We start from the raw sequence: 56,651 nt of genomic DNA, 5'->3' as shown, positions 1-56,651 counted from the left end.
AAATCCTGAGCCGTTTGCAGATCGATATAACCACCCATATTATTTAAGGCCGGCGAGGGAAACTTCAGAATTCCCCGAACCGGAAATAGGGCGGCAGCGCTAATGCCGTGATATCCCTGACTTATCAGAACAAGGGTGTCGTTCACTTCAACTCCCAGGTTTTTGGCCAGGTTAACAGGCAGTAAAATACCATCGTCGCCCGGCTTAAGGTAGTTGCCTTTTATTACCCAATGCGAAAGATTACTCAGTTGGTTTTCCTTTGTCGGGTCGACACCGATCAGAGCCGCTCCTTTGGTGTTATTGCCGTACGACATTAGTGTAAACGACTCGAGACGCGGTACATAGGAGCTAATATTCGGCGCGTTTGTCAGAGCCTCCGTCAGGCTGTCGTCGGGAGTGAAGCAGTAGTCGATGGTTTTGTTGTCCCAGTATTCCGGGTGATGGATCTGAATATAGCCGGAATAAAAGCTGACCACATTGTCGATCATTTTGGAGTACGTTCCCTCCTGCATGGAAGTCATGAACGTGCTGAGCAAAACACCGAAGAAAACAGAAGCTACTGTGATGACGGTTCTTTTTCGGTTTCGCCAAATGTTTCGCCAGGCCAGTTTAAGATTCGTCGGGATCATATCGAAGGATTGAAGGATTTAAGGATCGAAGGATTGACTAACTGACGGATTGAATAATTGGAAGTGCACATGATTTCTTAGTTTGAAGTTTTTCTGGCAGCGGCCATGATTTTCAGGATCTCCAGGCTTTCCTGGTGTAGCGTTTTAGTTGGTTCATTATTGCTGATCTCCGATAGGATTAACAGATCGAGCCACATCTCAGTCTCGTCAGCTTCTTCGACAATGATGCTCAGCTTAGCAAAAAATTCATTCTTCGACCGCGCTCGGCACGCAGCTCGATAGTTCGCGTAAACAGAACTGCCGGAGCGAATTAGTTGACCTTTTAACGTTTTCGATTCCTGTGAGTATGGAATTTGTTGAGTCAGCTTTAGAAGATCAAGGACAAATGTTCTTAAGCGAATTTTCATTTCATTTCGAAACCTAATTTGATCTGGTGTTGCCATTATTTTAAGATTTTGAGGTTGTTGCTGTGATTGATTGCAGGTGTTTTACTCTTCGTTCAATTCAATCCATCAGTCCATCAGTCCATCAATCCATCAGTCCTTATTTTATCCTTTTCATATTTTGAATAGAGAAGAACGATTCGTCCAGATCGACGTTGAATTTGATCTGCTCAAACACCATACTTGTTTTTTGACCCGGTTTGTCCTTCGGAATCATTTCCAGATGTGTCGGCATCATCCGGTCGTCCATCAACCTGATCTCCGATAGAATTTCGGTGTTAATAAGCTCATCATCTTCATCGTAGAATTCGGCTTTTAACCACAAAAAATCGTTCATAGTAATCCACATCAAAATTTTCCCCCACACTACTGCAGCTTCTTCGGTGGGGATTAGCTCTATTTTAAAGCATTCATAGTCCTCTAGTTGCTCCGTGCCAAGCAGCTTGTGGGTGTAGTCTTTTACCAAAGAGGATTCTTTCACCAGATCGTCGTTCGTAAAGTCAGAACCCATCCACGACTGCATCATCATCGATGGAGGGATTTTAATGGTTCGTTCAATGCTGGGCATCCAGTTCCACATTTCGTTTTCGCGCTTCAAAAACACCTGGCCTCGCTCTTTCGCGGGCGCACTAATGTAAATCAACGAATAGTCGGTTCCCAATGTCCAACTTTTCATCTCAATTGTGCGCGACCAATTAGAGCGTTGAATGGTCATGCTCATGGTTCCCTGGCTCGACTGTCCTCTGAACTTTTCATCCGCTCGTTTAACGATTTCTTTGATGTCGATGTCCTGTGCCTGAATAAACAGGCAGGCAGCAAGAAGCGGGAATAGTGTTAGTATTCGTTTCATGATTGATGTTTTATACCGGTTTCGATAATCCGGAAGACTTTGTTGATCGTTTCCGGTATCGTTTTTCGCTTTTAATGTTGCAGTGACTGTCGGTCAGTCTTTTTGAGGCGTTGGCTGGGTTGGACGTCTGGTTAATGGAAGTGATATGAAAGCCGTTTTTGGCAAAGAGCTCAAGCGCTGCATTCTTCGTGATTTGCTGCTTGCCCCTCCTGATTTGTTCATGTTGTCCTTCTGAACGTGGCATATCTTTTTGAGTTTTGACTGAACGGTTTGTGAAAGTTAAACCATCTGAAAATCAATTCAAAAAAATATATTTTTAATCGGACATTTAGCGGTTTAAAACATATAAGAGCAGAAAAGCAGACGCCCGGTATGTTGCCGGGCGTGTAAATACGGGTAGTCCGGAATGGCCTTTGGCTGGAAACAAAGCGCTGCGACAAGGAATGCTTTTATTTGGTAGGCGCTTGTTCGCTTGCTTGGTTTGGCATCATTTCTACCGGAAAATTTTTGGTGGCTTCACCGGCATACAAGCTTACATGCGGGAATGGAATTTCGATTCCTTCGCGATCAAATGCTTCCTTAATTTCAATCATCACACTGTTTTTGACATCGCGGAAGTTGTTCTTTTCAAACCAAACAGCGAAGAGGATATCAATGCTGCTGGCGCCGTAGCCTTGTATTAAAATCAACGGATCGGGTTCGTCGAGGCAAAGCGGATTTTTACGGGCTACTTCTTTCAGCACTTCAAACACTTTGCGCAAATCTTCTTTATAGGCAACGCCCACCGCAATGTCCATCCGGCGGATGGGGACGCGGGTGACATTGATTAACTCGGAACTGATCACCGTTTGGTTTGGAATACGCAGCAGAAGATTGTCGTACGTGCGGATTTTTATGCTTAGCAGGTCGACCGAATAAACCGTTCCTGATTTATCGCCAATGCGCACCACATCACCCAGTTCGAACGACTTTTCCGATACCAGAAAGAATCCGCTGATGATATTTCCGATACTTGTTTGTGAGGCTACCCCAATGATGATACCAACAACTCCGGCTGCACCAAACAAGGCGGTAATGTCGAATTTTAATTCTCGCAAAACCATGAACGAAAGCAAGGTGTAGCCAGTGTAAACAATGATCCGGTTGATGATCATTCTGGATTGTTTGCTGAGTCGTTGCGTTATACTTCGTTTCACAATAAAAGCTAATCCCTGGATGATGATCACCGAGATTAAAATTAAAAAGCCGACTCGAATAATTTTATCAAAGGTCTGTGGATTCAGGTATTTTGAGAAATCAAAGTCCATATTTGTGTGTGTTCGCGGTTATAATTGAGTCATTTGTTTAATGAAGTGAAAGCTGTGGCCCAAAATTGTTCGGTTGGAAGCCTGTCTGGCTTTTCCGACTAATACAGGGTTGGTTCCATGAATCGTTTTGTCTGTGCCAATTTGCAGGTTGCCAACCTGTCCCTGTCCTTTGAATTCAATTGTGGCCGTATCGGCTATCAGTCTGGCGCCAACCTGGTAAACATTCATTATTTCAACATGTACCAACAAGCGTTGAAGATCAAGCAACTGGGTGCTATTGTTTTGAATGTTTAAAGGAATTAAAATCTCGTATTCTGCAGTTGGTAAATCGTTAGCCTGTAGCGCGAAAAGACTTCCACCGGCGAAAGCCGGAGTGCCACTGTCTGGCTCTCCGAACCAGGTATCGCTCAGGCGTTCACTATCTACTTCGGTTAACAGGTGGTCGGCATCGGTTTGTTTGTAGTACAATTGAATGCTCAATGGAACTTTTATGTACAAACGCATCGATTGGTGTTGCCGGATAATGATTTTCGTATTTGTACGAAAAACAATCGGTTTGGCCGGTAGGGTCGGTTGCAGGATCAAATTTGTTGATCGTCCGGTTTGATAAATGTTGGCATCAACCAAGCTGGTAGCTTGTTCGAGCGAGGAAAGGTTAATCGTTGCCGATTTTTCACTTAGTTTTTCAGTTTTTATGGCCCATCCTCCGGAGAAATACTGAAGGTTCAGCTGGCTGTATCCACAAGCTAATTGGAGAATTTGATTCGTTTTCCCTTCGTGTTTCCCCCAAATTGTTTTTCGATTTTGCATGATCCTTATTTCGTTGGCTTCACACAAAAATAGATTTATTTTGAATGAATTGGTAGTGCAATCGGGCGAAAGGGGAAAAATAAAACAGCAAGCTCAGCCCTTATTCTTTTTGATGAGTGTATATTTGTGTCCGTTTAACAATGCTGAAAAAATGAATGATCGTCCCCTGATATTGGTAACCAACGATGATGGCATTTATGCCAAAGGGTTGAAGGAATTAACAGAAGTGATGCGACTGTTTGGCGAAGTGGTGGTGATTGCCCCCGAAGCTGCCATGTCGGGCATGTCGAATGCCATTACAACCGGAAAACCTTTGCGTGCATCGAAGGTTGAGGAAGAGGAAGGGTACATTTTGTACAAATGCAGTGGCACCCCGGTTGATTGTGTAAAAATGGGTTTTAATCAGTTGCTCGATCGTCATCCCGATTTTGTTGTGTCGGGAATCAATCACGGCACAAATTCATCGATTAGTGTGGTTTATAGTGGAACGATGGGAGCAGCCATTGAGGGTTGCCTGCACGGAGTTCCGTCTATCGGGTTTTCGCTTTGCGACTACGATGCCGACGCCGATTTTACCCGCGCGAAAATGTGGGTAGCCCGTATTTTTCAATCGGTGGCTCAAAATGGTCTGCCTCATTTTACCTGTTTGAATGTAAATATTCCGAAAGGCGAAGTGCGTGGCGTTGAGCTTTGCCGGCAAACATCGGGGAAATGGGTCGAAGAGCTGGAAAAACGGACCGATCCGCACCAACGCGATTACTACTGGCTGAGCGGATATTTCAAGAATTTTGAGCCGGAAGTAGCCGGAACCGATATGCATGCACTCGAAAATCAATATGTTTCGGTCGTGCCGGTAAGTGTGGATATGACTTGCCATCAAACACTGGAGCAAATGAAAAGCTGGAGGTTTTAATGGCATCCCCGAGAAATCGCAACAAAATGGGCTTTGGCTTTTCACTGGGCATGTTGTTTCCGGTGGTGGCCTTTTGCGCCTTTTATTTTTTGAGCAAGCAGGAAGTTCCGCTTTCAGACTATCTGATAAGCCTTTGGCGCCTGGGTGCATTGCTGAAAATTGTAAGTTTGTGTGTTCTGCCCAACCTCATCTTATTCCTGTATTTCTACCGGATAAAATACGACATGTCGGCTCGCGGTGTGCTCATGGCCACGTTTGTGTATGCTTTTGTGATTGTGCTGTCGAAAGCCTTCTAAATAGGCTGGTTTAGAGTAGTTGGCAGGGTGAACTCCAAGCTCCCGGAATGAGTTTCTGCTCCCGGCTTGTGTATCCGTTTTCCATCCTTTAGGCAAATTCAACTTTAAAAATTACTTTTGAAGGCTGTTTGCGAAAAACTGAGAAAATAAAACGAAGCACCAAAATCATGTTTCTTGTACCGAGAGGTGATTATTAGTGAGTTCAGGCCTTCAGTGTTTTAGTCTGAAAAAGCAAACCGCTGGTGCGCATACGCCGGAATTTTAATTGAAGAACTAAACCAATGAAACGAACATGTTGCTTCGAACACAAACACCAACTGAAAGTATTTTTCAGCAGCATGTTAGATCCATACGGCCATTAAAAAACAAATTATTTACTTATGAAGTATTTCTTTATTGCCGGTGAAGCTTCGGGCGACCTACATGCCTCAAACCTGATCAGGGAATTGGTGAAAGCTGATCCTTCTGCTGAAATTCAGGGTTTTGGAGGTGAGCTGATGGAGCAGGCCGGAATGAAGCTGATGAAGCACTACAGGGAAATGGCCTTCATGGGCTTTGTACCTGTGCTGTTAAACCTGCAAACGATAAGGCGAAATTTCAAACAGTGCGAAAAGAATTTGAGCGACTTTAACCCGGATGTTCTGATTTTGGTTGACTATCCCGGTTTCAACCTTCGGATGGCAAAATTTGCCAAGTCGTTAGGCCTAAAGGTTTATTATTATATCTCGCCCAAGGTGTGGGCCTGGAAGTCGAGCCGGGTGAAACAAATTAAAGAGTCGGTGGATGAGATGTTTACGATTTTTCCATTTGAAACCGACTTTTATGCCGACCGCGGGTATCGGGTTAATTACGTGGGGAATCCGGTTTTAGATGCGGTTTTGGAAAAACGCACCGATAAATCATTTGATACTTTTTGTGCTGAAAATAATTTGATTGACAAGCCAATTTTGGCTCTGGTGCCTGGCAGCCGGTTGCAGGAAATTAAATCGCTTTTACCCCGAATGCTGAAGGCTGTCAATTCGATTACTTCGCATCAGGTGATTGTTACCGCAGCTCCTAATATTCCCGATCATGTCTACATTGGCCTGGTGAATGGTCATCAGGTGAGTGTTTTACGGGATAAAACCTACGACGTATTGCAAATGGCCGATGCGGCGGTGTTGGCCTCCGGAACTGTGACCCTGGAAACAGCTATTTTGCGCTGCCCGCAGGTGGTGTGCTATCGCATGGCTGGTGGCGCTCTGTTTTTCGCCATCGGTAAATTTGTGTTGAATTTAAAATGGGTGTCGCTGGTGAATATTATTTTGCAGCGTTCGGCTGTAAAGGAATTGTTGCAGCATAATTGTACCCCTGCCAATATTTATAAGGAACTTCGACGAATAATTGAAGAAAAGGCTTATCGCGGTCAGATTTCCGCCAGCTACGACGAGCTGCAGAAGGTTTTGGGAAGCAAGGGAGCATCGGCCAGGGCTGCCCAAATGATTGTAGAAAAGCTTCGGTCGTAAATAAATACCTTTTCGTGTTGGTTACGAAGGTTGTTCTTTTCACACGGTTCAAAACTTGGCTGGCAGAAACGCAATTGCTATTTTCGTGAACTTTAATACTGAGCTGTCAATGTTGTTATTGTCGTCGCTTGCGAATATTAGCCAGAAATTCCGACGTTTTAATGACCCGGCAGCTGATACAAATAAATCAACCTCTGCGATATGTTTAGTTTGTTTCGAAAGGAAATAACCAGCTTTTTTGGTTCGCTAACCGGGTATCTGGTGGCTTTTGTTTTTCTGATTGCCAATGGTTTGTTCCTTTGGGTATTTCCGGGCAACTATAACTTACTCGAAAATGGTTATGCATCTCTTAATCCGTATTTCTCACTAGCTCCCTGGCTGCTGTTGTTTTTGGTTCCGGCGCTGACCATGCGCTTGTTTGCCGAAGAAAAACGACTTGGCACGTTGGAGATCCTCATCACAAGACCGTACTCGTTATTGCAATTGGTTTGGGTGAAATTCCTGGCCGGATTGTCATTGGTTGTTTTGTGCCTGTTGCCAACTCTCGTTTATTTTTATTCAATTTATAGTTTAGGAAACCCTGTGGGTAATTGGGATAGCGGTGCTGCCTGGGGATCGTTTATTGGACTGTTTCTGTTGGCTGCCTTGTATCTCGCATTGGGGATTTTGTCGTCAGCATCGACTGATAATCCGGTTTTTGCATTTATTACCGCGCTGTTCCTGTGTTTCTTTTTCTACTCGGGATTCGACTTTATTGCTGCGATGGATGTCTCAGTAGCGGTCAAATCGTTTTTCCTGAATCTGGGAATCAGCAGTCATTACGATTCAGTCAGCCGTGGCGTTGTTGACTCGCGCGATGTGCTGTATTTCGTGTTGACCAGCGGATTTATGCTGGTTGTAACCAGTTTGCTTCTGCGCCGGAAACAGCAGCGGTTAAAAAAGCAGCTTAAGAAGACAGTTGTGCTGGTGTTGGGCATGCTGTTGCTTTTTGTCGTTGGTTCTTCCGTGTTTTTTCGCATCGACCTAACAACAGAGAAGCGATACAGTTTAGCACCGGTTTCTAAAGAATTGCTATCCAAACTGGATGCGCCAATCAAAGTTGATATTTTTCTGGCTGGTGAGTTGCCGCCGGGTTTCAGACAGTTACAGCAAGCTGTTGAAGAGAAATTGCAGGACATGGATGCCTGGGCTGACTACCGAATTCAATCGGCTCGGAAAGATCCTTACGATATTACAAATGTTGACGAACGAAACCAACTGTTTAATCAGTTGGTGACCTTGGGCATTCAACCAACCGATCTTCGCCAAAACAAAGAAGAAGGAACAGTAACAAAACTGATTTTCCCGGGGGCTGTGCTGCGTTACAACGATCAGCTCATTGGTGTCAATCTTTTAAAGAATAATCAGGCTTTGTCAGCCGAAGAAAACTTGAATAATTCGGTTGAAACCATGGAGTTTGAGTTGATGAATGCCATCCGGCAACTACTTGGCGGACAGAAAGAGGAGATCGCGTTTTTGAGCGGGCAGGGGGAGTTGGATGATGCAGAGACCTGGGACATCCGACAAGCTTTGTCGGAGAACTTTCGTGTTTCCGATCGCAAGGCCGAGGAGTTGTTCCGAACCGACACCTTGCCCAAGGCATTGATCATTGCAGATCCTTCGCAGCAATTTAGTGAACAGTCAAAGTTCTATCTCGATCAGTATTTGATGCGCGGTGGTAACCTCTTGTGGTTGATCGATCCGGTGCAGGTGAGCCTCGATAGTCTGAGTCGCGGTGAAACAACTTTGGCTTTTCCGCGCGATTTGAATCTGATGGATTTGTTGTTTAAATACGGGGTACGCGTAAACCCCGATTTGCTTCAGGATGTAGAGTGCGTACTCATTCCCGTTAATACGTCACCGGTTCAGTCTCAGCCGAAATTTACACCGGCTCCCTGGTATTATTCGCCTATGTTGACGCCTTCCGAAAATCATGTTATTAGTCGTAATTTGAACCGACTGAAAGCGGAGTTTGTCAGCTCTGTTGATACTGTTGGGAGGAATCCGCAGGTTCGAAAATCGGTCATTCTGCATACTTCGCCTTATTCGCGAATTGTAAGAACACCGGAGCAAATCAGTCTGCAAAGCATCAATAACCCTCCCTCACGAAATCTTTTCAGCCAGTCAGAAATTCCGGTGGGAGTCATGCTCGAAGGGACTTTCCCGTCGGTATTTGCCAACCGCATGACGGGGGAATTCAATTCGTTGGGTATTTCTGTCCGGCAGGAATCGAAGCCGGCGAAGATGATTGTTTTGGCCGACGGAAGCCTGATCGCCAACAAAGTGTCGCGCCGGAATTCGGAGGTGAGAACCCAGCCGTTGGGCTACGACGAATACTCGAAACAAACCTTCGGGAATAAAGCTTTTTTGGTGAACGCACTAAACTACCTATGCGACAATTCCGGCATTATGGAGCTGCGCTCGCGGGTATTTAAAATCCGTTTGCTCGATAAGGTGCGGCTGCGCGAAGAAAAAACCTATTGGCAAATCATAAATGTCGCTGGCCCGCTGGTATTTATTGTCGTGTTTGGACTCGCTTTTCACTTCATTCGACGACGGAAATACCGTGGTTAATTACTTTGTATAAATTGTTAATTCAAAATCTCGGGAAACCAATGCAAAGTTTGTATATTCGTGTATTCGCGACGCGGAAAAACCGACTATCCGTGTCTAAAAGAAATAGATAAGTAAAACTAAAAGAGAATATCAATGAAATTTGTTGTTTCCAGTACCGAATTGCTTAGTCACCTGAATGCGATCAGTAAAGTGATTAGTTCGAAGAATACATTACCCATTTTGGATAATTATTTATTTCAGCTGGAAGAGAACCGGCTAACGGTCACTGCTTCTGATTTGGAGTCAACACTGATTACGAGCCTCGAATTAGACAATACGGAAGGAAACGGTGATATTGCTGTTCCGGCGAAATTGCTGAACGATACTCTGAAGGAATTTCCTGATCAGCCGTTAACGTTCAAATTCGATATGGATAATTTTGGTATTGATATTTACTCTGAAAACGGTAAATTCAGTATCGTTGGGCAAGATGGCGACGAATTTCCACAGTTGCCGGAACTGAACGAAGCTGCTGCATCAACCATTCAAGTACCTCACGACGTGTTGCAAACCGGTATTGTTAAAACGTTGTTTGCTACTGCCGACGACGAACTTCGCCCGGTGATGAACGGAATTTTCATGGAATTGGGAAATGACGACCTGACTTTCGTCGCTTCGGACGCGCATAAATTGGTTCGTTACAAGCGCAGTGATGCCAAAGCTGAAGTTGAATCTTCATTTATTCTGCCTAAAAAACCGGCTTCGTTGCTGAAAAACTTATTGGTAAAAGAAGATTACGATGTGAAATTGCAGTTCGACGAAAAGAACGCGTTCTTCACTTTAAGCAACTTTAAGTTGATTTGCCGTTTGGTTGAGGGAAATTACCCGAGTTACAACTCCGTAATTCCGACCAACAATAGCAATAAATTGATTGTTGACCGGTTGGAATTTTATAACACCATTAAACGGGTTTCGGTGTTTGCAAACCAAGCCAGCAACCTGATTAAGTTTCATATTGCCGACAACCAATTGGTGGTTTCAGCACAGGATGTCGATTTCTCAATTTCGGCTGTTGAACGCATGAAATGCCAGTACGAAGGCGATGAAATTGAAATCGGCTTCAAATCTACTTTCTTGTTGGAAATCCTTTCCAACCTGTCTTCGTCAGAAGTTCGGGTTGAATTGTCGGACCCAACACGTGCCGGGCTACTTTTGCCGGCTGAAAAAGACTTTGACGAAGAAGATGTATTGATGCTATTGATGCCAATGATGATCAATGCATAATCAATAAATAAAATATTTTGGAAGCCTAACAAGAGTCATCTTGTTAGGCTTTTTATTCATCAACAGGGCATGGGCCCGAAACTGAAAAGCAATACAATGAAGCTTAATTTAAGAAACCCACTCGTATTTTTGGATCTTGAAACAACTGGTATAAATGTGGCAACCGATCGGATTGTGGAGATCGCACTGGTCAAAGTACATGCTGATGGATCAGAAGAGGTGAAAGAGATGCGGATCAATCCGGAAATGCCGATCCCTGAATTTTCAAGTAAGGTGCATGGAATTTACGATGAGGACGTGAAAGATTGCCCGACCTTTAAAGAAGTGGCAAAGTCGTTGGCAAAGTTTATGGAAGGATGCGATTTGGCGGGCTTCAACTCTAATCGTTTCGATATTCCTTTGTTAGCCGAAGAGTTTTTACGTGTTGGTGTTGATGTGGATTTCAAAAAGCGCAAATTTGTTGATGTGCAGGCTATTTTCCATAAAATGGAGAAAAGAACACTGGCTGCTGCCTATAAGTTTTATTGCCAGCAGGAGCTGGAAGGTGCTCATGGCGCTTTAGCCGATACAAAAGCAACTTACGAGGTGCTGAAGGCGCAACTGGATATGTACCGGGAAACAGAGTTTGAAGACGCTAAAGGTAAAGTTACAAAGCCGATTCAAAATGATATTAACGCGCTGAGTGAGTTTTCGTCGTACGACAGAAATGCCGATTTTGTTGGGCGAATCGTATTTGATGAAAAAGGGGTTGAAGTATTCAATTTTGGTAAAAATAAGGGTGTTCCGGTTGAGCAGGTGCTGCGTGAGCAACCTGGTTATTTCGGTTGGATTATGAATGGCGAGTTTCCACTGTATACCAAAAAAGTGCTGACCGCTATTAAACTCAGGATGAAAGACAACTAGCAAGGCGAGAAGCAAAGATCATGGAATTTGGGACAGCGTTTTATGTCGTCGGATCCATGAATGTTTACGTCAGAAATAGCGATTAAGCAACACTAATTGAAAGGTCCCGGCTGGAGACGATTTTGCTTCCTGGAATTTGAAACCTGAAATTGTATTGATTATGAAAATTATTTGCATTGGCAGAAACTACAGTGAACATGTTCGCGAATTGAAGAATGAAATTCCGTCGGAGCCGGTGATATTTATGAAGCCGGATTCAGCATTATTGCGGAATAACGATCCGTTTTATATCCCATCGTTTAGTCAGGATGTCCATTTTGAGTGTGAGCTGATTGTGCGAATCAACCGACTCGGAAAGAATATTGAACCTCGCTTTGCCAATCGCTACTACGATGCGATTGGTTTAGGGATTGACTTCACAGCCCGCGATCTGCAAAATAAGCTCAAAGACAAAGGTTTGCCCTGGGAAAAAGCGAAAGCTTTCGATCGCTCGGCCGTAATTGGTTCTGACTTTATTCCGGTAAATGAATTGCCGGATGTGAAGGCCATTAAATTCCAGTTGAAAAAAAATGGCGAGCTGGTCCAAAATGGAAACAGCGGGCAAATGTTGTTTCCGATTGATGAGCTGATCAGTCAGGTGTCGAATTATTTCTCGCTCAAAATAGGTGACTTGATTTATACCGGTACTCCTTCAGGTGTTGGTCCGGTGACTATAGGCGATCGCCTTGAAGGCTTTTTAGAAGGCCGTAAAATGTTTGATTTTGAGGTGAAATAGACTCAGCGATAGGATCACAAAAGTGCCGGATTTGAACTTATTATCAGCAGTCCGGGCAATTCATATTCATCTAACGTATTGGGATAATAGAAAGACAAGAGGCGGTCCAATTTTTACATTTTGGACCGCCTCTTCTTGTATTTACGAAGTCGCAGCAGATTATTCAGTCACTAGAGTCACTCCCAATCGGAAGTCGTCATAAATGAATTTATCCCCAAGGTCGTCAAAGAATGATTTCGATCCGTAGCGAACGTCATATTTCGAGCGGTCAACGGTGATATCAGCAGTGTACGTTTTTCCGTCTTTAACCACCTCGAAAGTTACCGGATGTGTAGCGGCTTTAATGGATAGGTTGCCGGTTACAGTCGCTTTGCCTCCGGTAAAAGTGGCTTTTTGGGTAATCACTAATTTGGCCGTTGGGTATGTTTCAACACCGAAGAAATCGTCCGATTTCAGGTGTCCAACCAATTTGCCGTTCCATTCCGGGTCGGTCAGGTCCAGGTTTTTTATCGAGGTCATGTCAACAACAAATTCTCCGGCAGTAATGGCATTGCCATCGATGGTCAACTCACCGCTTTTAACTTGTATCGTACCATTGTGTTCACCACCAACTTTTTTACCCAACCAGGTAATTTCACTTTTCGAGGTATCAACTTTTTGTGTTTGGGCTTGAACTCCCAAGCCAATTGTCAGAGCTATTGCTGCTAATAATACTTTTACTGTTTTCATTTTGCTTCCGTTTTAATAATTAAAATTTGCTTTTTCAATTTTATTTAATTCATCGTCATTGGAACTTCCATCAACAGAAGCTGCGTGTCCTTTTCAACTTCAAATTCAATGGTCGAAATTTCCCAAATCCCAATTCCATCGCGAACGCTTAGTTTATTGCCGGCCACTTCAACCTCACCTTTTAATACAAAAACATACAAACCGCTATCTTGGTTGTGAAACTGATAGTTTAAAGCCTTTTTACGGCTAAAATATCCAAGGTTGAACCAGGCTTTTTGATGGATCCAAACACCCTGGTCGTTGGGATCGGGGGAAAGAATCTGAAAGAAATCGTTTTCCTTTTCCAGATCACGAATCGAAATCTGATCGTATCTAGGTGTCACATTTTTTTTGTTTGGGAAGACCCATATTTGCAGAAATTTTCCGGCAACGTCTTTGTTTTTGTTGTATTCTGAATGAAAAACTCCGGTTCCTGCACTCATTACCTGTACTTCGCCCGACTCAATAACAGCCGTGTTTCCCATGCTGTCTTTATGTTCGAGAGCGCCGGATAGCGGAATAGAGATAATTTCCATATTGTCGTGCGGATGAGTTCCGAACCCTTTTCCTCCGGCAATAGTGTCATCGTTTAATACCCGGAGTGCACCAAACTGAATTCGGTCGGGATTGTAATAATTGGCAAAGCTAAATGTGTGGTAGGAATCAAGCCAACCATGGTTGGCATGTCCTCGTGTGTTTGCTTTATGTAGAGTGGTTTTCATCGCCTTGTCCTTTCTTTTGAGTTAATTTTGCCGTTCAATTTTGGTGTAAATTGATCTTACAAAAATAGCGGACATGGATGTCTTTTAATGTGCGAAAATCGGGTGAGCTGTTGCAAAAATCCGTTCTATTTGACAGAAGTATCCAATCGTAGTTGCTGCGATGTTTTGTTTTGTAGTGTCTTTCCCCTTGATCGTTAGTTGTTTATGTATGTCGGGCTGAGTTCCGAAAATCGAGAGGCGATGTGTTTGTGTACTTTTTAAAGAAGTTGCTGAAATGGGATGGTTCTTCAAACCCGAGTTCAAAGGCGAGCTCTTTATTAGTGATTTCAGTGAAAAGCAAAACACGTTTTGCTTCAACCAGGATGCGGTCGAGAATAAACTCCTTGGCCGATTTGCCGGTGATTGCTTTCACCGATTTATTTAGGTAATCGCTGGTTACCGACAACAGCTCTGCATAGTCGTTTACCTTGTGCAATTCTTTATAATTCAGGTCGATTAACGTTTTGAACTGCCGCAATAAATGATTGCCTGTTTCTACCGTTTGCGGATTTTTTTCTTGTTGTAAATCGCAGTGGTTGTTACTTTGAATGAGAACTAATTTCAATAAGGCACCCAACGCAGCATTTTTGTAGTTCGGATCGAGCTGGCTGTACTGCTCAATTTGGCGAATTAGATCTTTGTAGTGTTGAAAATCTTTTTCAGTTACCGGTAGCGGAGGAGCTTCTCCGTATTTGTTGAAAAGGTATACATCGTTGACCAAGCGATCGGGAATTGCGTTTTGCACCAGGAACAGTTGACTAAAGTTAATCACCCAACCCTGGGGGCGGGTGCTAGCTACAAACTGGTGCACCTGACCGGGATGAATAAAAAACAGACAATGATCAAATAATTCAAACGATTTAAAATCAACGATATGGGAGCCGCTCGCTTTTTCAATCAACAAAATCGTGTAATAGTCGTGTCGATGTGGCGCATCAACTTGTCCGTCAAATGAATCATACAAGTCACCCATGTTTTTTAGGATGAAATCAGTGTTCTGTCCGCTTCTATCTGTTAAGGAGTAGGTTTTAATTTCGGTATGCATTCTTCACAAAATTCAAATTCATGCTTAAGTATGAACAAGAAAGGTCGTTTAAAGTTGAAACGGGCAAACGTGTATAATGGTCTAGTGGCCGTCTATGCCATGTATCATATACAGCGAATGCTCAACCGTTGGAAGAATTTCGTTGCAGTATTCAGTGACTGCCTTTACACTCCCCGGCATCGCATAAACCAGCGTTTGACCGATCAATCCGGCGATGCCCCGGCTTAAAAGCGCTGCCGGTTTTTCCATCCCATATTTTACGCGAATGAGCTCCATGATTCCCGGAATCTCTTTGGTTAATAGTGGACGAAGAGTTTCGGGAGTAATATCCCGCGGTCCGATTCCAGTTCCTCCAGTTGTTATGATGATATCAAGCTTGTCATTAACAGCCTGCTCAACTTTGCTTCTCAGTAAATCGGCGTCGTCAGGAATTAAGTCGTGCGTAAAGCTGACCCGACGATTGATTGATTCGAAATATTTCCCGGCCATATTTTTAATCTGAGGGCCACTTTTATCTGCATATTCGCCACGACTGGCTCTGTCGCTTAAGGTGATGATCTTTAGGTTGATAACCTTAGGTTGATATTTCAAAATATCGTCCGGTTGTAAGTTGCCATGACGGATTACGCGCGCAAAAATTCCTTCTTTAGGCATGACACAATTACCAACCTCGCGAAAAATTGAACAGTTGTCGCCATGGCATTTTTTACCAATTTGAGTGACTTCCAACTCAATTTGTTCGCCAATAAACCGGTCGAGAGGTTTGGCTGTGTGTAGTAGTAAGCCTTCAGTGGTAATATTCTCGGCAAATTCGCCATAAGCGATCTTACGCTTTGCTTCAGCTGAAAATTTATCAATACTTTCCTTGGCCAGTAAGCTAACCTGCCGGTGCCATTTGCCCGAATGGGCATCTCCAACAACTCCAATTTCAGTTAGTTGAATGTGATTTGCCGGTTTCTTTATTGTGCCTTTTTTTTCCGAAATATTGACTGATAAAATTTTAATTTGAGTCATCGTGCCGAATTTAGTTTAGAGGTCGGTTTTTGTTTTTTCAAGTAACCGAACATTGTTGATTACCATGGTTTTGTCTACCGCTTTGCACATGTCGTAAACGGTGAGTAAGGCCACTTGAACGCCAGTCAAAGCTTCCATCTCAACTCCGGTTTGCCCTATGCACCTGGCAGTGCAGCATGCTTTAATTCCTTCAGCCTGCAGTTCGCAATGCACTTCGACCTTGGTTAAAAGCAGGGTGTGGCAAAGCGGAATCAATTCGCTGGCGCGTTTTGCGGCCTGAATACCGGCAATTTCAGCCACAGTAATTACATCTCCTTTTTTGAGCTGGTTTTCGGAGATTAGCTTCCGTGTTTCCGCATTCAGCGAAATAAACCCTTCGGCAGTCGCCGATCGGATTTGTTGGTTTTTATGCCCTACATCAACCATGTTTGCACGGCCTTCGTCATCAATATGGGTTAGTTTCTTCATAAGATATCAATTTTCAGTACGATACTAATTCAGTTTCTGAAAGCTGAGACTCTCCTTATTTCTCATCCTCCAATACTATAGAATTCACCAGATTTGTTGTACGTTCCGATTTTCGGCTTATTGCCAATTGCCAGATCGAGCGCTTTCTCTGCGCCCAGTTCCCGGATGTTGTATGCCAAGTCACTAAACAAACAGGGTTTCACATTTCCGTTAGCTTGTAGTCGAACCCGGTTGCAGCGCTTGCAGTTGCCTCCTTCGCCACCCTCGACCTTTGAAAATTCGCCACTTTGTAAATCCATTTGGTGAATAAAGCGTAACTGCAAATCCTTTTCGGCACAGTATTTTCTTAATTGTTCTATTTCCTTGTCGGGTTCACCCAGCAAAACACAGTTTATTTTTATCGGGTTGAAGCCGACCTTTTGAGCAGCCTCGATTCCATTGAAAACATCTTGAATGTTTCCAGTTCTGGTGATTTTGCAATAACGATCCGGATTGACCGTATCTAAGCTAATGTTCACCCGTTTTAGGCCGGCTGCTTTTAAATCTGCCGCAAATTTTGCCAATAAAATCCCGTTTGTTGTCATCGATAGGTCTTCCAGCCCTTCAATTAGGGCTAACCGGTTTACAAGCTGTACGATGTTTTTTCGAACTAAAGGCTCACCTCCGGTCAGTCTGACTTTGTTGATTCCCCGCGATACAGCCAGTTTGGTGAATTCTTCAATTTCTTCAAACGAGAGTATTTCATCGTGCTCCATTAGTTGAATCCCGGACGCTGGCATACAATAGCTACATCGAAGGTTACAGCGATCAGTAACCGAAATTCGCAAATAGTTGATTGAGCGGTTAAAGCGGTCGTACATAGACTGTTTCTCCTTTTAAAATAGTCCGGACATCTTCCGGGATGACCATGAAGCCGAAGGCGTCGTGGTAGGCGTATATGTGAGCCGAACCGTGATAGCGAACGGTTTCAACCTCATTTTTTTCGTTGATTTTTACAGGCACGAACTCTTGCCGGTCTGCTTTTCGGCGATGGTAGTCGGCAGCCAAAGGAAGTGGCAATTGAACATCGGGTGCCGAATAGTTCATCATTTTCAACAAAAAAGGTTTCACGAATAGTTCAAATTGAATAAACGATGAAACCGGATTGCCGGGCAGTCCGATAATGTATTTGTGATCCTTAACTGCAAATGTGGTATGCTTGCCAGGTTTTACAGCAATTTTATTAAAAAGGATTTCGAAGCCTAATTGCCGGATGATTTTAGGAACATGGTCGAAGTCGCCAACCGAAACACCTCCGGAAACCAGCGTGACAGAATTTTCACTTACAGAACGCTCAATGGTTTCAGATATCGTTTGTTCGTTGTCGGCAACGATGCCGTAATATTTTACCTGGCAATGGCAGGCGTTCGCCTGAATTTGCATTTGGTGGCCGTTTGAATTGCGAATTTGCGATACCTGCGGAAAGACATCCGGTTCAACTAACTCAGAGCCGGTAGAAATAATTCCAACTTTTGGTTGGTGGAAAACCAAGGGTTTTGTACAACCAACCGATGCGAGCATGGCGATATGTTGTGCTTTGAGTGTTGTTCCGGATTTCAGAACCAAATCGCCCTTTTTCAGTTCTTCGCCCAGAAGACAGATATTGCTGCTTGTTTTTGTGCCGGTGAAGCGAACCTGCTGTTTTTCGTTCACCTCGGCGTGTTCGACCATAAAAACGATGTCGGCGCCTTCGGGGACTGCAGCTCCAGTCATTATCTTCGAGCATTGTCCGGCTTCAATCCGAAACTGCGGTGGGCGTCCGGCCGGGATCACTTCAAGAATGGAGAGCCAGCTACCTAAGTCAACTTTGCGGCACGCATAGCCATCCATCGCCGATTTGTTAAATGGCGGCATGTTGATATCGGAATAGACATCTTTGGCCAGAACTCGCCCGGCCGACTCCAGAAAATCAACCTGCTCGGTTGGTAAAACGCGAATCCTTTCATAGGCCAACTTAATGGCGTACTCAAGGCTTATGTTGACATTATTTTCCATTCTGTATCAAAAATTAAATGCTCTGTTGTTGGTGTGAACTCTTGTCCGTTGAACGTGAACAGCACATCTGCCACTTTTTTACTGATTTCAGCTGACGGTTTTTGTTCGTCATTTTCGCGGGTGATAAAAGCGAGCAGCCCGCTACTAACGATGTGATGCATGGCCGCGGATTCGATCAAAATCGGTTGACAAGCTTCAAGATAGGGTAGTAGCGCCACAAAGGCTGTTTGTAGGTGCGAATCGTTAACCTGCAGGTAGAACGAGCGATTTGCTCCGTATTGCAAATAGCGGGAACTGTCTTTCCGGCTCGTGCGGTCTGTTTCTTCAAAGAGCTGGAAATTTGGTTCTTCGGCTAAAACTTTCAACCCCGAAGTTGGGGCATGAAAATGAGGCGAAACTTTTATCGCGATGGGTTTAAAACTGCTGAGTTGCCCGAGAAGTTGGCAAATGAAAGTTGTTTTCCCCGAATTCTGTCCGGAGCCGGCGACCAACAGTATGTTCGACCAAGTTTGTGTCATGCTTAAAACGAAATTCCCGGTTCATAGTTGATGGAAGGGAGGGTTTCAGGCAAATTATACGAATCTGGCTGTGCCGTAGTCTTCTCCTTTCCAAAGTCATCCGGCCACTGCCGGAATCGGGAGGTCAACATGTTTCCGTGTTAACCCATCGGTTCAGTGCGCCTATGCTAAGCACTTAGCCCACTGAACTCGGAGTTGTATACAAATATAGAAATATCTACATCTGTTTGATGTATTGAGCCTAATTTAGAACGAATATAGCAACAGTTCGCAAACAACCGGCCCGGGTACAACATTGTTTTTTTATCCTGTTATTGAGAGAGAAGCTATTTTATCTTATGATTTCTCTGCAAGTCTGGCCTGCAAGTAATTTAATTGTGTCGCTTTTAACAGCTTCTGGCAACAGAATTGTGTGGCTTGTAGGTTCTAAATACGTTGTCTGTATGTGTGTTTAACTTCTACAGGAATGAGCGTAACAAGATGAAAGCTTTGCGTTTTTTTGATCAACTATTTTATAATGCAATTGTTACTTGTAGCATACCACTTATAGGATGTAAGATGGTGTTCTCTTGTGAAGCGACCGGCTTGCGGGTTTTTGGTTTTTAGTCGCTCCGGTTGGTCCGAATGGCTCGTGAACCAAATTGCCTAAAAGAAATTAAGCCATTCATGGGGTTAAAAAAAGAAGGTAATACGGCACTTTTCAGCAGCCGGAAAGCCAAATAAAAGTTATATGTTCTATTTAAATAAGTTAATTATGAATCTTAAGAGAGTCGTAAATTCAGGTTTTTTAGGTCTGGTCGTGTTTTTACTATTTCAGGCTTGTACATCTGGTCCTAAGTCGGATACAGGTCATGAGCACGACATGGTAATGCATGATAAAGTAATGAAGGCTCCGATGGATCACGGAGTTGAAAAGGCCATTTGTGTGCTGCAATCTACCGAGGGGAATTCGGTTTCCGGATCAATTACCTTTACAAAAACAGATAGCGGGATGCTGGTTAAAGGTGAAGTTTCCGGACTCACACCCGGGAAACACGGTTTTCATATCCATGAATTTGGTGACTTAACAGCACCCGATGGAACCTCGGCAGGAGGTCATTTCAACCCAGGGGGGCACGATCACGGAGCACCACATGGCGAAATGCGACATGTGGGCGATTTGGGAAATCTGGAAGCAAACGCCGATGGGATCGCGACCTATGAGGTCACCTATCTCGGAATGATGATGGAAGGGCCGGAATCAATATTGGGGCGCGGAATTATTGTACACGCCGATGAAGATGATTTGGTTTCACAACCAACTGGAGCAGCCGGTGCACGCGTTGCGATGGGAGTAATTGGAGTCGCGAAAAGCGAATAAAATTTGAAGAAAAATGTGGTTGATACCTGACCGGGATGTTACTTGTAGAAATTCATCTCGCTCAGGTATTGCCATGTTTTAGTGGGAACGAAATGGCGAATGTCCCGACCCTCTTTTATCGCGTTTCGAACGAAAGACGCTGAGATCTCCATTAATGGCGCTTCAACCAACTGAACGTTGGGGGATTTCAGCCATTCACTTGATTCGAATCCCGGGCGCGGGTAAACCAGAAGGTGGTAGTTTTCCAACAACTGCTCGTAGTTTTTCCATTTGTGCAGAAACTCCAGGTTGTCGGAACCCATAATAATCGAAAATTCATGTTTCGGGTACTTTTCCCGAAGGTGAGCTAAGGTGTCGATGGTGTAGGATGGTTTTGGCAATCTAAACTCAATTGAATTGGCGGAGAACCGGTAATCATCGTCGATTGCACGCTGTACCAGCTCCAGACGCTGATAGTCATTCAGCAGATGTTTTTTATTCTTGAACGGATTTTGAGGGCTGACGATAAACCAGAGCCGGTCGATGTCGGTATATTCGAGCATGTAATTGGCAATCGCCATATGCCCGATATGGATGGGGTTGAATGTTCCGAAATAGAGTCCGACTTTCATGATTTTAAGTTCCTGATTTCAACTGTCAATATCCGTTGCGTAGCCTTTTGCCCCCGACTTTATTCCTTCCCAATAAAACTGAGCACCAGCTTATCGGCATTCGCTAGTGTCACCGGTAGCTCTTCGCTCACCAGAATCACATCAAAGTTTGGTGCAAAAGTTAGTTCGTGTGCTGCTTTAGCCACCCTTTTTTCAATCACTTCAGGGGCATCGGTCGAACGGCCAACCAACCGGTTTCGCAGTTCTTCAATTGACGGAGGTTGTACAAAAATAGCCAAGGCTTCATCTCCATAGAACTTTTTTATATTGATCCCGCCAACGACATCAACATCAAAAATAACATGTTTCCCCGTTTCCCGAATTCGCTCCACTTCCGATTTCAAGGTTCCGTAACAGGTTCCTTTATAAACTTCTTCCCATTCAAGAAATTCGTCGGCAGCAACTTTTTGGCTAAATTCATCAGGACTCAGGAAATAGTAATCAACGCCATGGGTTTCGGTATGCCGGGGTGCACGACTGGTAGCCGAAATAGAAAATTCTAATCCAAAATCCTGTTGCAATAAATGCTTTACGATTGTGGTCTTGCCTGCTCCTGAAGGAGCTGAAAAAATTATGAGTTTGCCTTTTTGCATAGTTTCAGATACAAAATTCCGGGTTAAACGTTTCGCAAAATAAAACCTTTTGAGAAACGTTCAAGCCGGAGAATGAGAATAAAAAATAATCAAAAATTTTGGTGCCGACAAACGGCGCCCGGTTAAAGTACATTCAGCAACTGCTCCTTAATGCGCTCCAGAGCATCTTTCATTTGTACAACAAAACGTTGAATATTGCTTTCATTGGCCTTGCTGCCAATAGTGTTTATTTCGCGGCCAATTTCCTGAGCGATGAATCCTAGCTTTTTGCCCACATCCTGAGTGCTGTCCAGGGTTTCGAGGAAGTATTCGCAGTGGTTGGTTAAACGAACTTTTTCTTCGTTAATGTCCAGTTTCTCAAGGTAGTAAATCATTTCCTGTTCGAACCGGTTTTTATCCATGTTGCCATTGAGGGCGATTTCATTTAAGTTGTCCTGGATGCGTGTCTTCACGTTTTCGATCCGTTGCCCTTCGAAAGGTTCAATTTGTTTCAGTAGTTGTTGAATGTCGGCAATATTACCACGGATATCACGATCCAAAGCCTGGCCTTCCTGACTCCGGAATTCCAGCAAAGTTGCAATCACATCCTGAATGCGGGCAAGGATGTTTATCCATTCATTTTCGTCCAACTCTTCATACACGGTTTTTACCGTGTCGGGCAAACGCATGATGTTCTGCATGATTTGTTCCGTAACCGGCAGTCCCAGGTTGGTTTGGATTGCACTAAGTTGCTTAAAATACGCTGAAACAATATTTTCGTTGATCGCAGAATTACTTTCTGCCCCCAGATTTTCGATGTACAGAGAAAAGTCGATTTTTCCACGAATCAGCTTTTCCGAAATCTCTTTGCGGATGACCAAATCTTTCTCCCTGTATAGCATAGGAAGGCGAGAGTTGATATCGAGTTGTTTGCTATTAAGCGATTTTAGTTCGAGGGTAATTTTTTTGTTCCCTGTTTCAAATTCGGCTTTTCCGTAGCCGGTCATCGATTTGATCATGTGTGATTATTTAAATGTCCCCAAAGGTACAATTTTTCGGTTTAAAAATTATCGTCAAAACATGCCGGTAGCTAGCTTGCAGGTGTGCAGGCTGAAGACGCTAAAAGGTCTGGTTTTGCTCTTGTTGCTGTAGGTCGTCGATTAGGCAATTACGCCCGAACCAATTAATTCGTCGCCTTGATACCATGCCGCAAACTGGCCCGAAGTGATGCCTCGCTGTTCATCCTGAAAGAGCATGTAAATGCCGTCTTCCTGACGAAATAGCGTCGCTTTTTCGAGCGGCTGCCGATAACGGATACGCACATCGTATTCGCGAACTTCGCCCACTTCCATCGCCAGGTCGGTGCGGATCCAGTGAATTTCTTCATTGCCAATAAAAAGTCCGGGGCGGTATAATCCGGGATGCTCCGTTCCTTCGCCAACATAAATGATATTCCGTTTCACGTCGGTTCCGATAACAAACAGGGGCTTTTCGTGACCACCAATATTGAGTCCTTTGCGTTGACCCACTGTATAATAGTGTGCTCCGCGATGCTCGCCGATTACCTCGCCATTCCATGGTTTGTAGGGATAGGAAAAGCACAGTTTGCGAAAGTTTTCGGGTGTTTTTTCAACCTGTTTCTTTTTGCAAACAAAGTCGGCAGCTACCTCAATCACATTGCCTGTTTTTGGTTCGAGCTGTTGTTGCAGAAAGGTTGGCAAGTCAACTTTCCCGACAAAGCAGATTCCCTGCGAGTCTTTTCGGGTAGCAGTTGGTAATTGCTGCTCGGCAGCAATTCGTCGAACCTCCGGTTTATCTAAATGGCCAATCGGGAAGAGCGCTTTGCTTAGCTGTTCCTGATTCAGTTGACACAAAAAGTAGCTCTGGTCTTTATTCGTATCAGCGCCTGCCCTGAGTTGGTAAATCATTTGTCCATCGTTGTTGAACTCCGATTTCTGGCAATAGTGTCCGGTAGCAACAAAATCGGCTCCGTGTTTCAAACACTCGTCCATGAAAATGTCGAACTTAATTTCACGGTTGCACAAAACGTCTGGATTGGGTGTACGACCTTTGCTGTATTCGTCAAACATATAGTCAACGACCCGCGTTTTGTAGTGTTCACTTAGGTCGACAATGTGAAACGGCATATCTAGTTTCTTGGCCACCATTTCAGCAATTAACGCATCGTCTTCCCATGTACATTGACCAGTCAGCGTGCCTGTTCGGTCATGCCAGTTAATCATGAATAACGCGATAACTTCGTATCCCTGTTCTTTCAATAAATACGCGGCAACACTGGAGTCAACTCCTCCGGATAAGCCAATAACAACCCTTTTCATATGCAAAGCTTCATGTTTCAAAAAAAACAAGTTTCAAAACCTATTACATTTTCTGCGACGAACGATTGACAGGCTTTTTTCTTGTTTTCAATAAATTGAGCGCAAAAGTAGGATGAAAAACGGAGATAGGCAATTAATAAAGTTGGGTCGTTGGCTTTTCACTAGGAACAGTGGAATAACGGTTGTAAAGTGGGGGGGCTTGACTCTTTGATCTATGAAATTACTGTAACCATTGAAGGAATTGCTGAAACCGTTGATTCTGTTTGGCAGTATGGGGGGACATGATCAACTTTGTTTTTTTACGTCAGAACAGACAACCAATTTAAAAATTGCAACATGAAGAAGTATTTCATTTTATTTTCAATTCTTACAGTTCCCGTTTTGAGTTTTTCGCAATCGCGCTTTTTTATCAATTTGAATACCGGCTGGGACAATACGACAAACAAATATTACAATTATAACAACTACAGTATTTTTGAGGATGGAGGAGCCGATTATAGCTGGGGCGCAGACCTTGGATATCAATTTTCGGACATCGTTCGTTTTCGGATCGAATCTCGATTTGGGAAGTACAGCTACGGGCAGTATTACGATGGGGCAAACCTCACTCAAACAGAGATGACATTGAGTTACTTCAACATTGACCCGCGGTTTGATTTTCGGGTGTGGAGCAAAAACAAATTTGGATTGTTTGTTTCACCCGGTCTAAAGCTTGAATATGTTTATGATTCGGAACAGGTAACTGATAAAGTGGATGGCACAACTTCGGATGGCAGCTACGTGTCGTCAGCTTATGCCGATAATATGGCCGGTTTTGTCGGAGGCGCTATTTTGAAGTATAGTATCAATAAGCACCTGGGCTTAACCTTGTCGCCGGAGTACACCTTTTATTTTAAGAAATTGTACGAGAAGAACGATAATAACATGCAACGGTTTTCAGCTCGCTTCGGTGTTGAATGGAATTTTTAAGCACTGGTAAATTCCATTATTTGTCAGTCGCATAAACTACTTGGGTCGGAACAATTTTCCGGAGTGCAGGAGTGGCGAAAAAGGTATCCCACCACAGGATACCTTTAGTTGCTTTTAGAAATATATTTACACGTATGTAAATGTGGTGAATTAATAAAAATTACTTGTGCTTCCAGGCTGGTTGGCTTTTTAAACGTTTCGTGTTTCGTCACAAAATTGACGATGAAAGCATTCTGAGCACCAACTAAAAGTACAATGGTTGATTTTGCTTTTTTTCTTCTCTTAGCTCCTCTGGTTTTTCTTTAATTGTAATGTTTTCGCCAGTTTCAAATTTATAGTCCAGTTTCAACGATTCACTTATAATATTTAAAGCCACTTTTAAACTTCCTGTTTCCAATTGACCGGAAAACGTCTGCGGATTCCGGGTTTCAAGATGGATGGATACCTGAAAAAAATCTTCTAAAGAGCTCAGAACAGTCTGAAGGTCATCGTCAGAATAGGAACCTCGGAAAAAGGCCAAATTGGGATAGTCCACTTCCAGTTTTTCGTTTTTTACCAAGTTGCCCTGTTCAAAAAAACTGCTTGTTCCCGCCGGAATAATTACTTCTGTATTGTTCTTGTTGAAAACAACTTTGCCCTCGTAGCACCCTACCTTCATCAGATTCTCTATTTCCGCAACCGTAAAACGGGTTCCCAGAACACGAACAGTTCCTTTGCCGGTTTCCACAACAAATGATTGTCCTTTTATCACTTCAAAATAGGCTTCGCCCTGTAGGTTTAGTTTTTTGTTCCAACGATATTTAGGGTAGTTGAGGGTACTATTCGTACCTAAAACTACGCGCGATTTATCCGGCAATCGAAACGAGATCGATTTTTCGTGTGTCTCAAATGTAATTTGAGAGAACAAGAAAAACTGAGCAAGAAAGACTATCGCCAGAACTGCAGCGATTGAAATTGCCGCCCGATAGCCTGATTTTATTACCGGTGCTTTGGTTAAAATCTGCTGAACTTTAGCGTCTTCAATCTTTGCAAGAACTTCATCAAAAGCAGCCGGTTTGTCTTTTCGGGCCGGCACGCGGTAGGCACGTGTTTGCTCGTCAATCCTGTTTTGCTTGTCAGGAAGAACCAGGAACGTGCAGAGAAGACTATTTTTACTTGCTTTTGACATTTGTTGCTTTCTGAACTTAATATCCTTTCGTGGCGAGATACCCTACCCTGAAAGTTGTTTTTTTTTATTTATTTTTTCGGAGCTGTGATCAAAATGGGCTGTTTTTTCAGAATCGAAGCGAATGATTCTTTTAGGGGAGACTGTCGTGAAATAATAGAAACGGCGGTTTCAATCTCATTTTGAATGCCGCTGCTTTATGTTCTTGTCAACGTTTTCTGCCAGATATTTCAAGGCTTTTGAGATGTGTTTTTCAATCGCCTTTTCACTTAGAGTTAGGCTTGCCGCTATTTCTTTATAGCTCATCGAATCAATCCGACTCATCAGGAATACCGCCCGAGTTTTATCGGGTAGCTTTGCGAGTGCACCTTGAAGCTTCAGGTCAAATTCTTTTAACTCAATCACATATTCAGGTGATTCATTGTCGTTTTCAAGAATAAGTGAGTTCGTGAAATTTAGTTGGATTGATTTACGACGGTAGTATTTCAGGTACTGGTTTTTGGCAATGGTGAAAAGGTATGAGCGAACCGTTTCGTGTGACACGTTGTTTCGATCGTGCCAAATTTGCAGGAAAGCATCCTGAGACAGATCCTCAGCTAGCGTAATATCGCCGGAGAGGTAGTACAGATAATTTCTGATGTAGTCGTAGTGCATGCTGAAAATCTGCGCAAACCATTTTTTTTCATCCATGTCCTGCAATGTTCCTGTTTGTCGTTTAGTCTGGAGAGGGCAAATATAATTAAAAACTGAGCATAAGTGCTCTGTGGTTGAGTTGGATTGAGTCTAAATTAGTCGTTGTGAATCTTTTGCGTTAGTCGATCAAAAAAAGCTATTTCCGGTCTACGACCTTCCGGTGCCCCTTGTTGATTGGGCTGAAGTTCGTCGATCTGAATGATGTTGATACCCGGAGCCAATTTGTAGCCCGTTGGGTTTCATCCTGGTATTTGATCTTCAATTAACATCATGGTTTGTTTCATTCTGTTGATTTTTGATCACCTTTGCAGCATGAATCAAAAAGGACTCTTCTCAAATACCATATTCCTGGCTATTGTCGCTTGTTTGCTATGGTCTTCCGCCTTTGTAGGTGTAAAAATTGGGTTGAAATATCACACGCCGTTCCAATTTGCCGGTGTTCGGTTTATTTTGTCCGGTATTATGCTGATGGTTTATTTTAATAACCGCAAAAATTACTGGGTTGAAGTTCGAAAAGAATGGCGCTTCATCGGGTTGATCGCCGGATTGCAAACCGTGTTGCAGTACATGCTCTTCTATTCCGGAATTAATTTGCTTCCCGCGGCAATCTCAGCCATGATTATTGGTTCGTCGCCTCTGTTTATCTCTACTGTGTCGCATTTTAGTTCGCATAACGACAAAATGGATCGCATGAAAATGGGCAGTTTGTTGTTGGGGGTAGCAGGTGTTGCCATTATTAGTTTCGGTAAATCAAGTTTGCCTGATGCCGTAAAAATTAGTCTGATCGGTGTTGGTTTGCTGCTGGCAAATAATCTAGTCTCAGGTTTTTCAAACGTGATTGTCTCTAAAGGGGCAAATCGGGTTTCTCCGGTGGTGTTGAGTTCTTCGTCCTTGTTTTTCGGTGGCATTGCCTTGTTGTTTATTTCCATACCGATTGAAGGATATGGACTGAAAGCTGTTGCTCCGGAGTATTTTGTAGCTCTGGGATGGCTGAGTTTTTTATCGGCTGCAGCCTTCGCTATTTGGTTTACGCTATTGAACCGGCCGGGTGTGAAAGTTTCTGAGCTAAATACCTGGAAATTTCTGATCCCGGTAACCGGAGCTATTTTGAGCTGGTTAATTATGCCGGACGAAAAGCCAGAACTTCTCTCGATTTCCGGAATGGTTGTTATTGCAGCCTCTTTATTAATCATGAACTATTCGAACCGAAAAGCCTCCAGATATCGAGCAGTGAGTTAATTTGCATAGCTAGGGTGTAAGTTGGTGCCGGCTGGGGATGTATTGTCAGGTTTTAATTGCTAAAAAGACGGATTAACCAAGTGGTTAAAATAAATGGTCAAAACTATTGACTTTTTATTCGGAATGTTTTATGTTTGCCGCATGATTTAACCAAATAGTTAAACCAGGTGTAAAATGGAAGTTAAAAAGGATAATACAGAAGAAAAGATAATTGAAGCAGCTACTGATGTGTTTGTTCAGAAGGGCATGGATGGAGCCCGAATGCAGGAAATCGCAGATCGGGCAGGCATCAATAAAGCGCTGTTGCACTATTATTTTAGAAGCAAGGAAAAGCTCTTCGACGCGATTTTTACAAAGTTGATTGGGATTGCGTTCCCCCGGATCGGACAAATTCTGCAGTCCGAGCTAGTGATTACAGCGAAAGTAGAGCAAGTGATTGATGTTTATATTGATCTGCTGCTGAAGCATCCGTTTTTGCCGGCATTCATTATTAAGGAAATAAATCGCGATGCCTCGCTCTTTTTCAGCTTTATCGAGCGGAAGGGGTTTTCTCCGGATTCAATTTTTGAAATGCTAAATGAAGCGATGGAACAAGGAGTTATCCGACGAATGAGACCGGAACATCTGGTTTTAAATGTGATTGGTTTGTGTGTTTTTCCGTTCGCTGTGCGACCGATGGTGCGGCAGGTGGTTTTTCATGGAGACGATCCGGGGATGCAACAATTTTTAGTTGAACGCAAAGACGAAGTCAAACAGTTTGTATTGAAGGCCATTCAACCCGATTAGCTATGTATGAAACGAACATGTTACGCCGAATACAAGCATCAAACGGAAATAGCTTTTAGCAACATGTGTGTTCCGTCAGACAATAAAAAACAAATTACTTACTGATGAAAATAAGAAGCATTATTTTATTGTGTTTGCTCTTGCCGTTGCAGGTTTTGAAAGCACAGCAACCGGTCAGTTTAAACGAATGTCAGGAGTGGGCAAGAGAAGCTCACCCGTTCCTGAAGCAATTGGAAATCTATCGGCAAATGAGCAGTTTAAAGCTGGAAAATATCCAGACTGCATGGTTGCCGCAGATCGATCTGAACGCGCAGGCCAGCTATCAGTCAGCGGTAACGCATATTGGAATTTCGTTGCCTGGAGTTGATATTCCGACAGTCTCGAAAGACCAGTACAAAGCCTATCTGGATGTGAAGCAAAATATCTGGGACGGTGGCATAACAAAAGCCCGTCAAGAGATGGAGAACGTTTCCAGTCGAGTCGACCTGCAAGCTGTTGAAGTCAATCTTTATCAGGTGAAGGAGCAGGTTAATTCGTTGTTTTTTTCCTCATTTCTCATTCAGCAAAATCTCGATTTGCTAGCCAAAAAACAGGAAACGCTAGAAGCGCAAAAGCAGCAAATGGAAGGAGCCCTGAACAATGGGGCTATTTTGCAATCCGATCTCGATCAGCTATTGGCCGAATTGATCAAAGTGAAACAGCAGCAGCTCGAGTTGAGTTCCTCGCTCGAAACTACGCTGTCTGCTTTGGCTATTCTCACCGGAAAAGAGACTGCCAGTTTGCTGAATCTAAAAATAGAGACCAGCGAATTGGAAGCGACTGCAGAAATAATACGTCCGGAGATGGAGTTGTTTCATCAGCAATCGGAGTTGTTGGCCGTTTCTTCGGAGCTCACCAGGAAGGCTCGCAATCCCAAACTGTTTGGTTTTGGGCAGGCTGGCTACGGACGCCCGGCTCTGAATATGTTGAACGATGATTTTGATACATACTACCTGGTTGGTGTCGGTCTAAACTGGACTTTGTTCGACTGGAAACAAACCGAGCGAAGCAAAGAGGTTATTCAGTTGCAGCAGCAAATGGTGCAGACGCAGCAAGTGCAGTTTGAGCGAACAATCAACATCGCCCTCGACAGCGAGTCCCGCAAAATAGCCAGAATAAATTCAACCTTGGAAAGTGACCGGGAGTTGATTGGGCTGCAGGAACGCATCACCCAAAGTTCAGCGTCGAAGCTGGAGAACGGGACAATAACCGCAGCAGATTATTTGCAGGACTTGAATGCCGAAATGGCCGCCAGGATAATTTTCGAAACTCACAAAGTGCAGTTGGAGGCGGCCAAAATTAGTTACCGGAATTTACTCGGACAAGAATAAATAAAAACAGAAAAATCATGAATAGAATATTCTTATTAGTGTTCATTATGTCCGCTTTGTTGTCGTGTACAGGCGGAAACGAAAAATCGGACGCGTACGGAAACTTCGAGGCCGACGAGACCATTATTTCCTCTGAAATTGCCGGAAAATTGTTGAGCTTTGAAGGAGAAGAAGGTCGCGAGGTGAAACAGGGCGATGTGTTGGCGGTGGTCGATAGCAGTACCGTTCGTTTGCAAATTCTGCAACTGGAAGCGCAAAAAAAAGCCACTCAGACGAAAAAAATCAACCTGCGCTCGCAAATCGATGTGCTGAGTCAGCAGCTAAAGAATGCAAAAATCTCGCAAGCCCGGGCTCATAAATTATTCGCAGAAAAGGCTGCCACACAGCAAACGCTCGACGATGTCGATGGTCAGGTTCGGGTGATTGAACAGCAAATTCAGAGTCAGAAAACTCAGTTTGTGTCGATTGATAGTGAGCTGTCGGTGTTGGACGCGCAGATCGAACTGGCTAAAAATCAATTGGAAAAGTCGGTGATCAAGAGCCCGCTAAACGGCACTGTTCTCGAAAAATACACCGAGTTGGGCGAGTTGGCAGCACCGGCTAAAGCACTGGTGAAACTGGCCGATTTGTCGGAACTTGATCTGCGTGTTTATGTTAGTGGCGCTCAGTTGCCATCGGTAAAATTGGGGCAACAGGTTCAGGTGCTAATCGACCAGGATAAAACGACAAACCAACAGTTGACCGGTGTGGTGGACTGGATTTCGCCCGAAGCTGAATTCACGCCAAAAATCATTCAAACCAAAGAAGAACGGGTGAAACTCGTTTACGCTGTGAAAGTGAAAGTGAAAAACGATGGACGTTTGAAAATTGGAATGCCGGGCGAGGTTCGATTTTAGTGATCGGTGATCACTAACGGAATAGCAACCTGTTTCAAAAATCAAAAACGAATTCAATATGGAGTTTCATGGTTTAGAAGCTTATCAAAAAGCATTTGCTATGGCGATGGAGATTTTTAAAATCACTAAGGATTTTCCAAAAGAGGAAAAATATTCACTGACCGATCAGATTCGACGGTCATCCCGTTCAGTTTGTGCGAATATTGCTGAAGCTTATCGAACGCGGAATTATCCAACGCATTTTGTCCGCAAGTTGACAGATTCAGACGGTGAAAATAGTGAAACGCTTGTATGGTTGAATTTTGCTTTGGCTTGTGAATACATTAGTAAAAGCAAATTTCAAGAACTGGTGGACGAGAATAAATCCATCGGAAAGCTTATAAATTATATGATTTTAAATCCAAAGAAGTTTGGTTGCAATGGCGAAGCCAACTGATCACTGCGACTGAACACTGAATACTTGATATGATAAAAGTCCAAAATATATCGAAATCCTACGACAACGTTCAGGCGTTGAAAGACATCTCGTTTTCGGTTAAAAAAGGCGAGTTGTTTGGGCTGATTGGTCCGGATGGGGCTGGAAAAACCAGTTTGATGCGAATTTTGATGACTCTGTTGCTGCCAACCGGCGGAAACGCTCAAATGGGTGGGTTGGAAGTGGTGAGAGATTATCGCGAAATTCGTCGGATGGTGGGCTATATGCCTGGCCGGTTTTCCCTGTATCAGGATTTGACGGTAGAAGAAAATCTCTCGTTTTTCGCCACTGTTTTCGGAACCACGATCGAAGAAAACTACGAGCTGATCCGCGATATTTACGTGCAGATTGAGCCGTTCAAAAATCGGCTGGCCGGAAAGCTTTCCGGCGGGATGAAACAGAAGTTGGCCCTTTCGTGCGCCCTCATTCATAAACCCGAAATTTTAGTTTTAGACGAGCCAACTACCGGTGTGGATGCCGTTTCAAGGAAGGAATTCTGGGAGATGCTGAAGAAATTACAACAGCAGGATATCACCATTCTGGTTTCGACACCATACATGGACGAGGCCGGCTTGTGCGACCGTGTGGCTTTGATGCAGAAGGGCGAAATACTGAGCATTGACTCACCCGGGGGCATTGTCGCTAATTACGAGCGACCGCTATTGGCAGTCCGCTCCGATGATATGCACCGTTTGATTCAGGATCTGCGAAAATGGGATCAGGTTGAAACGGCTTATGCCTTTGGGCAGTTTGTGCATGTTACACCAGCTAATAATCGGCTAAAACCGGAAGAGCTTAAAATGTATCTCGAACAGTTAAACCACCGGCATGTGCAATCTTCTCTCATCCAAGCAGGAATAGAGGACGTTTTTATGGCTTTAATGGGGAATAGCCAACTGAAAGTTCAAAGGCAGTGCTTAACGATTGAATAATGGCAAAATGAATAAAACGAAACCTGTAATATCGGTCAAAAACCTGGTCAAAAAGTTCGGCGATTTTGTGGCCAACGACCACCTAACCTTCGATGTGTACAAAGGCGAGATCTTTGGATTTTTGGGAGCGAATGGTGCCGGAAAAACCACTGCCATGCGCATTCTTTGCGGTTTGAGCAGTCCTACATCGGGCGAGCTCATGGTTGGTGGGTACGATGTGTACAGGCAGGCAGAGCAGATCAAACGCAACATCGGTTATATGAGCCAAAAGTTTTCGTTGTACGAAGACATGACTGTTGCCGAGAATATTCGGTTTTACGCCGGGATTTATGGTCTTTCAACCCAAAAGCGTAAAGAAAAGGAGCAGCTGATGTTGCAAAAGCTGGGGCTCGGAACCGAGCGGAACAAGCTAATCGCTTCGTTACCATTGGGATGGAAACAGAAGTTGGCCTTCTCGATTGCTTTGCTGCACGACCCGCAAATCGTTTTTCTCGATGAACCGACAGGAGGAGTCGATCCGATTACGCGCCGGCAGTTTTGGGACTTGATTTACGAAGCGGCAGCCGAGGGCAAAACCATTTTTGTAACCACGCATTATATGGATGAGGCCGAATATTGCGACCGGGTTTCCATTATGGTCGATGGACAAATTGCCGCTCTCGATACGCCCGATGCCTTGAAAAAACAATTCGACTCGGAAGATATGAATGGGGTGTTCTTGCAGTTAGCTCGTTCAGCAACCAGAACCGACTGATTTAACCACAGAGTCACACGGAGTACACCACTGAGTTTTTAGAGTTTTAATATGCGACCTATGGAGATCAATAAAATTACTGAGCAGATTTTGAAGTGTGCCTATAGCGTTCATACGGCGTTAGGGCCCGGTTTATTGGAAAGTGCGTATGAAGAGTGTTTGTTCTATGAGTTGCTTCAATCTGGATTGTTGGTGCAAAAGCAAAAAGCGTTGCCGTTGGTTTATAAGGAAATTAAGTTAGACGCTGGTTATCGAGTTGATTTGTTGGTGGAAAACAGAGTCGTTGTTGAGATTAAATCTGTTGAATCGCTAACGGAGGTTCACGTTGCTCAGGTGTTGACCTATTTGAAACTATCGGGATGCAAAATTGGCTTGCTATTGAATTTCAATGTTGCATCACTAAAACATGGAATTAAACGGTTGGCGAACTAACCTCACTGTGATACTCTGTGCAAAACTCAGTGTCACTCTGTGGTTAATCAATTAAAGTATTAAAATCGAAAAACTCAAGATATGAACCGTTTCCTAGGGTTTGTTAAAAAAGAATTCTTTCACATTTTTCGCGATAAGCGAACAATGATTATCCTGTTTGGTATTCCGATTATTCAGCTCATGCTGTTTGGTACAGTTATCACCAACGAAATAAAAGATGCCCGGATAGCCATTTACGATCAGTCGAAAGACGAAACAACACAGGAAATCACCGCCAAATTGCTATCGTCGGGTTACTTTTTACTCGACCAAAATTTGGAAACGACCAACGATATTGAAGCCATTTTAAAAAAGGGGCAGGTAAAGGAAGTGGTGGTGTTTGGTCGCGATTTTAGCGGAAAGTTGAAACGTGAGGGCAAAGCTGATGTGCAAATCATTACTGACGCTTCCGACCCCAACCTTGGAAAGATGTTGGCTTCTTACACCAGCGGCATCATCAACGATTATATTCTCAAACAGATGGGCGATTTGCATCTTCCGATGCAGATTGAACCGGAAGTGCGCATGGTTTACAACGAAGGATTGAGATCGGTGTACATGTTTGTGCCGGGCATTATGGCCATGATTCTGATGCTGATTTCAGCCATGATGACTTCGATTTCAATTACCCGGGAAAAAGAACTTGGAACGATGGAAATTTTGCTGGTTTCTCCCTTGCGCCCCGTGCAGATTATCCTCGGAAAGGTTACGCCCTACCTGCTATTGTCGTTCATCAACGCGATCATTATTTTGGGTATCGGCCACTTTATTTTTGGTGTCCCGATAAAAGGAAGTTGGGTGCTACTATTGGGCGAAAGCATCCTTTTTATTCTAATGGCACTGTGTCTGGGGATCATGATTTCGTCGCTGGCAAAAACCCAGATGGTAGCCATGTTTATTTCCGTAATCGCATTGATGCTGCCCACCATTTTGCTTTCCGGATTCATCTTTTCCATCGAGAATATGCCGCTGCCTTTGCAAGTGGTTTCGCACATCATTCCGCCGCGTTGGTTTATCGTCATTCTCCGAAATATTATGCTGAAGGGCGTGGGTCTCGCCTATGTTTGGAAAGAAACATTGATCCTGGTTTTTATGGCAGCAGTGTTTGTGACCGTTGCTGTAAAGAAGTTCAAAACGAGATTGGAGTGACGCTGCAAGTAGTTAACTACAAGCATATGGATTCAGATAAATAGCATATAAAAACCCATTAAAATGAAAGATTTTAAGAAGCTGAAAGTATGGCAACACGGAATCGATGTGGCTGTCGATGTATATCGTTCTTCAAAAGAGTTCCGAAAGAAGAAGTCTACGGACTGACGGGTCAAAATGCGCAGAGCAGCTGTCTCAGTTCCCTCGAATATTGCAGAAGGCTCGGGGGAGAAACTCGGATAATGATTTTGGTCGATTTCTGGATATCTCGCTTGGAGCAGCTTTTGAGCTGGAAATTCAGCTGATTATTGCCAATAAATTAGAATTTCTGTCGGATGAAAAATTTGTAGAATTAGCCGGAAACGTTCAGGTAGAACAAAAAATGATCTCAGGACTTCAACGAAGTTAGAATAAAGGACAATAACAACGAGGCAGGCAACTCTTGCAGCTTGCCGCTAAATACTTGTAGCTCGATATGAGAACAATAGGATACATCCTTCAAAAAGAATTCATCCAGGTTTTACGGAATAAAACCATGTTGCGGATGATTGTGATGTTGCCGCTGGTGCAAATGCTGGTGCTGGTATTTGCTGCAACTTACGATCTAAAAAATGTTGACCTGTATGTGGTCGATCAGGATTTGTCGGATACCAGCCGCGGATTGATCAATCACTTCGAAGCGTCGCCCTTCTTTCGCATACACGATTCGTCGTTTGATTTGGAGGACGGAATGAATCAACTTAAACGTGAAGAATCGGACTTCGTGCTGGTCGTTCCGCCTGACTTCGAACGTTCGCTGGTGCGAGAAGATGAAGCCGATGTTCAGCTTCTGATCAATGCCATCGACGGCAACAAAGCCTCGCTAATTTACCAGTACACACGGAGCATTGTCGCGGCGTTCAATAAGCAAATCATCATGGATTGGAAAAGTCTGCCCGATTTTAACCCACCCATGCGTGTTGAATCGCACGACAATTACTGGTTCAACCCCGAGCTGGATTACAAATGGTATATGGCACCCGGCATTTTGTCGATATTGGTAACTATCATCGGAATGTTCCTGTCGGGAATGAATCTGGTGCGCGAAAAAGAGATGGGAACAATTGAACAACTGAATGTTACGCCAATAAAGAAGTGGCAGTTCATTGTTGGAAAGTTATTGCCCTTTTTGGTGATTGCCTTGCTCGATTTGACTTTTGGACTGGTAATCGCTCGTATCGTTTTCAATTTACCAATTGAAGGAAGTCTGGTGTTGCTGTTCGGTTTTGGCGCTCTTTACCTGGTTGGCGTTCTCGGGCTTGGACTGTTTATTTCTACGGTAACCGAAACACAGCAGCAGGTGATGTTTATTACCTTCTTTTTTATGATGGTCTTCATTCTGATGGGGGGCGTGTTTACTCCCGTTGAAAGTATGCCGCATTGGGCGCAACAGCTCAATCGCCTCAACCCGATTTATTATTTCATTCGCGTTATGCGTATGGTTTGCCTGAAAGGCTCCGGGTTTGCCGACCTGTTCAACGAATTTGTGTCATTGACAATCATTGGCATTTCGTTCCTCGGCTTAGCTATTTGGCGATATCGGAAAACAAACTGATTTTGTTGCCTTCTCATACAAAACGGAATCAACCGGAGCAGCGCACATTTGCCTGCGCCGGTCAACTTATTTCAATTCAGATCGTTTTGTCGGTCTGTTTTTGTCTTACCGGAGGCGGTAAGCAGCTCCAAACGACCAGTTGATCAGCAGAACCTTCGGATCTTTACCAATTTGAATGTCCTGTTGAGTTTGGTAGTTCTCCAGATTCATGATGAGCTGCCACCTTTTGGCGAAATTGTAATGCAACATGGCGCCTGCAGCCCAACTCGGGCCGTTGGCGGTTTCAGTTTCGTAAAAGTCCACATCTCGTTGTTCGGTGGTGTATCCCACCATTAAACGCAAATCCAAATCAATTTTATCGCTCAGGTGAAACGAATACATTGGGCCAATCATCAGGTTGCCAACAGCCATCGTTCCGTCGGTTCCAAATAAGTCCAGAGGGTTAGCCATTCCTGACCAGGAAGCGGTGATGCCCAGATTTTTCCAAATCTCGTAGCCGAACGTAAGCAGGTTGATGTTTACTCCGGTTTGCGCATAGCCATCGTGATAGTCTCCGCTTGAAGCATAAGATCCGTAAGGAAAAGACGGTCCGAGCATTAAGCCCAGATAGCCTTTCGACTCAGTTTCCTGACTCATGACGTTAAGAGCGAGGAAGCCAGCCAACAGAAAGCAAATCAGCTTTTTCATTCTACAGTTCATTAAGTTTATACTAAAAAAGAGCAGGCATGAACGTGATAGGCGTATTTTTTATACGGCGGGCAGATTCGCTATGTTTGAACGAAAGAAGTCTATTTTTTGATTTCGAGAAGGGGTAGGGCGATGTCGAATTTCACTACGACCAGACGAATGGTGATTATCGACAGTATCGTGACAATTTCACAAACGATTTCAGTTACGTTCAGGTAGTTTAGCGACAGGTAAATGAGTGAACCTGCGATACATGCGGTAGCATAAATCTCGCGGTGAAAGATCAACGGGAGCTCGTTGCATAGGGTGTCGCGAATGATTCCTCCAACTACGGCCGACGATAGTCCCATCATCACAGCCATTGGTGGTTCAATATCCATGAGCAGTGCCTTTTTCAACCCCAGAACGGTGAAAAAGGCGATTCCAATGGTGTCAAACAAAAACATGGTTCGTTTTAGGCGCATAACAAACTTGCCAAATACGATTGTCACCACTACGCCGGCAATGATTAGCCAAAAGTAGTTCATGTTTCTCATCCACGAAACCGGCAGGTCACCCATCATCATATCGCGTAAAGTGCCCCCTCCGATGGCTGTCACAAAACCAATAAAGGTCGCTCCGAAAAAGTCGAGTCGCTTGTCGGCTGCTGTTAGTGTGCCACTGATCGCGAATACGAACGTTCCGATGTAGTCGAAAAGAAAAAATAAGTCCATGCTGCAAAGAAATAAAAAAGAAACGGATTCGAAGGAATGAAAACGAACAGACCGGGTTACTTTAAGTCACCCGGTCTGTCATCCGTATCTTGCTCTACCAGCTAATTGGGAAGTAGTCTTTAAGGAATTTTCCGCACCAGTGTTTGCCGGTGTTTATGCCATCGATAAACGGATCGCACACGCGGGCAGCACCGTCAACAATATCCAGCGGAGGCTGAAAGTCGTGTACTTCCTGTTTATACTTGGCGATATCGGCCGGATCTTCATCGGTTACCCAGCCGGTATCTACGGCGTTCATAAAAATTCCGTCTTTCGCCAAATCGCTGGCCGATGTGTGCGTAAGCATATTCAGCGCCGCTTTCGCCATATTGGTATGTGGGTGTCGGTCTTCTTTTCGGAAGGTGTGAAATTTACCCTCCATGGCCGACACATTTACAATGTGCTTTTTACCCGTATAGTCTTTGCGCATGAGGGCTGAAAGTCGGTTGCAGAGTACAAACGGCGCGATGGAGTTCACCAGTTGTACTTCCATCATTTCAACGGGAGCAACCTCGCCCAAACGAAGGCGCCAGCTATTGGTCTTGCGCAGGTCAACCTGTTGCAGGTCGGCATCCAATCTACCTTCCGGAAAAACTTCGGCAGCATCAAGCGAGTTGTCGATTCGATAAGGAATTTGCGAAAGTTGAGCGGATGATTTAATCCCAATGCCGGGTGTTTGGCTGTTCCAGTTTACCGATAAGGCTTTTTGGTGTTCACCTTCTTGCTGGTTGAAGTATTCAATTTCTTTTAAACACGCTTGATGGTGCGACAACAACTGCTGAACTTCGGCAGAATGCTCTTGATGCGGCCGGTTTTCGAGCGCCATCATATGCGAATAAAAAGTAGATGGACGACGGACCGTTTGGGCGGCATTATTAATCAGAATGTCGAGCCGTTGGTATTTTTGTTCCACATAAGTGGCAAACAACTCCACGCTGGGAATATGGCGCAGATCGAGTCCATAAATATGAAGGCGGTTGCTCCAATCCGGAAAATCTTTCTCTTTAGCAAAACGAGTAGCCGAGTCGGCCGGGAAACGCGTGGTGGCAATCACCGTTGCCCCCGAACGCAACATCATCAGGGTGGCATGGTAGCCAATTTTCAGGCGCGATCCGGTAATCAACGCGATTTGTCCGGTGAGGTCGCAGGTTTGGAACCGTTTCCGGTAGTTCAAATCACCACATTCGGTGCACATGGTGTCGTAAAAATGGTGCACTTCGGTGTAGCGTTTTTTGCAGACATAGCAGTTGTGCTCGGTGGTCAGCACATGTTTCCCTTTGGTTGAATCGGCTTCTTCCAGGGCGATCTGCTCGGGGGCTTCGAAAACGCTGGCCAGGCGCGCTTGCCGAATGCTCGATGCGGCTCGTGCTTTTCGGTTTATCTCAGAGCGTTCGTTCTTTTTCGTTTGCTTAACACCTTTGTTTCGCTTTTTGCGTTCCGCCCGGTCGGGGCGCGAAATTTGTCCGGCTGCCTTCATTAATTTAATGCGCTGCTCTTCATTTAAATGAACGAGTTGATCGCCGTTTTTCAATAAATACTCCAAAACCGAGATACATTGTTCGATTTCGTCCGTGTTTAACATCTGCTTTCGCGCCTTGTCGTTTTCCATTTTAAAAATCCTTCTGAAATTGGCTGCAAATGTAATCGAGTTTTTGTTTTCAGCTCACGCTTTTTCGATAATTGTGTGTATTTAAAACATACTGGTTTTGTGTTCATTAATCAATTGGTTTGGGATGAACAGCTATCGCACGATTTTAACTGCTGTGTCCGATTCCGGAAAGCTGCCTGATGTGGGAGAAAATTGCCTAATTATTTTCTACCTTTTAGGCCACTTGTTTAAAACGAATTTTAAATCCTGAATCATAAGATTATGAGTAAACGAACAAAATTCCCGGCGGTGTTTTGGGTCGCCAACAGTATTGAGGTACTTGAACGTTTTGCCTATTATGGCATATACCTGAGTTTTGGTATTTATCTTGGAGAACTTGGTTTTTCGAAAGGTGACCTGGGGATTATTCAGAGTATTTTTCTGGCCTTGTCGTACCTGATGCCACTGTTCTCTGGCACTTTTGCCGATCGCTATGGTTTCAAGAAAATGCTTTTGGTGGCCTACATGGCTTATTTGCCCGCAATTCTGCTGCTTATTCTCACCAAATCGTTTAATGGTATTGCGCTCACAATGCTGACCATTGGTTTTGCAGCCGGAATTTTTAAGCCGCTAATCTCGTCTACCGTTCGGGTTACTACCGACTCAACCAACAAAACGCTGGGCTTCGGTATTTTCTACCAAATGGTGAATATTGGCGCTTCGTTTGGGCCAATCGTCATGGGGAAACTGCGGGGGTGGTCGTGGGACTACGTTTTCTACACCGCGGCGGCAACCGTTGGTTTAATGTTTTTAATTACCCTTCTTTTCTATAAAGAACCTGAACGCGATTTGGAAGGAGCAACTCTAAAGCAAAAGTTTCGGGATATGGGCGAGGCGTTGTCCGACGTGAAATTTGTTATTTTTCTGGTACTGCTGGGGGTTTTCTTTTGGATGCCATTTTGGGCGTTTTTCAACGTTCTGGCTGTGTATATTAACGATTTTATGGATACCAATGCCCTTTACGAGTCGGTCAGGATGGTGCTTGGCGATGCCGTAACCCAGTTTATTTCGAGCAACGATCAGGGCGTTTGGAAAATTAATGCTGAAGCGATCTCGCAGACCGGATATGTCATTATCATTTTTCAGTTAGTTGTTTCAAGTTTATTCGAAAAGCGACCGGCAATCTCTTCGTTCCTGTTTGGTTTGTTGGTATCAGCCGTTGCCTTTGTGGTTTTGGCTCTGTCGGTAACCGTTTCAAACAGTTTGGTGTTTCTGGGTGTGTTTCTTTTCTCAGTGGGCGAAATGATTTCGTCGCCCCGTATTCAGGAGTACATCATGTGGATTGCCCCGAAAGAGAAAGCCGGACTATACATGGGAACCAACTTTCTGGCTACTTTTGTTGGCGCCACATTAAGCGGTATTTACACCGGTTTGATGGGGCATTTTGAGTCGGTTGGCAAACCCGAATACATTATGTACACACTGGCAGTACACGTTTTGCTGGGAATCGTTGCGATTTTCATCTTCACCAAAACATTGGGCGAATTTAAAGAACAGACTGAATAGGCTGGGGTGAAAATTAAACGACCGGATCCTTCAAATTTGGTTGAGGCCTCCGGTCGTTTAATGATTGAAATGAGTTGATTTCGAATTGTGAAATCATTTTTTTTGCAACTTATTGTTAATGTTTCGTCGTTTTGGTCATCTCGAATAAATGGGTTGCCTGTTCGCCCAAAAAGCCGGAGAATAGAACTTTGTTCCCATTTTCTTCGATGTATCCTCGTTCGGCCAGTTCGTAGTAGGCATAGGTCCAATTCATTTTTCCAGGATTCCCATCCGGTTTGATAACGTCGACCAACTCGCTCACGGCCTGGGTTGACGATTGTTGCAGTTTACTTCCTTTTTCCCCCTCGATATGGGATTTCATAGGCACTCCCGCTGCGGCCAAAGCGGCGCATGTTGTTTGCAGATCGGGCCATTCTTCAACTTCCTGGTAGTTGATGAAGGCTGTGAAATGATTTACCGAATTGCCATGCAATAGAGTCCATGCGGCATATTGCGAGATTTCATTCAGTCTTTCAACGCTTTCCTGTTTCGGAATTCCCCAAGGTCTGGAAAAATAAGCGGTTAGCTCGCGAACCAGATTGGAAACCGCTTTTTCGTCCAATTCGTTCTTTTCATTTACTTCCAAAAGATCCAGTACTGCTGTTTCCGAAAGATGATAGGGCGTATCTTTTACCTGCTCATTAATTAAATCACGGGCCCATTCAGGTAGGTCGGGTACTTCCAGCTGGCTCACAAAAATCTTGGGAAATTTTGGGTCGGGATGTTGAAAATGGACGGCGTGCAGTTTCTTTTCGGTGAAGGTGTACGTTCCGGCAGGTTTAAAACCAAAGGCGTCCAGAATATGCCAGATTGCTCCAATTCCATGCGGCTGTTTTCCGGTTACTGTGTTGAAGGTTCTGAAAGCGATATGGTCATTCATAACATAGCCTCCCTTGCTGTGAATTAGGTTGGCATAGGTTTTTGCGTAGGAAACGCGCTGAATGTATTTATTCCAAAGCGAGTCCAGTAATCTGCTAAGGATTTCATTACTACTAAGTTTCATATCCTTGTATTTTATTAAGTTTGAAATGTCTACCGAGTAACGTTTACGTGAAAAACAACTGAATAGTTGAACCCTAAGTTTCGGGTGAAACAATCCTTTGTTTGAACTTGATTCCGTATTCCTCCAGTTCATTCAACACCGGCTCATAAATCTCGGGCAGCGTGGGAATGAAGAGTCCGGAGCGTTTAATTTTCCCCGAAAGGATCAATTTAGCCGCAATACCCAAAGGCAGTCCAACAGTTTTCGACATGGCTGTATTAACCGGATCGTCGCCGATGACAACCAATGACAAGTGTTTTTCGACCAGCCGTAAGGTTGTTTTGTCGCGATAGGTAAACTTGTGCCACATCACGGTCATGTCCTTGTCGTTGGGTGATAGCTTCCATTTTTGGTTTAGAAGGTGTTCCAAAACCTTTGCGGGGCTGCCGCGATCCAACCCAATGGGAGAGTTGTCGAAAATGCCGAGCCATTTCAATTTGGTGATGATGTCTGAATCCTGCGGAATATTTTGGTCGTGAAATAATTTCAATTCCACCGAGTCGGTTGGGTGATAATAGAGAAATGAATTGGTGAAGTCGCGCCAGGTCATGTCGCTTAAATTTGCCATTTCATAGCTGTCGTCAGTCATGCCCAGTTGCACCAGTACGTTCCAAGCCCGGCAAAAACCCGGACGACGGAGCGTACCCCGATAAATGGTTGGTATTCCCGTCAGGTTATACCGATCGATGTATTTCAGCGAATCGCGGTTGGCATAGCCTTCGAACGTTCCGAAGCCTTCAATCTCAATTAATTCGGTTCGGCGAAAAACCCGGTTGTATGGAATGTATTTGAACTTGCCTTCCTGAATAAACTTTACGGTGCCTTCCTGACCGGCCAGCACAACATTGCGGGGGTTCCAGGTTACTTTGTAGTGCCAGGGGTTATTGTCCGACTCGGGAGCAATTAAGCCACCGGTGAAGGATTCAAATCCGAGTAACTCCAATCCTGATCTTTTAATAGCATCAATTTCACGCATTGCCGACATGTGGTCGATTCCGGGATCCAGTCCAATCTCATTCAGAAAAAACAATCCCTTTTGCCTGATCTCAGGTTCGAGCTGTTTCATATCGTCTTTCACATAAGAAGGGGTCAGCAGGTGCTTGTTGTATTTCAGGCAAAGTTTGGCCACCAAAATGTGGAATTTTGCTGGTAGCATCGAGATCACCAAATCGGCATTTTCAATTGCTTCGCCACTGGATTCTTCCTGATTAATATCGAACCAGACCAGATTTTCGGATCGACCAAGCCGTTCTTTTGCTGCTTCCGGATCAAGGTCTCCGATCACAATTTCCCAGCCGTTTTCACTAATTTGACTTTGCAGGTATTTAATGAGGTTCGACGACGAACGACCAGCGCCGATGATCAGAATTCTTTTCATGTTTTTTCTTGTGCTACTGTTTATACATTAAATTCTATTCCCTGTGCCAACGGCAATTCCGTGCTGTAATTTATGGTGTTGGTTTGGCGGCGCATGTAGGCTTTCCAGGCATCGGAGCCGGATTCGCGACCGCCTCCTGTATCTTTTTCACCACCAAAAGCACCACCGATTTCGGCCCCCGAAGTACCGATGTTAATGTTGGCAATTCCGCAATCTGATCCTTCGCACGACAGAAAACGTTCGGTTTCGAGCAGGTTGGTTGAGAATAGTGCCGACGATAATCCTTGTGGTACATCGTTGTGCAGGGCAATGGCTTCGTCCAATGTTGTGTATTTAATCAGGTAGAGCAGGGGAGCGAATGTTTCTTCCTGAACAATGGTGTAGTGGTTTTCAACTTCGGCAATCGCGGGTGTTACATAGCAGCCCGACTCATATCCGGCGCCTGTTTTAACTGTGCCGCCGCAAATAACTTTTCCGCCTTCGGCTTTCACTTTGTCAACAGCTGCCAGATAAGTTTGAACGGCGCTTTTATCGATGAGCGGACCAACAAGTGTTTTCGGATCGAGCGGATGACCGATGGCGATACGTTGGTAAGCGCTCAGTAGTTTTTCTTGTAGTTTATCGTAAACAGACTCGTGAACAATGATTCGGCGTGTTGAGGTACAACGTTGGCCACAAGTTCCCACTGCTCCAAAAACGATCGCTCGCATGGCCATTTCCAGGTCGGAATGTTGAGTGACGATAATCGCATTGTTGCCTCCCAGTTCAAGGATGGCTTTCCCTAGTCTTGCTCCGATTAGTCCACCGGCTTTTTTGCCTACTTTGGTCGATCCGGTGAACGACACTAGCGGAATATTGGTGTCGGTAAACAGTTCATCGCCTAAATATTTCGAGCTGGTTGCCACCAGATTGACAACACCCTCGGGAACGTTATTTGTTTTCAGCACTTTTGTAATTACTTTCAGCACTGCAATAGCGCAGAGTAACACTTTCGACGAAGGTTTCCACAACACCACATCGCCGCAAACCAATGCCAGCATAGTATTCCAGGCCCAAACGGCAACCGGGAAGTTAAAGGCCGAAACCACACCAACAATTCCCAGCGGATGGTACTGGTCGTACATGCGGTGCGATTCCCGCTCGGAGTGCATGGTGAATCCGTATAGCTGCCGCGACTGGCCAACGGCAAAATCACAGATGTCAATCATTTCCTGCACTTCACCTAACCCTTCCTGGTAAATTTTGCCCATTTCGTAAGAAACCAGCCTGCCCAACGGTTCTTTGTATTTTCGTAGTTCCAATCCAATCTGGCGAACGATCTCACCTCGTGCCGGCGCCGGAATTTTTCGCCATTCCGGGAAAGCAGCCTTCGCTGTTGCGACAACTGCTTTATAATCGTCGAGTGTTGCCTGCCGAATTTGTGCAATGAGCTTTCCGTCAGCCGGAGAGATTGAATCGATTGGATCGCCTGATCCTGCTGTCCATCGCGTTCCGGTGCATATGCTGTCGTTCAGTGCTTGAATCCCTAATTTCTGTAAAGCATCCTCAATTCCAAATAGATCCGTTGTTTTCATAATTGCAGTGTATTTTATTGAATGGTTCCTGGTACTGACCCGAATAGACTATTATTCAAGTTATTGCTTTTTATACGGATTTACAGAAGAATGAAGATTTTTTTTAGCACATTCAGCAGACTGACAAAAAAACAGGCACCATTGGTTTAGCTTGTCATACCCATTTTTAACAAAATCCGTATACTTCAAATGTAAAAGAAAGGAGATACGATCATGTTGCCACAAATAGTAAAAACAGAGTTTGGGAACATTACTATTGGCCGAAAACGTTATGAATACGACGTTGTGATTCGGTTAGACGGGCATGTTGAAAAACGAAAAAAAAGCCTGTCGAAAGCCAAGTATGGTACCTCGCACAAAATATCGTTGGAAGAAGCCATGCAGATTTATGAGGAAGGTGCTCAGGAGTTGATTATTGGAACAGGACAAATTGGTTACGTTGAATTATCGCATGAAGCAGCAAGATTCTTCGATGAGAAAGAATGCTCAGTCAAACTGGTTTCAACACCAACGGCAGCCAAAGTGTGGAATGTTTTGGAAGGCCGGGTAATCGCCTTGTTTCATGTTACCTGCTAATTCAGGCGGGATTGGGCGGTTGGCTTCAAGTCATCCGGTCAGTTTGCATCAGTAAAAATGGCGAACCCGTTTCAACTTTCGCGATAATTATACTGTAGGTTTCACTACAAGTGAAACCCACAGTGACAAGTTCTTTTGGCCGACTATTTCTTTCGCTCCAACTCGTTGAGGTGTTCCATTTTTTTGCGAGCCAGAAATTCAGTAATTCCTTCGAGGTGTTCTTTCACGCGTTTGTTGCCAAATTCGTACACTTTGCTTGCCATTCCGTCAAGGAAATCACGGTCGTGCGATACGAGAATCAATGTTCCGTCGAACTCCAGCAAAGCTTGCTTCAGAATGTCTTTTGTGCGCATGTCGAGGTGGTTCGTCGGTTCATCGAGAATGAGCAGGTTCACTGGCTCGAGCAACAGTTTAATCATTGCCAGCCTCGTGCGTTCGCCACCGGAAAGGACGCTAACTTTTTTGTCCCAGTCTTCGCCACCAAACATAAAAGCTCCGAGAATATCTTTGATTTTGGTTCGAATATCACCTTTGGCTACATCGTCGATGGTTTGGAAAACAGTCAGCTTTTCATCGAGCAACGATGCTTCGTTCTGTGCAAAATAGCCAATCATGGTGTTGTGTCCCAGTTGAACCTGGCCACCGTGTTCAAGTTCTTTCATGATCGCACGGATCATCGTCGATTTTCCTTCACCGTTTTTACCAACGAAAGCCACTTTTTCGCCGCGCTGAATTGTGAAAGAAGCATTGCTGAAAACCAGGTGGTCGCCATAGCTTTTGCTTACGTTTTCGGCAATTACCGGGTAGCTGCCGGCACGTGGCGAAGGCGGAAATCGCAATTTCAGGTGCGAGGTATCTACTTCGTCGACTTCAACCAACTCCAACTTTTCCAGCATCTTCACACGCGACTGTACCTGAAGCGTTTTTGAATAAGTTCCTTTGAAACGATCAATAAATTGCTGGTTTTCGGCAATCATTTTTTGTTGCTCGTCGAATTGTTTTTGCTGTTGTTCGCGGCGCTCGGCACGCAACTCCAGGTATTTGCTGTAGTTAACTTTATAATCGTAGATGCGTCCCATGGTTACCTCGATGGTGCGTGTGGTAATATTGTCGATGAATTTACGGTCGTGCGAAATTACGATTACCGCTTTCGAATTGTTGATCAGGAAGTCTTCCAGCCATTGCACCGACTCAATGTCGAGGTGGTTTGTTGGCTCATCCAATAGAATGAGATCCGGATTTTTCAGCAGTATTTTTGCCAACTCGATCCGCATGCGCCAGCCACCGCTGAAATCGTTGCTCGACCGGTTAAAATCGGCCCGTTCGAAACCCAAGCCAAGCAGTATCTTTTCAACTTCAGCATCAAAATTAATTTCTCCCTGGCTGTATAGTTTTTCGCTCATTTCCGATACCTGCTCAATAATCGCAGCGTATTCGTCCGACTCGTAATCCGTACGCACAGTAAGTTCGTGGTTCAGTTCATCGAGCTTGGTTTGCATGTTCAGCACATCGGCAAAAGCCTGCGAGGCTTCTTCGAAAAGTGTTCGGTCGCTTTCGTGCATCAGGTGTTGCGGCAGGTAGGCGATGACGGCATCTTTCGGCGCCGAAACTTTACCGCGGGTCGGGCTTTGTGCACCGGCCATCAACTTCAATAAGGTTGATTTTCCGGCACCGTTTTTACCCATCAGGGCAATGCGGTCCTTCTCGTTTACCACAAATGAAATATCCTTGAAAAGCGTCTGTCCGCCAAACTCAACCGTCAATCCGTCTGCTGAAATCATGCTTGAAATTTTTTTAAACGCGGCAAAGATAATTAAATGCCAGACAGCTGAAAGACGCGATTGACCGATCGGATTTAAATCACAAAGAAACTTTTGAGTCCGGAAAGAATGCTTTGCGTCGCATAGGACGCGAGGATGAGCCCCATAATTTTACTGATAACAGTAATTCCCTGTTCTCCAATCCACTCTTGAATGTAGCGGGCAAGAACGAGCAAAAGTCCGGTCAGCCCGACAACTAAAATCATTAGCAGGGTTGTAATCGACTGTTGTGTTATCGAGTAAATATGGTTGTCGGTGAGCAAAACAACAGCCATGATCGCGCCGGGCGAAGCAATGGATGGAATGGCAATTGGGAAAACAGTCACCTTCTTAAAATCTTTAATCATGTGCTTTTCGTTTTCCGGCTTTCCCTCTCCAAAAATCATTGTTAGTGCAAACAGGAACAGAATTATGCCGCCTGATATTTGAAAGGCATCAAGGGTAACTTCCATCCCTTCAATAATAATTTGGCCAACAATAATAAAAAAAGTGAGGACAAGAGCCGCAACTAATGATGCCCGAAGGGCGATCGATCTTTTTTCAGCATTGTTGAACTGTTTGGTTGCTTCGAGAAAAACCGGCACCGACCCCAGTGGATCGATCACGGCAAACAGAAGCAAAAATGTGTTTAAATAGTCGATCATCGTGTGCGATTCGATTTTGTATGACAGTTTCTCGCAATATAACAACTTGTTTGGGATGTGGGTTTGACAAATGATTGTTTTCTGCGATCTGGTGACAAAATAGGATCATCGCGATTAATTTATTTGATCGCTTGAGCTGAATCTGGTTGGCCGTTCTTTTTTTTATATTTTTGGAACTCCCAAAAAGCAAGCAGCAATGACACTAAGAAACAGGTTATTTTTTCTTCTACTTTTTTTTATCTCAATTCACCCGGTTGCCAAAGCGCAACAATCAGCAATTGAAAAGCCCCGTTTGGTGCTAATCATTAATGTTGAGCAAATGCGAAATGATTACCTGGTTCGCTATGCTGATAAATTTGAAACCGGTGGATTTTTACGTTTAGTTAATCGTGGTGCTGTGTGTTCAAACGTCAGTATGAATTTGCACATTCAAAAGTGTATCACTGGTGTTCCAACGTTGTTTACCGGCTCATATCCCGATCGACATGGGATTATTAACGAGATTTGGCTCGATCGGCTAAAGGAGAAGGAGGTCGACGCTTTGCGCGATTACGATTATATTACCGTTGGAAGCGATTCGAGGGAAGGACAGCGTTCGGCCCAACGATTGCTGAGCCCAACGATCGGCGATGGATTAAAACTCACTACAAATGGGGAGGCAAAGGTATTTTCCGTTGGGTTGAATGATTACAGTGCCATCCTTTCGGCCGGGCACGCGGCTGATGGTGCTTATTGGCTCGACAACGAAACCGGAAATATGATTTCAAGTTCCTACTATGTTGATCAGTTTCCGGGATGGGCGGTTGATTTTAATAGCAAGCATCTGGCCGAGTCGTATACATCGCGCGACTGGTCGACTTTGTTGCCGATTACCAGTTATTCAGCCTCAGTAGTTGATGATAATCCCTTTGAAAAGGGTTATTTTGAGAAGTGGCGTACTTTTCCGTACGATCTGAAAAAGCTGGTTTCAAACGAGGCGAGCTACCGGGTTCTGAAGACTACGCCTTACGGAAACCGGTTGATTAAGGATTTTGTCGTCAACCTAATCGACCGTGAACGATTGGGACGGGATGCTGTGCCTGATTTGCTGACCGTCAACTTTTCTTCAATGGACTATGCCAATGGGTTGTTCGGCCCGTCGTCGGTTGAAATGCAAGATACCTATTTGCGCTTAGATCAGGATATTGCCGGACTGCTCGACTATATTGAGCAAAATATCGGCCTGGCCAATACTCTGGTAGTGCTCACTTCTTCTTGCTCTTCATCCCATTCTTCCGACTTTTTAAAAGAGAAATACAATATGCCGGCCGGCAATGTGTCGCCGGAAAGTATGGTGGCTTTGCTGCGATCGTATCTGAATATTACCTATGGTCAGGGAGATTGGGTCGAGTATGTGATGGATCAGCAGATTTATTTGAACCGGCGGTTGATTGAAAAACAGAAAATTTCGCTGGATGAATTTCTTGGCAAAGCGGCTTCGTTTATCAACCAGTTCGAAGGAGTGAAGATTGCGCTTCCGGCAACCGGCTTTCAGCAAGGCGATTATACCACTAGTTTGTTAACAACCATCTCAAAGTCGTATAACTACAAACGGTCGGGCGATGTGTTATTTATGTTGGAGGATGGCTGGCAACCGCAGTTCAAATTTCGCACCGTAGTTTATACCGATAATAGCCGGATCCCGATGATATGGATGGGGAGCGATATTAAACCCGGACGCCATCGTGAAGCACTTGATGCAGTGGACATGGTTCCAACTATTTTCGACATTCTTGGTTTCGACATTCCTCCGCATTGCGAGGGAAGAGTCATTCAGGATATACTGCGATAAACGGCTCTGTTCCTCGGCACAAACGAAATTCTGTATGCTGATGAAAGTTTTGCTCTACGAGGTTTTTATGCCCGCAGCTGCTGCCTGATCGAAATAGAAGTTGAGATTTCCATGCGTTGGCCGAATGTAAGTTGAGGGTAGTTGCTCCGATTCCGATAAATGGTTGAAGATCTCTCGAACACGCTCTGTTTTTGAGGTGCCGGTTACCAAAAAACTAACTTCCAGTGCATTGTTGATCACCTTTCCGGTTAGGCTCACTCGCTTTTGCCCCGATTCAGGGTGAGTTGCTACGGCGCAGATGTTCGGATCATTGAGCAGTTCTAGTTCGTGTGGAAAGATTGACGCGGTATGGCCGTCATTTCCCATGCCCAGAATGATCAGGTTGAAGACAGGTAAATTGTTTTTAAACGGAAGGTGTTGGCTGATTTCGGCGATGTAATCCGAATTGGCATCTTCTGGCGCTCTTTCACCTTTTACCCGATGAATATTCCCGGCAGGCATTTCAATGTTCGACAACAGATGATCGACCGTCATTTTGTAATTACTTTGCGCATCGGTTGGCGGAACACAGCGCTCGTCGCCCCACCAAAAATGAATTTTACTCCAATCCATTTTTTCGGCGTAATCGCGCGCCAGAATGTCGAAAAGCAGCGCAGGTGTTGTGCCTCCCGATAGCGCGATGTGAACCGGAGCTTCAGTTTGCTTTACCAGTAAATATAAGTCGCCGGCAAACGAATCTGCGACAGCCTCGGCGTTGGCAAATATTTTAACCTTGGGTGATGTCATTGGTGTCTGTTTTATACGGGTTTAAAAAATTAAAGCCTGATTGCTCAGGCTATTGTTATTAAAGCTCGCAGTAGTTTCCGTCGTCCGAGAGGTTTTTGCAGGGGTATCTCCAGGTACTGTCTTCAACCAACTCGTCAGCGACATCGGGGCCCCAGGTTCCTGCCGGATAGCCGTAAACCGGAATGTCCGGATTGTTTTTCCAGGCATTCAGAATCGGTTGCACATATTCCCATGCTTTCACAACTGCATCGCCTCGCGAATATAAAGTTGCATCGCCTTGCATACAATCCAGCAGTAATCGTTCGTAGGCCGCTGGCAAATGCACGTTGCGTAAATCATCGTAGTGGAAATCCATATTCACGGTTTGCACGTTGAAGCCGGCACCGGGAACTTTCATCCCAAACTTCAGCAAGATGCCTTCGTCGGGCTGAATGCGAATGACTAACTGATTGTTGGTGTGCTCGTATCCGGCATTGCTTCCAAATAAATGGTGCGGGGTCTTTTTAAAATGAATGACAACTTCGGTTACCCTGGTCGGCAGTTTTTTCCCGGTACGAATGTAGAACGGAACACCACTCCAGCGCCAGTTGTCGATGTAGAACTTCATCGCCATAAAAGTTTCGGTGCGGCTTTCCGGATCAACTCCTTTTTCTTGTCGGTAACCTTTTACCAATTCGCCTTTGATATGCGATTCGATGTATTGTCCACGGATCACATGTTGTTCCACGTCCTCTTCTTTAATGGGTCGCAGCGATTGGAAAACCTTTAAAACTTCATTTCGGATTGCATCGGCTTCAATCACAACCGGTGGCTCCATAGCGACCATGCCAACCAGTTGCAGCAAATGGTTTTGAACCATGTCGCGCATAGCACCTGAGTGGTCGTAATAACCACCCCGATCTTCAACCCCTAAACTTTCAGCCGAAGTAATTTCAACATGGTGAATGAAGTTATGATTCCAGATCGGCTCGAAAATTCCATTGGCAAACCTGGTCACCAACATGTTCTGAACCGATTCTTTTCCCAAATAATGGTCAATCCGGTAGATCTGATCCTCTTTTAAATAATTCAGCAGATTTTTGTTAAGCTGCTTAGCCGAATCCAAATCGGTACCAAAAGGCTTTTCAACAATCAATCTGCGGAATCCGTCTTCAGTTTTATTCAGATCAACGCTTGCCAGATTTGCCGGTATAATGTCGTACAATCTTGGCGGTGTCGATAGGTAGAAAATGAAATTCTCGTCAATCTCGTTTTGTTTCGCAATGGTGCACAGTCGGTCTCGCAGCACGGGATAGTCGTAAGCATCCTCAGTGGCTAGCGGTTGATAATAAAGCAGTTTCAGGAAGTCTGTAATTTCGCTCTGCTTATCCGCAGCTTTATTTAAGAACTCCTTCATTTTCTCCCGGAACGATTCGTCGGACAGTTCAGTCCGGCTAACTCCAAGAACTGCAAACTTTTTGGGAAGCAATTTTTGGCGATATAATTCGTAAAGGGCGGGAATTAATTTTCGCTTCGTCAGGTCGCCTGATGCACCGAAAATGACCAATATTTGTGATTTTGTTTGATTCATGGACTTTGTCGTTTTTATTTAATCTTGTGAATTGCCTGGATCTGTGTTTCAACGATGAACTGATGTGTAATATCAGCTTCCGAAAATAATAAATCAATTCGTGACCATAAACAAGTATTTAGGCCAGATGTTTCAGGATTTTTGCCCTCAGTTTGTTTTCTGGGCGAAAGGTGTCAGGCAAACAATTAGCTGCTCTGCTAATTTCAGTTGGTACACTTGAAAGATTAGTTCTTCATTTCCATACACATGAACGGTGAAACTTCCGTCGGAGCTCATATTTATTTCAATCTGTTCGTTGAAAATAAGGCCTGGTATGCCTGCAGCTTTATAGGCAGCTTCTTTCATGCACCAAAATAGCCCGGGGCCGTTGGTGAGTTTGTTTGCCAATTCGATTTCAGATTCACACAGATATTTCTTTTCAACACGTTTAAAATTTCGGTCTTCTGACTCGATATCTAATCCGGCTAATTTCGAAGGGTGCAAATACAGCCCCGCAAGTTTAGCTGAGTGACTGATGGATATGGACTTGTAGTATTCGTGTTCAATCTGTGGTTTGCCGTTTTGATTGTAGGTTATCGGCAGATCGCATTTGGCATAGTGTAGCAAGCGGCGAATGCAGAGCCATTCTTTTTGGCGTTGCGGGTGATGTATTTTTAAAAAGTCGGGATGGCTATGATAGTCATTTGCAAATAGGCTAATCTCATCGTCTGATTCAGTCATCTCCCAGAGCAACAAAAGGCCTTCATCTATCACGTTTTGTTTTAATAGCGGCATTTTTAGTCGATTTATAATTACTGCATCCGGATAGGCTGCGGGGGACTAGTTCCAGTTAAATGTTTGAATGAAATGGATAACATCGGGTTCCAGAAAATCAATCACAGGTTGAATACTGTCGATATTTGGAATTTCACGAATGTAAAAAGCTCCCCGTAAAAAGTGTTTTGTGCTGTCGGTTAGGTAAAATTGCATCGGCGAAGCGGCATTTCCTTCAATGAAATAGATTGTTCCGTAAACATCTTTTTCAGGATTAAGAAATAGTCGTTCATTAATGGCATCGGCTTTTATGCTGTGGTCGTATGCCAGACGGCGCGAATCTTCGATGTGTTTGTTTAGGTCTCCTTCAAGCTTCATGTAGGTCAAATGGATATCTGCCCTGTTTGCAGGAGTGACAATATTGACCCATTCCTCGTTGCTTCGTGAGTCCTTGGTGTATTTTATCTGGGCATAATCAGCCAACTCAAACGAGTATGGTAGTGCTTCATTTGTAGGGTGATACGATTTTTCAGGGAAGCTTATTCGATAATAGCCTCTTGGTTTTGGGACGTAGGTTTCGTTGCAAGCCGTTAGAAAAAGATATAATCCCAGTATTAATACAAGTTTTCTCATCTGGTAGCCTCGCTTATTTTTTCTCGACTTTAATTTTCTTGATACGTCGATTATCGACTCCTTCAATTGAAAATATAAAGTTTGCATAGGATACCTTCTCGTGCAGAGCCGGAATTTCTCCTCTTAGTTCTAGAATTAAGCCTGCCAGAGTATCAGCGTCTCCTTTGCAAGCGTCAAAAACATGATCGTCAGAACCGGTAATTTTGTAAAAGTCGCTCAATAGTATTTTGCCGTCGAACAAAAACTTATCCTCTGAAATTTTTGTAAAATAGTTTTCGTCTTCATCAAATTCGTCGGCAATTTCACCAACAATTTCTTCCAGAATATCTTCCAGGGTCACAATGCCGGAACTACCACCATACTCGTCAACAACAATAGCCATGTGGACTTTGTTTTTCTGAAATTCTTCCAGCAGATCATCAATTTTTTTAGTCTCGGGGACATAAAACGGTGGCCGGATAATGGATTGCCAATGAAAATTTTCGCGGTTGTTGAGGTGTGGCAGTAAATCTTTGATGTATAAAATGCCCCGGATATTGTCGAAAGATTCGGCGTATACAGGGATACGCGAGTAGCCCGTTTCATTAATCAGGTTGATCAACTTGTCGAGCGAATCTTTTGTGTCAATGGCTTCAACATCCACACGTGGACGCATCACTTCTACGGCATTTTTATTGCCGAATTTCACAATCCCCTCCAGAATATCTTTGTCTTCCGAGATCTCATGGTCAGCAGTTAGTTCCAGCGCCTGGGAAAGTTCATCGACAGAAATATTTTGCGGGTGCTTTTGCATTCGCTTGTTTACAAAAGAGGTTGAATAAATCAGGATCGCATTGATCGGGCTGAAGAATCGCTCCAGAAGGTTTAACGGAATGGCCATAATTCGGGCAACCCGTAGCGAATGACGTGTCGCGTAAACTTTGGGAATAATCTCTCCAAAAAGCAGTAGGAAGAAGGTGATGACAATAATCTGAAAAATGAATCCGATCGTTGGAGCTTTGCTAAAGTCAACCAGCATGCTTGTGGTGTATGACGATAGTATGACAATGCCAACGTTGACAAAATTATTGGCAACTAAGATGGTTGCCAATAATTTCTCAGGATTTTCCAAATTGCGCAATATAAAATGACTGTTTTTCTCTTTCTGGCCGTTGAGCATTTGTCGGTCTTTGGGGCTGATTGAAAAATAAGCGACTTCAGATCCGGAAATGAGTGCCGAGGAAATCAGTAATAAGGCAATTAAAATTAAGCTGATTACAGCTGCGCCTGTCAGTGGGTTGAAATACACTTCCCATGGCAGGGAGATCAAATTAGGTAAAGGGTCCGTTTCCAATTAATTTTACTTTTGGTTACTAAAATGGCAGATCGTCTTCTTCTGAAGGACTGAAGTCCGGTTCGCTAACAGACGGTGCCGGTTGATTTTTAGGCGCTGAAGCAGCCTGACCACCCGATGATTGTCCTTTTGGGGTCAACATTTCGAGGTTGTCGACATATATTTCTGTGGTATATCTCTTATTGCCATCTTTGTCATCCCACGAGCGGGTTCTGATGCGTCCTTCGATATACAGTTTATCTCCTTTTTTTACATATTGCTCCACTACTTTGGCAAGACCACGCCATACAACAAGGTTGTGCCATTCAGTAGTGGTTACTTTTTCGCCGCTTTTAGAAGTGTAACTTTCCGAAGTTGCCAGGGGAAAGTTTGCAACAGTTACGTCTTTATCCAGATGGCGCACTTCCGGATCTTGGCCAACGTTTCCGATCAAAATAACTTTGTTTACAGACATCGTAAGATAATTTTTAGTTAATAAAACTCAATTTACGAAATTTGACTTTTCCAATCTTATCAAACGGTCATAATTTCATGAGTGCGTTCTTTTTCGTGACGAACTGCTGTGTTTTTCTTGACGAATGAATTAAAACCAGTTGAGCTGCTCCAGCTTTTGCTCAATTGGTTTTGGAACAGCAAAGTTAAAAATATCTTTTTTATTCACTTCGATCAATTCAGAAAGTCGATTTTTTTTGTTAGTTAATTCAATGTGAATAAAACGATAGTGAATATGTTGGTGGCTAAGAACCTGTTTTTTCCAGGAACCGATCGTTTCTATTACGTCTGTTTCCGGATTGAAATAGGAGATGGACGCGTCTAAAATCTGATCAATTTCCGTTCTTTCAGGTGTTTCAACGAGTGGAAACTCGTACAAATTTTTCCAAACATCATTTTTAGTCCGCTTTTGGAGATAGGCGAACTTACCACGGGAAAGCAATAAATAGGTGAAATAACGGTGTCTGATCCTTGTTTTGCCAACTTTAACCGGTAGTTTCTCAATTAAATTATCTTTCAAGGCGATGCATCGGTCATTGAAAATACATCTGGAGCAATTCGGATTTTTAGGGATACACTGAAGTGCTCCAAATTCCATCATCGCCTGGTTGTGATCACCCGGATGAGACTTGTTCAGCAATTCGGAGGCCAGTTGTCCGAATATCTTTTTGCCGTTGGTGCTGTCAATTGGGCTGTCTATTCCAAACAAACGCGCGAGAACACGGAAGACGTTACCATCGACAACAGCATAGGGGAGGCCGAATGAGATTGAAGCGATAGCAGCAGCAGTGTATTCTCCTATTCCTTTAAGTTTTAGAATATCCCGATAGGTTGAGGGGAAGACCCCGTTGTGTTGATCAACGATTACTTTAGCAGTCGCATGCAGGTTACGTGCCCGGGAGTAGTACCCCAGTCCCTGCCATAGTTTCATAACTTCATCTTCGGGTGCATGAGCGAGATTTTCAATCGTGGGATAGTGATCGACAAAGCGATTGAAATAAGCAAGGCCTTGGTCGATTCGGGTCTGTTGCAGAATAATTTCAGAGAGCCATACTATATAAGGAGCAGATGTTTCGCGCCAGGGGAGTGGCCGTTTATTTCGGTGGTACCAGGTTAGTAAATTCAGTTCAAACCCTTCAAAATGCATCATAACTATTTAGAATCTACGTGAATTGCAAAAATAAATCAATTCATTTGTTTCTAGTTCTTAAATAATTTTTATTTTTGCACACCATTTGACCCGATTTTATAATTT

The 56,651-nt window shown here is 44.1% G+C and carries 57 protein-coding genes and 1 riboswitch (1 of these 58 running past the window's edge); of the genes, 23 read left to right on the top strand and 34 right to left on the bottom strand.

What is annotated here, in order from left to right:
• The 5 genes from ABZD21_RS11655 to ABZD21_RS11635 all read right to left on the bottom strand — a co-directional run.
• Positions 1 to 629, bottom strand: partial view of an ABC transporter permease gene (locus tag ABZD21_RS11655; RefSeq protein ID WP_372775173.1) — the 5' portion only. Its footprint begins 595 nt before the window's first position; the window shows 629 of its 1,224 coding nt (coding positions 1-629); it begins with the start codon at positions 627 to 629; its stop codon lies beyond the left edge, outside the window.
• Positions 630 to 706: 77 nt separating this feature from the next.
• Positions 707 to 1,072 carry a four helix bundle protein gene (locus tag ABZD21_RS11650; protein WP_372775172.1) on the bottom strand — a complete coding sequence of 122 codons (366 nt, stop codon included), beginning with the start codon at positions 1,070 to 1,072 and terminating at the stop codon, positions 707 to 709.
• A gap of 100 nt (positions 1,073 to 1,172) precedes the next feature.
• Complete coding sequence (locus tag ABZD21_RS11645; RefSeq protein WP_372775171.1) at positions 1,173 to 1,922, bottom strand: outer membrane lipoprotein-sorting protein; 750 nt, start codon at positions 1,920 to 1,922, stop codon at positions 1,173 to 1,175.
• Between the two features lie 449 nt (positions 1,923 to 2,371).
• Entirely contained in the window at positions 2,372 to 3,229 is an 858-nt protein-coding gene (locus ABZD21_RS11640) for a mechanosensitive ion channel family protein (RefSeq protein WP_372775170.1), read from the bottom strand.
• 18 nt (positions 3,230 to 3,247) lie between these two features.
• Positions 3,248 to 4,039: a DUF432 domain-containing protein gene (locus ABZD21_RS11635; RefSeq protein ID WP_372775169.1), complete on the bottom strand. Its 792-nt coding sequence runs from the start codon at positions 4,037 to 4,039 to the stop codon at positions 3,248 to 3,250.
• A 40-nt stretch (positions 4,040 to 4,079) separates the two neighbouring features.
• Between ABZD21_RS11635 and surE the strand changes: the two genes are divergently transcribed.
• The 7 genes from surE (at position 4,080) to ABZD21_RS11600 (ending at position 12,310) form a co-directional block, all read left to right on the top strand.
• Complete coding sequence (surE, locus tag ABZD21_RS11630) at positions 4,080 to 4,952, top strand: 5'/3'-nucleotidase SurE (protein ID WP_372775168.1); 873 nt, start codon at positions 4,080 to 4,082, stop codon at positions 4,950 to 4,952.
• Complete coding sequence (locus ABZD21_RS11625; RefSeq protein WP_372775167.1) at positions 4,952 to 5,248, top strand: hypothetical protein; 297 nt, start codon at positions 4,952 to 4,954, stop codon at positions 5,246 to 5,248. The genes surE and ABZD21_RS11625 overlap by 1 nt, the downstream gene beginning before the upstream one ends.
• Positions 5,249 to 5,628: 380 nt before the next feature.
• Entirely contained in the window at positions 5,629 to 6,753 is a 1,125-nt protein-coding gene (gene lpxB / locus ABZD21_RS11620; RefSeq protein WP_372775166.1) for a lipid-A-disaccharide synthase, read from the top strand.
• 201 nt (positions 6,754 to 6,954) lie between these two features.
• On the top strand, positions 6,955 to 9,366 hold the full coding sequence (gene gldG, locus ABZD21_RS11615; RefSeq protein WP_372775165.1) for a gliding motility-associated ABC transporter substrate-binding protein GldG: 2,412 nt from the start codon (positions 6,955 to 6,957) through the stop codon (positions 9,364 to 9,366).
• Between the two features lie 135 nt (positions 9,367 to 9,501).
• Positions 9,502 to 10,632: a DNA polymerase III subunit beta gene (gene dnaN, locus ABZD21_RS11610; protein ID WP_372775164.1), complete on the top strand. Its 1,131-nt coding sequence runs from the start codon at positions 9,502 to 9,504 to the stop codon at positions 10,630 to 10,632.
• A 96-nt stretch (positions 10,633 to 10,728) separates the two neighbouring features.
• The gene (locus tag ABZD21_RS11605; protein WP_372775163.1) at positions 10,729 to 11,535 is read left to right on the top strand and encodes an exonuclease domain-containing protein; all 807 of its coding nucleotides are present in this window, start codon (positions 10,729 to 10,731) and stop codon (positions 11,533 to 11,535) included.
• Positions 11,536 to 11,695: 160 nt separating this feature from the next.
• The gene (locus ABZD21_RS11600) at positions 11,696 to 12,310 is read left to right on the top strand and encodes a fumarylacetoacetate hydrolase family protein (RefSeq protein ID WP_372775162.1); all 615 of its coding nucleotides are present in this window, start codon (positions 11,696 to 11,698) and stop codon (positions 12,308 to 12,310) included.
• A gap of 159 nt (positions 12,311 to 12,469) precedes the next feature.
• Here ABZD21_RS11600 and ABZD21_RS11595 read toward each other — a convergent pair whose 3' ends face one another.
• From ABZD21_RS11595 to ABZD21_RS11560, 8 genes are all read right to left on the bottom strand, one after another.
• A complete protein-coding gene (locus tag ABZD21_RS11595) occupies positions 12,470 to 13,039 on the bottom strand; it encodes a YceI family protein (RefSeq protein WP_372775161.1) in 570 nt (189 codons plus the stop codon).
• A gap of 44 nt (positions 13,040 to 13,083) precedes the next feature.
• The gene (locus ABZD21_RS11590; protein WP_372775160.1) at positions 13,084 to 13,800 is read right to left on the bottom strand and encodes a pirin family protein; all 717 of its coding nucleotides are present in this window, start codon (positions 13,798 to 13,800) and stop codon (positions 13,084 to 13,086) included.
• A gap of 202 nt (positions 13,801 to 14,002) precedes the next feature.
• Positions 14,003 to 14,884 carry a helix-turn-helix domain-containing protein gene (locus ABZD21_RS11585; RefSeq protein ID WP_372775158.1) on the bottom strand — a complete coding sequence of 294 codons (882 nt, stop codon included), beginning with the start codon at positions 14,882 to 14,884 and terminating at the stop codon, positions 14,003 to 14,005.
• 81 nt (positions 14,885 to 14,965) lie between these two features.
• Complete coding sequence (locus ABZD21_RS11580) at positions 14,966 to 15,898, bottom strand: molybdenum cofactor synthesis domain-containing protein (protein WP_372775157.1); 933 nt, start codon at positions 15,896 to 15,898, stop codon at positions 14,966 to 14,968.
• Positions 15,899 to 15,913: 15 nt separating this feature from the next.
• A complete protein-coding gene (gene moaC / locus ABZD21_RS11575; protein ID WP_372775156.1) occupies positions 15,914 to 16,366 on the bottom strand; it encodes a cyclic pyranopterin monophosphate synthase MoaC in 453 nt (150 codons plus the stop codon).
• A 62-nt stretch (positions 16,367 to 16,428) separates the two neighbouring features.
• Complete coding sequence (locus ABZD21_RS11570) at positions 16,429 to 17,226, bottom strand: GTP 3',8-cyclase MoaA (RefSeq protein WP_372775155.1); 798 nt, start codon at positions 17,224 to 17,226, stop codon at positions 16,429 to 16,431.
• Positions 17,210 to 18,400 carry a gephyrin-like molybdotransferase Glp gene (gene glp / locus ABZD21_RS11565; RefSeq protein ID WP_372775154.1) on the bottom strand — a complete coding sequence of 397 codons (1,191 nt, stop codon included), beginning with the start codon at positions 18,398 to 18,400 and terminating at the stop codon, positions 17,210 to 17,212. The genes ABZD21_RS11570 and glp overlap by 17 nt, the downstream gene beginning before the upstream one ends.
• On the bottom strand, positions 18,379 to 18,918 hold the full coding sequence (locus tag ABZD21_RS11560; RefSeq protein WP_372775153.1) for a hypothetical protein: 540 nt from the start codon (positions 18,916 to 18,918) through the stop codon (positions 18,379 to 18,381). The genes glp and ABZD21_RS11560 overlap by 22 nt, the downstream gene beginning before the upstream one ends.
• 67 nt (positions 18,919 to 18,985) lie before the next feature.
• A riboswitch (molybdenum cofactor riboswitch) is annotated at positions 18,986 to 19,125 on the bottom strand.
• 547 nt (positions 19,126 to 19,672) lie between these two features.
• Here ABZD21_RS11560 and ABZD21_RS11555 point away from each other — a divergent pair.
• On the top strand, positions 19,673 to 20,278 hold the full coding sequence (locus tag ABZD21_RS11555) for a superoxide dismutase family protein (RefSeq protein ID WP_372775152.1): 606 nt from the start codon (positions 19,673 to 19,675) through the stop codon (positions 20,276 to 20,278).
• Positions 20,279 to 20,316: 38 nt separating this feature from the next.
• Here ABZD21_RS11555 and nadD read toward each other — a convergent pair whose 3' ends face one another.
• The 4 genes from nadD to mnmA form a co-directional block, all read right to left on the bottom strand.
• On the bottom strand, positions 20,317 to 20,889 hold the full coding sequence (gene nadD, locus ABZD21_RS11550) for a nicotinate (nicotinamide) nucleotide adenylyltransferase (RefSeq protein WP_372775151.1): 573 nt from the start codon (positions 20,887 to 20,889) through the stop codon (positions 20,317 to 20,319).
• Between the two features lie 59 nt (positions 20,890 to 20,948).
• Positions 20,949 to 21,521, bottom strand: coding sequence for a guanylate kinase (gene gmk, locus ABZD21_RS11545; protein WP_372775150.1), 573 nt, complete (start codon positions 21,519 to 21,521; stop codon positions 20,949 to 20,951).
• A gap of 122 nt (positions 21,522 to 21,643) precedes the next feature.
• The gene (locus ABZD21_RS11540; protein WP_372775149.1) at positions 21,644 to 22,519 is read right to left on the bottom strand and encodes a YicC/YloC family endoribonuclease; all 876 of its coding nucleotides are present in this window, start codon (positions 22,517 to 22,519) and stop codon (positions 21,644 to 21,646) included.
• Positions 22,520 to 22,660: 141 nt separating this feature from the next.
• A complete protein-coding gene (mnmA, locus tag ABZD21_RS11535) occupies positions 22,661 to 23,839 on the bottom strand; it encodes a tRNA 2-thiouridine(34) synthase MnmA (RefSeq protein ID WP_372775148.1) in 1,179 nt (392 codons plus the stop codon).
• Positions 23,840 to 24,175: 336 nt separating this feature from the next.
• Between mnmA and ABZD21_RS11530 the strand changes: the two genes are divergently transcribed.
• A complete protein-coding gene (locus tag ABZD21_RS11530; RefSeq protein ID WP_372775147.1) occupies positions 24,176 to 24,808 on the top strand; it encodes a hypothetical protein in 633 nt (210 codons plus the stop codon).
• Positions 24,809 to 25,052: 244 nt separating this feature from the next.
• Here the strand turns inward: ABZD21_RS11530 and ABZD21_RS11525 are convergent, their stop codons facing one another.
• Together ABZD21_RS11525 and ABZD21_RS11520 are read right to left on the bottom strand one after the other, a co-directional pair.
• On the bottom strand, positions 25,053 to 25,976 hold the full coding sequence (locus ABZD21_RS11525) for a FecR family protein (RefSeq protein WP_372775146.1): 924 nt from the start codon (positions 25,974 to 25,976) through the stop codon (positions 25,053 to 25,055).
• A 174-nt stretch (positions 25,977 to 26,150) separates the two neighbouring features.
• A complete protein-coding gene (locus ABZD21_RS11520; RefSeq protein WP_372775145.1) occupies positions 26,151 to 26,663 on the bottom strand; it encodes an RNA polymerase sigma factor in 513 nt (170 codons plus the stop codon).
• Between the two features lie 315 nt (positions 26,664 to 26,978).
• Here ABZD21_RS11520 and ABZD21_RS11515 point away from each other — a divergent pair, with 315 nt between their 5' ends.
• The 11 genes from ABZD21_RS11515 (at position 26,979) to ABZD21_RS11465 (ending at position 36,332) form a co-directional block, all read left to right on the top strand.
• Positions 26,979 to 27,905 (top strand): DMT family transporter, encoded by a 927-nt coding sequence (locus ABZD21_RS11515; RefSeq protein WP_372775144.1) that lies wholly within the window; start codon positions 26,979 to 26,981, stop codon positions 27,903 to 27,905.
• Positions 27,906 to 28,079: 174 nt separating this feature from the next.
• Positions 28,080 to 28,691 (top strand): TetR/AcrR family transcriptional regulator, encoded by a 612-nt coding sequence (locus ABZD21_RS11510; RefSeq protein ID WP_372775142.1) that lies wholly within the window; start codon positions 28,080 to 28,082, stop codon positions 28,689 to 28,691.
• A gap of 104 nt (positions 28,692 to 28,795) precedes the next feature.
• Positions 28,796 to 30,061, top strand: a complete 1,266-nt coding sequence (locus tag ABZD21_RS11505; protein ID WP_372775141.1) for a TolC family protein — start codon at positions 28,796 to 28,798, stop codon at positions 30,059 to 30,061.
• Between the two features lie 17 nt (positions 30,062 to 30,078).
• The gene (locus tag ABZD21_RS11500; protein WP_372775140.1) at positions 30,079 to 30,957 is read left to right on the top strand and encodes an HlyD family secretion protein; all 879 of its coding nucleotides are present in this window, start codon (positions 30,079 to 30,081) and stop codon (positions 30,955 to 30,957) included.
• Positions 30,958 to 31,015: 58 nt separating this feature from the next.
• On the top strand, positions 31,016 to 31,393 hold the full coding sequence (locus ABZD21_RS11495; RefSeq protein ID WP_372775139.1) for a four helix bundle protein: 378 nt from the start codon (positions 31,016 to 31,018) through the stop codon (positions 31,391 to 31,393).
• Positions 31,394 to 31,422: 29 nt separating this feature from the next.
• The gene (locus tag ABZD21_RS11490; RefSeq protein WP_372775138.1) at positions 31,423 to 32,364 is read left to right on the top strand and encodes an ABC transporter ATP-binding protein; all 942 of its coding nucleotides are present in this window, start codon (positions 31,423 to 31,425) and stop codon (positions 32,362 to 32,364) included.
• Between the two features lie 7 nt (positions 32,365 to 32,371).
• Entirely contained in the window at positions 32,372 to 33,118 is a 747-nt protein-coding gene (locus tag ABZD21_RS11485; protein ID WP_372775137.1) for an ABC transporter ATP-binding protein, read from the top strand.
• A 60-nt stretch (positions 33,119 to 33,178) separates the two neighbouring features.
• Positions 33,179 to 33,550 (top strand): GxxExxY protein, encoded by a 372-nt coding sequence (locus ABZD21_RS11480; protein ID WP_372775136.1) that lies wholly within the window; start codon positions 33,179 to 33,181, stop codon positions 33,548 to 33,550.
• A gap of 81 nt (positions 33,551 to 33,631) precedes the next feature.
• The gene (locus ABZD21_RS11475) at positions 33,632 to 34,738 is read left to right on the top strand and encodes an ABC transporter permease (RefSeq protein ID WP_372775135.1); all 1,107 of its coding nucleotides are present in this window, start codon (positions 33,632 to 33,634) and stop codon (positions 34,736 to 34,738) included.
• A gap of 211 nt (positions 34,739 to 34,949) precedes the next feature.
• A complete protein-coding gene (locus ABZD21_RS11470) occupies positions 34,950 to 35,147 on the top strand; it encodes a four helix bundle protein (RefSeq protein WP_372775134.1) in 198 nt (65 codons plus the stop codon).
• Positions 35,148 to 35,213: 66 nt separating this feature from the next.
• Positions 35,214 to 36,332 (top strand): ABC transporter permease, encoded by a 1,119-nt coding sequence (locus ABZD21_RS11465; protein ID WP_372775133.1) that lies wholly within the window; start codon positions 35,214 to 35,216, stop codon positions 36,330 to 36,332.
• A gap of 105 nt (positions 36,333 to 36,437) precedes the next feature.
• Here the strand turns inward: ABZD21_RS11465 and ABZD21_RS11460 are convergent, their stop codons facing one another.
• The 3 genes from ABZD21_RS11460 to ABZD21_RS11450 all read right to left on the bottom strand — a co-directional run bounded on the left by ABZD21_RS11460 (position 36,438) and on the right by ABZD21_RS11450 (position 39,380).
• The gene (locus tag ABZD21_RS11460) at positions 36,438 to 37,019 is read right to left on the bottom strand and encodes an outer membrane beta-barrel protein (RefSeq protein WP_372775132.1); all 582 of its coding nucleotides are present in this window, start codon (positions 37,017 to 37,019) and stop codon (positions 36,438 to 36,440) included.
• A gap of 101 nt (positions 37,020 to 37,120) precedes the next feature.
• Positions 37,121 to 37,732, bottom strand: coding sequence for a trimeric intracellular cation channel family protein (locus ABZD21_RS11455; RefSeq protein ID WP_372775131.1), 612 nt, complete (start codon positions 37,730 to 37,732; stop codon positions 37,121 to 37,123).
• 94 nt (positions 37,733 to 37,826) lie between these two features.
• Entirely contained in the window at positions 37,827 to 39,380 is a 1,554-nt protein-coding gene (locus tag ABZD21_RS11450; RefSeq protein ID WP_372775130.1) for an SDR family NAD(P)-dependent oxidoreductase, read from the bottom strand.
• Positions 39,381 to 39,641: 261 nt separating this feature from the next.
• On the opposite strand from ABZD21_RS11450, the gene ABZD21_RS11445 reads away from it, so the two are divergent.
• Positions 39,642 to 40,925, top strand: a complete 1,284-nt coding sequence (locus tag ABZD21_RS11445) for an MFS transporter (RefSeq protein ID WP_372775128.1) — start codon at positions 39,642 to 39,644, stop codon at positions 40,923 to 40,925.
• Between the two features lie 115 nt (positions 40,926 to 41,040).
• Here ABZD21_RS11445 and ABZD21_RS11440 read toward each other — a convergent pair whose 3' ends face one another.
• The 3 genes from ABZD21_RS11440 to ABZD21_RS11430 form a co-directional block, all read right to left on the bottom strand.
• Positions 41,041 to 41,967 carry a DUF1338 domain-containing protein gene (locus ABZD21_RS11440; RefSeq protein WP_372775127.1) on the bottom strand — a complete coding sequence of 309 codons (927 nt, stop codon included), beginning with the start codon at positions 41,965 to 41,967 and terminating at the stop codon, positions 41,041 to 41,043.
• 73 nt (positions 41,968 to 42,040) lie between these two features.
• Positions 42,041 to 43,384 carry a saccharopine dehydrogenase family protein gene (locus ABZD21_RS11435; RefSeq protein ID WP_372775126.1) on the bottom strand — a complete coding sequence of 448 codons (1,344 nt, stop codon included), beginning with the start codon at positions 43,382 to 43,384 and terminating at the stop codon, positions 42,041 to 42,043.
• A gap of 20 nt (positions 43,385 to 43,404) precedes the next feature.
• Positions 43,405 to 44,958, bottom strand: a complete 1,554-nt coding sequence (locus ABZD21_RS11430) for an aldehyde dehydrogenase family protein (RefSeq protein ID WP_372775125.1) — start codon at positions 44,956 to 44,958, stop codon at positions 43,405 to 43,407.
• Between the two features lie 213 nt (positions 44,959 to 45,171).
• Here ABZD21_RS11430 and ABZD21_RS11425 point away from each other — a divergent pair, with 213 nt between their 5' ends.
• Positions 45,172 to 45,534 carry an Mth938-like domain-containing protein gene (locus tag ABZD21_RS11425; RefSeq protein WP_372775123.1) on the top strand — a complete coding sequence of 121 codons (363 nt, stop codon included), beginning with the start codon at positions 45,172 to 45,174 and terminating at the stop codon, positions 45,532 to 45,534.
• A 143-nt stretch (positions 45,535 to 45,677) separates the two neighbouring features.
• On the opposite strand, the gene ABZD21_RS11420 is transcribed toward ABZD21_RS11425, so the two are convergent.
• Together ABZD21_RS11420 and ABZD21_RS11415 are read right to left on the bottom strand one after the other, a co-directional pair.
• A complete protein-coding gene (locus ABZD21_RS11420; RefSeq protein WP_372775122.1) occupies positions 45,678 to 47,315 on the bottom strand; it encodes an ABC-F family ATP-binding cassette domain-containing protein in 1,638 nt (545 codons plus the stop codon).
• A gap of 74 nt (positions 47,316 to 47,389) precedes the next feature.
• Positions 47,390 to 47,998, bottom strand: coding sequence for a MarC family protein (locus ABZD21_RS11415; protein ID WP_372775121.1), 609 nt, complete (start codon positions 47,996 to 47,998; stop codon positions 47,390 to 47,392).
• Between the two features lie 196 nt (positions 47,999 to 48,194).
• Between ABZD21_RS11415 and ABZD21_RS11410 the strand changes: the two genes are divergently transcribed.
• Entirely contained in the window at positions 48,195 to 49,829 is a 1,635-nt protein-coding gene (locus tag ABZD21_RS11410) for an alkaline phosphatase family protein (protein ID WP_372775120.1), read from the top strand.
• A 54-nt stretch (positions 49,830 to 49,883) separates the two neighbouring features.
• On the opposite strand, the gene pgl is transcribed toward ABZD21_RS11410, so the two are convergent.
• The 7 genes from pgl to mutY all read right to left on the bottom strand — a co-directional run bounded on the left by pgl (position 49,884) and on the right by mutY (position 56,546).
• Positions 49,884 to 50,615 (bottom strand): 6-phosphogluconolactonase, encoded by a 732-nt coding sequence (pgl, locus tag ABZD21_RS11405; RefSeq protein ID WP_372775119.1) that lies wholly within the window; start codon positions 50,613 to 50,615, stop codon positions 49,884 to 49,886.
• A gap of 58 nt (positions 50,616 to 50,673) precedes the next feature.
• Entirely contained in the window at positions 50,674 to 52,185 is a 1,512-nt protein-coding gene (gene zwf / locus ABZD21_RS11400; protein WP_372775118.1) for a glucose-6-phosphate dehydrogenase, read from the bottom strand.
• Positions 52,186 to 52,332: 147 nt separating this feature from the next.
• Positions 52,333 to 52,959 (bottom strand): 4'-phosphopantetheinyl transferase superfamily protein, encoded by a 627-nt coding sequence (locus ABZD21_RS11395; protein WP_372775117.1) that lies wholly within the window; start codon positions 52,957 to 52,959, stop codon positions 52,333 to 52,335.
• 45 nt (positions 52,960 to 53,004) lie between these two features.
• A complete protein-coding gene (gldD, locus tag ABZD21_RS11390; RefSeq protein WP_372775116.1) occupies positions 53,005 to 53,571 on the bottom strand; it encodes a gliding motility lipoprotein GldD in 567 nt (188 codons plus the stop codon).
• 13 nt (positions 53,572 to 53,584) lie between these two features.
• Positions 53,585 to 54,904 carry a gliding motility-associated protein GldE gene (gene gldE, locus ABZD21_RS11385; protein WP_372775115.1) on the bottom strand — a complete coding sequence of 440 codons (1,320 nt, stop codon included), beginning with the start codon at positions 54,902 to 54,904 and terminating at the stop codon, positions 53,585 to 53,587.
• Between the two features lie 19 nt (positions 54,905 to 54,923).
• Positions 54,924 to 55,358, bottom strand: a complete 435-nt coding sequence (locus ABZD21_RS11380; protein ID WP_372775114.1) for a single-stranded DNA-binding protein — start codon at positions 55,356 to 55,358, stop codon at positions 54,924 to 54,926.
• A gap of 129 nt (positions 55,359 to 55,487) precedes the next feature.
• On the bottom strand, positions 55,488 to 56,546 hold the full coding sequence (mutY, locus tag ABZD21_RS11375) for an A/G-specific adenine glycosylase (protein WP_372775113.1): 1,059 nt from the start codon (positions 56,544 to 56,546) through the stop codon (positions 55,488 to 55,490).
• Positions 56,547 to 56,651: the final 105 nt, after the last annotated feature.

The sequence above is a fragment of the Mangrovibacterium sp. genome, assembly GCF_041596335.1.
GTDB lineage: Bacteria > Bacteroidota > Bacteroidia > Bacteroidales > Prolixibacteraceae > Mangrovibacterium.
Note: the sequence above shows the minus strand (reverse complement) of the source record. Positions and strands in the feature narration are given on the sequence as shown.

Bases quoted from the DNA above. Each gene is read 5' to 3' on its own strand.
- ABZD21_RS11600 (WP_372775162.1), top strand. From the start codon at position 11,696: ATGAAAATTATTTGCATTGGCAGAAACTACAGTGAACATGTTCGCGAA.
- ABZD21_RS11515 (WP_372775144.1), top strand. From the start codon at position 26,979: ATGAATCAAAAAGGACTCTTCTCAAATACCATATTCCTGGCTATTGTC.
- nadD (WP_372775151.1), bottom strand. From the start codon at position 20,889: ATGAAAGTCGGACTCTATTTCGGAACATTCAACCCCATCCATATCGGG.
- ABZD21_RS11540 (WP_372775149.1), bottom strand. From the start codon at position 22,519: ATGATCAAATCGATGACCGGCTACGGAAAAGCCGAATTTGAAACAGGG.
- ABZD21_RS11640 (WP_372775170.1), bottom strand. From the start codon at position 3,229: ATGGACTTTGATTTCTCAAAATACCTGAATCCACAGACCTTTGATAAA.
- ABZD21_RS11590 (WP_372775160.1), bottom strand. From the start codon at position 13,800: ATGAAAACCACTCTACATAAAGCAAACACACGAGGACATGCCAACCAT.
- ABZD21_RS11560 (WP_372775153.1), bottom strand. From the start codon at position 18,918: ATGACACAAACTTGGTCGAACATACTGTTGGTCGCCGGCTCCGGACAG.
- ABZD21_RS11635 (WP_372775169.1), bottom strand. From the start codon at position 4,039: ATGCAAAATCGAAAAACAATTTGGGGGAAACACGAAGGGAAAACGAAT.
- gldG (WP_372775165.1), top strand. From the start codon at position 6,955: ATGTTTAGTTTGTTTCGAAAGGAAATAACCAGCTTTTTTGGTTCGCTA.
- ABZD21_RS11500 (WP_372775140.1), top strand. From the start codon at position 30,079: ATGAATAGAATATTCTTATTAGTGTTCATTATGTCCGCTTTGTTGTCG.
- ABZD21_RS11395 (WP_372775117.1), bottom strand. From the start codon at position 52,959: ATGCCGCTATTAAAACAAAACGTGATAGATGAAGGCCTTTTGTTGCTC.
- ABZD21_RS11650 (WP_372775172.1), bottom strand. From the start codon at position 1,072: ATGGCAACACCAGATCAAATTAGGTTTCGAAATGAAATGAAAATTCGC.
- gmk (WP_372775150.1), bottom strand. From the start codon at position 21,521: ATGCAAAAAGGCAAACTCATAATTTTTTCAGCTCCTTCAGGAGCAGGC.
- ABZD21_RS11555 (WP_372775152.1), top strand. From the start codon at position 19,673: ATGAATCTTAAGAGAGTCGTAAATTCAGGTTTTTTAGGTCTGGTCGTG.
- ABZD21_RS11410 (WP_372775120.1), top strand. From the start codon at position 48,195: ATGACACTAAGAAACAGGTTATTTTTTCTTCTACTTTTTTTTATCTCA.
- ABZD21_RS11445 (WP_372775128.1), top strand. From the start codon at position 39,642: ATGAGTAAACGAACAAAATTCCCGGCGGTGTTTTGGGTCGCCAACAGT.
- dnaN (WP_372775164.1), top strand. From the start codon at position 9,502: ATGAAATTTGTTGTTTCCAGTACCGAATTGCTTAGTCACCTGAATGCG.
- ABZD21_RS11530 (WP_372775147.1), top strand. From the start codon at position 24,176: ATGAAGAAGTATTTCATTTTATTTTCAATTCTTACAGTTCCCGTTTTG.
- ABZD21_RS11495 (WP_372775139.1), top strand. From the start codon at position 31,016: ATGGAGTTTCATGGTTTAGAAGCTTATCAAAAAGCATTTGCTATGGCG.
- mutY (WP_372775113.1), bottom strand. From the start codon at position 56,546: ATGATGCATTTTGAAGGGTTTGAACTGAATTTACTAACCTGGTACCAC.
- moaC (WP_372775156.1), bottom strand. From the start codon at position 16,366: ATGAAGAAACTAACCCATATTGATGACGAAGGCCGTGCAAACATGGTT.
- ABZD21_RS11440 (WP_372775127.1), bottom strand. From the start codon at position 41,967: ATGAAACTTAGTAGTAATGAAATCCTTAGCAGATTACTGGACTCGCTT.
- ABZD21_RS11570 (WP_372775155.1), bottom strand. From the start codon at position 17,226: ATGTACGACCGCTTTAACCGCTCAATCAACTATTTGCGAATTTCGGTT.
- ABZD21_RS11480 (WP_372775136.1), top strand. From the start codon at position 33,179: ATGGAGATCAATAAAATTACTGAGCAGATTTTGAAGTGTGCCTATAGC.
- ABZD21_RS11645 (WP_372775171.1), bottom strand. From the start codon at position 1,922: ATGAAACGAATACTAACACTATTCCCGCTTCTTGCTGCCTGCCTGTTT.
- ABZD21_RS11430 (WP_372775125.1), bottom strand. From the start codon at position 44,958: ATGAAAACAACGGATCTATTTGGAATTGAGGATGCTTTACAGAAATTA.
- ABZD21_RS11420 (WP_372775122.1), bottom strand. From the start codon at position 47,315: ATGATTTCAGCAGACGGATTGACGGTTGAGTTTGGCGGACAGACGCTT.
- ABZD21_RS11380 (WP_372775114.1), bottom strand. From the start codon at position 55,358: ATGTCTGTAAACAAAGTTATTTTGATCGGAAACGTTGGCCAAGATCCG.
- ABZD21_RS11455 (WP_372775131.1), bottom strand. From the start codon at position 37,732: ATGGACTTATTTTTTCTTTTCGACTACATCGGAACGTTCGTATTCGCG.
- ABZD21_RS11465 (WP_372775133.1), top strand. From the start codon at position 35,214: ATGAGAACAATAGGATACATCCTTCAAAAAGAATTCATCCAGGTTTTA.
- ABZD21_RS11485 (WP_372775137.1), top strand. From the start codon at position 32,372: ATGAATAAAACGAAACCTGTAATATCGGTCAAAAACCTGGTCAAAAAG.
- pgl (WP_372775119.1), bottom strand. From the start codon at position 50,615: ATGACATCACCCAAGGTTAAAATATTTGCCAACGCCGAGGCTGTCGCA.
- ABZD21_RS11435 (WP_372775126.1), bottom strand. From the start codon at position 43,384: ATGAAAAGAATTCTGATCATCGGCGCTGGTCGTTCGTCGTCGAACCTC.
- ABZD21_RS11450 (WP_372775130.1), bottom strand. From the start codon at position 39,380: ATGGAAAACGACAAGGCGCGAAAGCAGATGTTAAACACGGACGAAATC.
- ABZD21_RS11580 (WP_372775157.1), bottom strand. From the start codon at position 15,898: ATGACTCAAATTAAAATTTTATCAGTCAATATTTCGGAAAAAAAAGGC.
- ABZD21_RS11415 (WP_372775121.1), bottom strand. From the start codon at position 47,998: ATGATCGACTATTTAAACACATTTTTGCTTCTGTTTGCCGTGATCGAT.
- glp (WP_372775154.1), bottom strand. From the start codon at position 18,400: ATGGAAAATAATGTCAACATAAGCCTTGAGTACGCCATTAAGTTGGCC.
- ABZD21_RS11520 (WP_372775145.1), bottom strand. From the start codon at position 26,663: ATGGATGAAAAAAAATGGTTTGCGCAGATTTTCAGCATGCACTACGAC.
- zwf (WP_372775118.1), bottom strand. From the start codon at position 52,185: ATGAATCAAACAAAATCACAAATATTGGTCATTTTCGGTGCATCAGGC.
- ABZD21_RS11460 (WP_372775132.1), bottom strand. From the start codon at position 37,019: ATGAAAAAGCTGATTTGCTTTCTGTTGGCTGGCTTCCTCGCTCTTAAC.
- ABZD21_RS11585 (WP_372775158.1), bottom strand. From the start codon at position 14,884: ATGCATACCGAAATTAAAACCTACTCCTTAACAGATAGAAGCGGACAG.
- ABZD21_RS11625 (WP_372775167.1), top strand. From the start codon at position 4,952: ATGGCATCCCCGAGAAATCGCAACAAAATGGGCTTTGGCTTTTCACTG.
- gldD (WP_372775116.1), bottom strand. From the start codon at position 53,571: ATGAGAAAACTTGTATTAATACTGGGATTATATCTTTTTCTAACGGCT.
- lpxB (WP_372775166.1), top strand. From the start codon at position 5,629: ATGAAGTATTTCTTTATTGCCGGTGAAGCTTCGGGCGACCTACATGCC.
- ABZD21_RS11595 (WP_372775161.1), bottom strand. From the start codon at position 13,039: ATGAAAACAGTAAAAGTATTATTAGCAGCAATAGCTCTGACAATTGGC.
- ABZD21_RS11505 (WP_372775141.1), top strand. From the start codon at position 28,796: ATGAAAATAAGAAGCATTATTTTATTGTGTTTGCTCTTGCCGTTGCAG.
- mnmA (WP_372775148.1), bottom strand. From the start codon at position 23,839: ATGAAAAGGGTTGTTATTGGCTTATCCGGAGGAGTTGACTCCAGTGTT.
- ABZD21_RS11475 (WP_372775135.1), top strand. From the start codon at position 33,632: ATGAACCGTTTCCTAGGGTTTGTTAAAAAAGAATTCTTTCACATTTTT.
- ABZD21_RS11605 (WP_372775163.1), top strand. From the start codon at position 10,729: ATGAAGCTTAATTTAAGAAACCCACTCGTATTTTTGGATCTTGAAACA.
- ABZD21_RS11525 (WP_372775146.1), bottom strand. From the start codon at position 25,976: ATGTCAAAAGCAAGTAAAAATAGTCTTCTCTGCACGTTCCTGGTTCTT.
- ABZD21_RS11490 (WP_372775138.1), top strand. From the start codon at position 31,423: ATGATAAAAGTCCAAAATATATCGAAATCCTACGACAACGTTCAGGCG.
- ABZD21_RS11510 (WP_372775142.1), top strand. From the start codon at position 28,080: ATGGAAGTTAAAAAGGATAATACAGAAGAAAAGATAATTGAAGCAGCT.
- ABZD21_RS11425 (WP_372775123.1), top strand. From the start codon at position 45,172: ATGTTGCCACAAATAGTAAAAACAGAGTTTGGGAACATTACTATTGGC.